52 protein-coding genes (1 of these 52 only partly in view) are annotated in these 57,671 nt (G+C 36.7%); 2 read left to right on the forward strand and 50 right to left on the reverse strand.

The window, feature by feature from the left end:
• Positions 1-620: 620 nt before the first annotated feature.
• The 9 genes from HMPREF0381_RS09075 to HMPREF0381_RS09115 form a co-directional block, all read right to left on the reverse strand.
• Positions 621-1,649 (reverse strand): RNA ligase family protein, encoded by a 1,029-nt coding sequence (locus HMPREF0381_RS09075; RefSeq protein ID WP_008751668.1) that lies wholly within the window; start codon positions 1,647-1,649, stop codon positions 621-623.
• Between the two features lie 67 nt (positions 1,650-1,716).
• Positions 1,717-2,586 (reverse strand): BadF/BadG/BcrA/BcrD ATPase family protein, encoded by an 870-nt coding sequence (locus HMPREF0381_RS09080; protein ID WP_040461341.1) that lies wholly within the window; start codon positions 2,584-2,586, stop codon positions 1,717-1,719.
• Positions 2,586-3,689, reverse strand: a complete 1,104-nt coding sequence (locus HMPREF0381_RS09085; RefSeq protein WP_008751670.1) for a DUF871 domain-containing protein — start codon at positions 3,687-3,689, stop codon at positions 2,586-2,588. Before HMPREF0381_RS09085 ends, HMPREF0381_RS09080 begins: the two co-directional genes overlap by 1 nt.
• Before the next feature lie 27 nt (positions 3,690-3,716).
• A complete protein-coding gene (locus tag HMPREF0381_RS09090; protein ID WP_008751671.1) occupies positions 3,717-5,066 on the reverse strand; it encodes a PTS sugar transporter subunit IIC in 1,350 nt (449 codons plus the stop codon).
• Position 5,067: 1 nt separating this feature from the next.
• Complete coding sequence (locus tag HMPREF0381_RS09095; RefSeq protein WP_008751672.1) at positions 5,068-5,379, reverse strand: PTS sugar transporter subunit IIB; 312 nt, start codon at positions 5,377-5,379, stop codon at positions 5,068-5,070.
• Positions 5,380-5,511: 132 nt separating this feature from the next.
• On the reverse strand, positions 5,512-6,438 hold the full coding sequence (murQ, locus tag HMPREF0381_RS09100) for an N-acetylmuramic acid 6-phosphate etherase (protein WP_008751673.1): 927 nt from the start codon (positions 6,436-6,438) through the stop codon (positions 5,512-5,514).
• Positions 6,425-7,870, reverse strand: a complete 1,446-nt coding sequence (locus tag HMPREF0381_RS09105) for a glycoside hydrolase family 1 protein (protein ID WP_008751674.1) — start codon at positions 7,868-7,870, stop codon at positions 6,425-6,427. The genes murQ and HMPREF0381_RS09105 overlap by 14 nt, the downstream gene beginning before the upstream one ends.
• Positions 7,871-7,891: 21 nt before the next feature.
• Positions 7,892-8,734 carry a MurR/RpiR family transcriptional regulator gene (locus HMPREF0381_RS09110; RefSeq protein WP_008751675.1) on the reverse strand — a complete coding sequence of 281 codons (843 nt, stop codon included), beginning with the start codon at positions 8,732-8,734 and terminating at the stop codon, positions 7,892-7,894.
• A 33-nt stretch (positions 8,735-8,767) separates the two neighbouring features.
• Positions 8,768-9,118 (reverse strand): PTS lactose/cellobiose transporter subunit IIA, encoded by a 351-nt coding sequence (locus tag HMPREF0381_RS09115; RefSeq protein ID WP_008751676.1) that lies wholly within the window; start codon positions 9,116-9,118, stop codon positions 8,768-8,770.
• Between the two features lie 245 nt (positions 9,119-9,363).
• Here HMPREF0381_RS09115 and HMPREF0381_RS09120 point away from each other — a divergent pair, with 245 nt between their 5' ends.
• Entirely contained in the window at positions 9,364-10,581 is a 1,218-nt protein-coding gene (locus HMPREF0381_RS09120; RefSeq protein WP_008751677.1) for an LL-diaminopimelate aminotransferase, read from the forward strand.
• Between the two features lie 55 nt (positions 10,582-10,636).
• Here the strand turns inward: HMPREF0381_RS09120 and HMPREF0381_RS09125 are convergent, their stop codons facing one another.
• The 38 genes from HMPREF0381_RS09125 to tkt all read right to left on the reverse strand — a co-directional run bounded on the left by HMPREF0381_RS09125 (position 10,637) and on the right by tkt (position 55,663).
• Entirely contained in the window at positions 10,637-11,209 is a 573-nt protein-coding gene (locus HMPREF0381_RS09125) for a GNAT family N-acetyltransferase (RefSeq protein ID WP_008751678.1), read from the reverse strand.
• On the reverse strand, positions 11,202-11,894 hold the full coding sequence (locus HMPREF0381_RS09130) for a potassium channel family protein (RefSeq protein WP_008751679.1): 693 nt from the start codon (positions 11,892-11,894) through the stop codon (positions 11,202-11,204). Before HMPREF0381_RS09130 ends, HMPREF0381_RS09125 begins: the two co-directional genes overlap by 8 nt.
• Before the next feature lie 25 nt (positions 11,895-11,919).
• Positions 11,920-13,260: a TrkH family potassium uptake protein gene (locus HMPREF0381_RS09135; protein WP_008751680.1), complete on the reverse strand. Its 1,341-nt coding sequence runs from the start codon at positions 13,258-13,260 to the stop codon at positions 11,920-11,922.
• Between the two features lie 63 nt (positions 13,261-13,323).
• The gene (locus HMPREF0381_RS09140; RefSeq protein WP_008751681.1) at positions 13,324-14,739 is read right to left on the reverse strand and encodes an oxaloacetate decarboxylase subunit alpha; all 1,416 of its coding nucleotides are present in this window, start codon (positions 14,737-14,739) and stop codon (positions 13,324-13,326) included.
• A 9-nt stretch (positions 14,740-14,748) separates the two neighbouring features.
• Positions 14,749-15,900: a sodium ion-translocating decarboxylase subunit beta gene (locus HMPREF0381_RS09145; RefSeq protein ID WP_008751682.1), complete on the reverse strand. Its 1,152-nt coding sequence runs from the start codon at positions 15,898-15,900 to the stop codon at positions 14,749-14,751.
• Between the two features lie 16 nt (positions 15,901-15,916).
• Entirely contained in the window at positions 15,917-16,273 is a 357-nt protein-coding gene (locus HMPREF0381_RS09150) for a biotin/lipoyl-containing protein (RefSeq protein WP_008751683.1), read from the reverse strand.
• 11 nt (positions 16,274-16,284) lie between these two features.
• Positions 16,285-17,010 carry an OadG family protein gene (locus HMPREF0381_RS09155; RefSeq protein WP_008751684.1) on the reverse strand — a complete coding sequence of 242 codons (726 nt, stop codon included), beginning with the start codon at positions 17,008-17,010 and terminating at the stop codon, positions 16,285-16,287.
• 9 nt (positions 17,011-17,019) lie between these two features.
• Positions 17,020-18,471, reverse strand: coding sequence for an acyl-CoA carboxylase subunit beta (locus HMPREF0381_RS09160; RefSeq protein ID WP_008751685.1), 1,452 nt, complete (start codon positions 18,469-18,471; stop codon positions 17,020-17,022).
• A gap of 253 nt (positions 18,472-18,724) precedes the next feature.
• Complete coding sequence (locus HMPREF0381_RS09165) at positions 18,725-19,546, reverse strand: purine-nucleoside phosphorylase (protein WP_008751686.1); 822 nt, start codon at positions 19,544-19,546, stop codon at positions 18,725-18,727.
• A gap of 10 nt (positions 19,547-19,556) precedes the next feature.
• A complete protein-coding gene (locus tag HMPREF0381_RS09170; RefSeq protein ID WP_008751687.1) occupies positions 19,557-20,744 on the reverse strand; it encodes a phosphopentomutase in 1,188 nt (395 codons plus the stop codon).
• Positions 20,741-21,727, reverse strand: coding sequence for an adenosine deaminase (add, locus tag HMPREF0381_RS09175; RefSeq protein WP_008751688.1), 987 nt, complete (start codon positions 21,725-21,727; stop codon positions 20,741-20,743). The genes HMPREF0381_RS09170 and add overlap by 4 nt, the downstream gene beginning before the upstream one ends.
• A gap of 3 nt (positions 21,728-21,730) precedes the next feature.
• Positions 21,731-22,390, reverse strand: coding sequence for a deoxyribose-phosphate aldolase (gene deoC / locus HMPREF0381_RS09180; RefSeq protein ID WP_008751689.1), 660 nt, complete (start codon positions 22,388-22,390; stop codon positions 21,731-21,733).
• Between the two features lie 7 nt (positions 22,391-22,397).
• A complete protein-coding gene (locus tag HMPREF0381_RS09185; RefSeq protein WP_008751690.1) occupies positions 22,398-23,333 on the reverse strand; it encodes an ABC transporter permease in 936 nt (311 codons plus the stop codon).
• Positions 23,333-24,400, reverse strand: a complete 1,068-nt coding sequence (locus tag HMPREF0381_RS09190) for an ABC transporter permease (RefSeq protein ID WP_008751691.1) — start codon at positions 24,398-24,400, stop codon at positions 23,333-23,335. Before HMPREF0381_RS09190 ends, HMPREF0381_RS09185 begins: the two co-directional genes overlap by 1 nt.
• Positions 24,393-25,910, reverse strand: coding sequence for an ABC transporter ATP-binding protein (locus tag HMPREF0381_RS09195; RefSeq protein WP_008751692.1), 1,518 nt, complete (start codon positions 25,908-25,910; stop codon positions 24,393-24,395). Before HMPREF0381_RS09195 ends, HMPREF0381_RS09190 begins: the two co-directional genes overlap by 8 nt.
• 37 nt (positions 25,911-25,947) lie before the next feature.
• The gene (locus HMPREF0381_RS09200; RefSeq protein ID WP_008751693.1) at positions 25,948-26,790 is read right to left on the reverse strand and encodes a YjjW family glycine radical enzyme activase; all 843 of its coding nucleotides are present in this window, start codon (positions 26,788-26,790) and stop codon (positions 25,948-25,950) included.
• On the reverse strand, positions 26,790-28,334 hold the full coding sequence (locus HMPREF0381_RS09205) for a YjjI family glycine radical enzyme (protein ID WP_008751694.1): 1,545 nt from the start codon (positions 28,332-28,334) through the stop codon (positions 26,790-26,792). Before HMPREF0381_RS09205 ends, HMPREF0381_RS09200 begins: the two co-directional genes overlap by 1 nt.
• A gap of 95 nt (positions 28,335-28,429) precedes the next feature.
• Positions 28,430-29,542, reverse strand: coding sequence for a BMP family lipoprotein (locus HMPREF0381_RS09210; protein WP_008751695.1), 1,113 nt, complete (start codon positions 29,540-29,542; stop codon positions 28,430-28,432).
• Between the two features lie 160 nt (positions 29,543-29,702).
• Positions 29,703-30,476, reverse strand: a complete 774-nt coding sequence (udp, locus tag HMPREF0381_RS09215) for a uridine phosphorylase (protein ID WP_008751696.1) — start codon at positions 30,474-30,476, stop codon at positions 29,703-29,705.
• A 220-nt stretch (positions 30,477-30,696) separates the two neighbouring features.
• Positions 30,697-33,024, reverse strand: a complete 2,328-nt coding sequence (locus tag HMPREF0381_RS15185) for a hypothetical protein (protein WP_207635184.1) — start codon at positions 33,022-33,024, stop codon at positions 30,697-30,699.
• Positions 33,025-33,430: 406 nt separating this feature from the next.
• Positions 33,431-34,033, reverse strand: coding sequence for a T6SS immunity protein Tdi1 domain-containing protein (locus HMPREF0381_RS09225; protein WP_008751698.1), 603 nt, complete (start codon positions 34,031-34,033; stop codon positions 33,431-33,433).
• Positions 34,034-34,065: 32 nt separating this feature from the next.
• The gene (locus HMPREF0381_RS09230; RefSeq protein ID WP_040461345.1) at positions 34,066-34,602 is read right to left on the reverse strand and encodes a DUF3841 domain-containing protein; all 537 of its coding nucleotides are present in this window, start codon (positions 34,600-34,602) and stop codon (positions 34,066-34,068) included.
• A 60-nt stretch (positions 34,603-34,662) separates the two neighbouring features.
• Positions 34,663-37,710, reverse strand: a complete 3,048-nt coding sequence (locus tag HMPREF0381_RS09235) for a type III restriction-modification system endonuclease (protein ID WP_008751700.1) — start codon at positions 37,708-37,710, stop codon at positions 34,663-34,665.
• A gap of 12 nt (positions 37,711-37,722) precedes the next feature.
• The gene (locus tag HMPREF0381_RS09240; protein ID WP_008751701.1) at positions 37,723-39,447 is read right to left on the reverse strand and encodes a site-specific DNA-methyltransferase; all 1,725 of its coding nucleotides are present in this window, start codon (positions 39,445-39,447) and stop codon (positions 37,723-37,725) included.
• A 20-nt stretch (positions 39,448-39,467) separates the two neighbouring features.
• Positions 39,468-39,590: a hypothetical protein gene (locus HMPREF0381_RS15600; RefSeq protein WP_008751702.1), complete on the reverse strand. Its 123-nt coding sequence runs from the start codon at positions 39,588-39,590 to the stop codon at positions 39,468-39,470.
• Positions 39,591-39,603: 13 nt separating this feature from the next.
• Entirely contained in the window at positions 39,604-40,368 is a 765-nt protein-coding gene (locus tag HMPREF0381_RS15775) for a DNA methyltransferase (RefSeq protein WP_008751703.1), read from the reverse strand.
• A gap of 144 nt (positions 40,369-40,512) precedes the next feature.
• Complete coding sequence (locus HMPREF0381_RS15780) at positions 40,513-40,785, reverse strand: hypothetical protein (RefSeq protein WP_008751704.1); 273 nt, start codon at positions 40,783-40,785, stop codon at positions 40,513-40,515.
• Positions 40,786-40,820: 35 nt separating this feature from the next.
• A complete protein-coding gene (locus HMPREF0381_RS15785) occupies positions 40,821-41,480 on the reverse strand; it encodes a site-specific DNA-methyltransferase (protein WP_008751705.1) in 660 nt (219 codons plus the stop codon).
• Positions 41,480-42,133 (reverse strand): DUF4391 domain-containing protein, encoded by a 654-nt coding sequence (locus HMPREF0381_RS09250; protein ID WP_008751706.1) that lies wholly within the window; start codon positions 42,131-42,133, stop codon positions 41,480-41,482. Before HMPREF0381_RS09250 ends, HMPREF0381_RS15785 begins: the two co-directional genes overlap by 1 nt.
• A 16-nt stretch (positions 42,134-42,149) precedes the next feature.
• Positions 42,150-45,386 (reverse strand): helicase-related protein, encoded by a 3,237-nt coding sequence (locus HMPREF0381_RS09255; protein ID WP_008751707.1) that lies wholly within the window; start codon positions 45,384-45,386, stop codon positions 42,150-42,152.
• A gap of 164 nt (positions 45,387-45,550) precedes the next feature.
• On the reverse strand, positions 45,551-47,152 hold the full coding sequence (locus HMPREF0381_RS09260; protein ID WP_008751708.1) for a C40 family peptidase: 1,602 nt from the start codon (positions 47,150-47,152) through the stop codon (positions 45,551-45,553).
• 20 nt (positions 47,153-47,172) lie between these two features.
• Positions 47,173-48,045: a 16S rRNA (adenine(1518)-N(6)/adenine(1519)-N(6))-dimethyltransferase RsmA gene (gene rsmA, locus HMPREF0381_RS09265; RefSeq protein WP_040461348.1), complete on the reverse strand. Its 873-nt coding sequence runs from the start codon at positions 48,043-48,045 to the stop codon at positions 47,173-47,175.
• Between the two features lie 44 nt (positions 48,046-48,089).
• Entirely contained in the window at positions 48,090-48,875 is a 786-nt protein-coding gene (locus tag HMPREF0381_RS09270; protein WP_008751710.1) for a TatD family hydrolase, read from the reverse strand.
• A gap of 31 nt (positions 48,876-48,906) precedes the next feature.
• Positions 48,907-49,593 carry a TraX family protein gene (locus HMPREF0381_RS09275; RefSeq protein WP_008751711.1) on the reverse strand — a complete coding sequence of 229 codons (687 nt, stop codon included), beginning with the start codon at positions 49,591-49,593 and terminating at the stop codon, positions 48,907-48,909.
• Between the two features lie 37 nt (positions 49,594-49,630).
• The gene (gene metG / locus HMPREF0381_RS09280; protein WP_008751712.1) at positions 49,631-51,589 is read right to left on the reverse strand and encodes a methionine--tRNA ligase; all 1,959 of its coding nucleotides are present in this window, start codon (positions 51,587-51,589) and stop codon (positions 49,631-49,633) included.
• A 69-nt stretch (positions 51,590-51,658) separates the two neighbouring features.
• Positions 51,659-52,117, reverse strand: coding sequence for a MarR family winged helix-turn-helix transcriptional regulator (locus tag HMPREF0381_RS09285; RefSeq protein ID WP_008751713.1), 459 nt, complete (start codon positions 52,115-52,117; stop codon positions 51,659-51,661).
• An 89-nt stretch (positions 52,118-52,206) separates the two neighbouring features.
• Positions 52,207-53,613: an amidophosphoribosyltransferase gene (locus tag HMPREF0381_RS09290; RefSeq protein ID WP_008751714.1), complete on the reverse strand. Its 1,407-nt coding sequence runs from the start codon at positions 53,611-53,613 to the stop codon at positions 52,207-52,209.
• Between the two features lie 58 nt (positions 53,614-53,671).
• A complete protein-coding gene (gene tkt / locus HMPREF0381_RS09295) occupies positions 53,672-55,663 on the reverse strand; it encodes a transketolase (RefSeq protein ID WP_008751715.1) in 1,992 nt (663 codons plus the stop codon).
• Between the two features lie 243 nt (positions 55,664-55,906).
• On the opposite strand from tkt, the gene rpmB reads away from it, so the two are divergent.
• Complete coding sequence (gene rpmB / locus HMPREF0381_RS09300; protein WP_008751716.1) at positions 55,907-56,092, forward strand: 50S ribosomal protein L28; 186 nt, start codon at positions 55,907-55,909, stop codon at positions 56,090-56,092.
• 63 nt (positions 56,093-56,155) lie between these two features.
• On the opposite strand, the gene fsa is transcribed toward rpmB, so the two are convergent.
• The 3 genes from fsa to HMPREF0381_RS09315 form a co-directional block, all read right to left on the reverse strand.
• Positions 56,156-56,806 carry a fructose-6-phosphate aldolase gene (fsa, locus tag HMPREF0381_RS09305; RefSeq protein ID WP_008751717.1) on the reverse strand — a complete coding sequence of 217 codons (651 nt, stop codon included), beginning with the start codon at positions 56,804-56,806 and terminating at the stop codon, positions 56,156-56,158.
• Positions 56,807-56,922: 116 nt separating this feature from the next.
• Positions 56,923-57,465, reverse strand: a complete 543-nt coding sequence (locus tag HMPREF0381_RS09310) for an HdeD family acid-resistance protein (RefSeq protein ID WP_008751718.1) — start codon at positions 57,463-57,465, stop codon at positions 56,923-56,925.
• Positions 57,465-57,671 carry the end of a tetratricopeptide repeat protein gene (locus tag HMPREF0381_RS09315; RefSeq protein ID WP_040461817.1) on the reverse strand. Its footprint extends 1,140 nt past the window's final position, so the window shows 207 of its 1,347 coding nt (coding positions 1,141-1,347); its start codon lies beyond the right edge, outside the window; its stop codon occupies positions 57,465-57,467. Before HMPREF0381_RS09315 ends, HMPREF0381_RS09310 begins: the two co-directional genes overlap by 1 nt.

The following is a 57,671-nucleotide window of genomic DNA, read 5'->3' on the forward strand; positions in this document are numbered from 1 at the left end:
CATCTGTTTTCACAGATCTACTGTTTTTTAAGGTTTTAAATTCTGTTCGAATCTAAACGTTGTTTGCTGAAATCTCATTACATAATCATATGTAGCACCATCGTCTCGCTACGCTCGACGAGGTGCACTATTTTTCTAAACTCGAACTTCGCTTCGCTCGTTCTCGCTAAGAAAAATATGTGAATTTTCAAGGTTGTGTGCACTGTTTAATCTTAAATTATCATGGTTCATTGTTTTGCTGTCTCAAACAGCTCAATTATTATATCAAACTCATTTTATCCTGTCAAGAACTTTTTAAAGTTTTTTCAGATTATTTTAAGTTTGTGCTGCTCTTTTCAAACAGCTTTAATATAATACCACCTATTCAATATCTTGTCAACAACAATTTAATTTATTTTTAAATTGTTAAGATATTTGAATTGAGTCATCTGCAAAAGCAGTGTGTTAATTATACGGTTTTCCTATTTCAAAGTCAAGATAAATTTAAAATTAATTGTAAAACTTATAAGCAAAATTATAGGCCTTCTATTATAAAGTCCTGATATACCCTAAACAAACTTTGACTGCAGCTTAGATATTGCTTTTATATCCATCACTGCAGCCATATAAAAAGTAATTTGCTACTCCTTCAAAAGATAATCGTTATTAAGGACTTTCATAGACAGCGGGCCTGCTATGGTATTTGAATACACCGCTTCTATAGGTCTTATTACAATACCTTCCTTATTTTTGCCTGAAGCGTACTTTCCCTTTGCTCTTTCCAAAAGTTCATCAACGCTTTTATATTGAAACTCTTCTTCCACTTCCTCTATCGGAACCATATTTAAGCCAAGCAGTTTACATATCTCCTCGGTCTTATATAGGGAAAGTCTTTTATTTGTGTTCATATCCGTTACTGTAAATACATACCACTCTGGTTCTGTCAGCTTCAACCTGTTTTTTTGAATGCCGGGTCCACAAAATTCACCTTGAATAGCTATATTGTCAAGATTATTTTCTTTTAATCTCTCTTCTATTTTATGCTTATGGGCATATTTCCACATGGCAGATTTATCATCATCTGCATATTCATAGTTTCTGCCGCATACACCGAAATGTTCACCTCTTTTGTACATAGTTACACTGCAGCCGTCCATTTTAGTACTTATATAGTATCCTTTTACAGATTTAAACTCTTCTATCAACTCGGGATATGACTGTACTCTAAGTTCATCGGTTTTTGAGATCTCACTTGGAAACTCCGCAATAACTGTACCGTCATTACTTACCCTTTCCTCTATCTCCCATTTTCTTATTCCAAGAAGCTCGGTTACATCATCATCTATTTCATATTCACCTTCAGGAAGTATTTCTAAAGGTTGTACCAATCCCTGTGATATCTGTCCTCTGAATTTCATGGTTTTCAGCCTGAATCCCGCCCCCATTATTTCATTCTCTTTAAAGCTGCTTGCTCGAAGGAATTCAAAACGTTCACATACAGGAAGGAATGAATCCACTTCCATATATATACATTTATCACCTATACTGAATTGACCTTTGTTAGCTACACATTGCCATCCCAATACATGTACACATTCTATCTTTTCAGCACCCTCTATAGGCGTGATATTATGTACATACTGTATGGATGCCAGTTTTCTTTTTCCCATTTTTCACCTCAACAAAATATAACTTTTTTCTTTATACTCATTATAGCAAAAACATTTCCGCTTTTCACTATACCTGTAGTATACTCCCCTTTTCAGGCGGATAAATCGGTGCAACAAGCTCAATATCAGGATTCATTTCCTTTATACATTTTATGATATACTCTGACTTGAAGACTCCGCCTATATAGCCGGCCTTTATTTTTTTTAAGCCTTCAAAGTTTTTTCCTATTGCCTTTATATGCAAAGAAATCTCATTCGCCGCAGCAAAAAAAATATCCCTCACACTTTCACTGATATCTAAATACTTTGATGCGGCCGCTGCCAGACCTGCAATTTTATCTCTGCTAAAGTCTGATGTGGCTATCATATTAAAACTTATATTGTCAAAGTAATCCTCTACAATATCAGATATTACGCTCTTATCCAGTCTGCCGTCCGCTTCCTTTAACGCTCTTGATATAAGCGCTTTTCCTATACTGTAGGCACTTCCCTCATCACCGTATCTGTATCCGAATCCTCCGCACCTGAAGGTCTTATCACCTATCTTCGCCAGAGCAATGCTTCCTGTCCCTGCAATCATAAGAATGCCGTCTTCTCCTGCAAGCGCACCGAGCAAGGCCGCATATGCATCCGAACAGAGCTTAAATTCATCAAAAACTGTACCAAACTCATCCTCCAGTTTTTTTCTGTAATCTGCATTTATACCGTATCCGCCAAGTCCCGCTCCGACTTTCAAAATATAATCACTGTCATTTATCTTTTCAAGTAATTTTTCTTTGGTATCTGTAAGAACAGATACCGCTTCTTTAAAACTTGTCTGTGCCGGATGAATTGTAGGCATAGTAATTGATGCAACACTGTTTTTATCAGAGTCAAAGAGGTCAAACTTTGTCTTTGTTCCTCCACCGTCTATTCCTATATAATAAATCTTTGACATTATAATTCCTTTATCTTTAATTCCTTCATTGCAAACTTCTGCCAAGGTCTGATATAATCTAAAAGAAACAACTCATTTTTATCAATATGTCCCACTACAGAGCTCATTCCCGAATTGTCCATATCATTTAGAGCAATCTGAAGCTCCCCTGCATAATGACCGTATAGCGAACTCTCTATTATTATATCCCCTCTCTTTATAGGTGACGGATTGATTACTTCAAACCTTTCTCCCTTATACTTTACCCTTGATGCAGTTGACCTTATAAAATTCTCAGATTTATCACCTCTGTTAAAATGCATCTCATTTAAAACTATATTTTTTTCAAGTTTAGGAAGCCCCGGCAAAAGCTCCACATCAAAACATACCCTGTCAAGAGGAATACATTTAATCTTCTCAAGTTCCTCATCACTTGGATAGCAGTTTGATATGATTATATCGTCAATATCTCCAAGAGCAATCATATGCTTGAGCTGCTTGTCAATATCCATATTTCTGTGCATTTCAAGACTTGGCAGTCCGAAATCGGTAGGCCAAGGTCCGAATGAACCTGCATTTCTTGTTGTTATAAAAGCTGCCGTATTAAGTCCATATTTTTTAAATCTGTTTGTACAACTTCTAAAGAAATCCAAACCAAGTCCGCTATAGTTATGCGGATAGAAATTGTGGCAACCATACAGATTGTATCTGTTCGGCTCATAATTCATTATGGTATCTATAGTAGACACATCATTTGACATATTTATTTCTATCTTTAATCCATATTCATTAAAGGTCATCAATGACTCTTCAAGTCCGGTAAAGCCTATATCAAGCCTCAGACCGTCTGCACCTATTTCATTAAAGAAACCAAGATCCTTATAAGAAATATCAAGCTTGCTAAATACAGCAGGCGATACATCTACTATTATTTCAAAACCTAAACTTTTTGCATAGAGATTAATCTCTCTAAAATCATGTATTATCTCTTCTTTTGATTTATTCACTGATAAAAGGCATGAGAATATACGCAAAAAGCCGGAATCTCCGGCTTTCTTAATATATGCAACAATATTCTCCAAACTGTCTTTTTCAGGATAAATTGATATTCCAAGTCTACGCATAACTCTCCTTATAACTATCCAATTTTATTATGCAGCCGCTTCTGGGCTCTCCTCCTGCTTCTTCAAATCAGCATCATACTTGTTAAAAAACGGAAGATACACAAGTACTGACAGTATTATTAAAAGTACATTCAATATCAAAGCTCTGATATCACCATTTGTTGCAAGAAATGCACCGATAGGCCCCGGCAAAGTCCATGGTACGGATGCCACCACTCTGTTTACAAGCCCAAGTTCTGTTGCAATCCATGCAATAACGGCACAGATAATAGGATTAAGTACAAACGGTATCAAAAGCACCGGATTTAATATAATAGGACAACCGAAAATCATCGGCTCATTTATATTAAACAATGCAGGCACAAATGCCACCTTACCAAGTGTCTTGCCATACTGTGACCTTGATTTAAGTAACAGCAATATTGCAAGCCCGATAGTTGTTCCTGAACCTCCGATATAGATAAACCACTGATAGAAAGGCTCAGGAGCAATATTGGGAATAGCTGAACCTACTGCAAATGCATTTGAATTTTGCTCAAGAAGCATCAGCCAAATAGGTCTTGTTACACTGCCTACAACACTGCTTCCATGAATGCCGAAGCACCAGAAGAATGAGTCAAGGAATGTAAGAAGCAATACCGAAGGAAGTGTATCGGCAACTGTAACTATAGGTCTGATAACAGCACCTATAATATCATGAACTCTTATGCCAAGCCACATTGTAACAGTTGAGAACAGAAGCAGAATAATAACTGTAGGTGTAAGTGCCTCAAAGCTTCTTGCAACTGAAGGCGGAACCTGCTCAGGCATTCTTATCTTAAAGCCTGACTTCTGTGTAAATCTGTAGATTTCAACGGCAATAAATGCGGAGATAATACCGACAAACATACCGTCAGAACCGATATATGACATGCCAAGATGCCATCCGCTCGGTACAGCTTTTATATAATCTGCCAAAGCCTGATTATTTGCAGCAAGATTTTGAATTTCTTCACTTGCCTCAGGTAAAGAAGTAGGTACAACTGTCAACAAAAATGCAAGTTCTGAAAGAATGGCGCCTGAAAGCCCGTCAAGGTCATAACTTTTTGCCAATGAAAATCCTATTCCAAATACCGCATATAATGTCATAATATACATTGCCATACGATATGGAAGCAAAATTCTGCCTGCGTTTGCCTTAATAAACTGTGCAATGCCCCAGCTTGCCGGCATCTGATTCGGCAAAAATGCAATTACAAGAAAAAGTGAACTTACTACTACAATCGGCAAAGTAGCAATAATACCGTCTCTTATCGCTCTGAGATGTCTTTGCTCGCTGAGCTTTGCCATCGGTGTACTTAGATTTTTATCTAAGAACGCAGCAATTTTATCAAACATTTTAGTTTCCTCCTGTCAGCCCCTTCATCTGTGTATAAAGCTTAGGTCCACCAAGTGGTGAATAAGCCATAGGTTCAATAAGCGCACATGGAATATTCTGTGCATCTGCCGCCGCCTTAATGTTGTCAAATCTGTGACGAATCTGCGGTGCAACCATTACACAATTCCAACCTTTCTTTACCTCATCATCAACTGCCTGAGTACCGATTGCAAGAACTTCGATATCCTCACCATGCTTTGCAGCCTCTTTTTTCAAAGCATTTACAGCGATTGTTGATGACATACCGCCTGAACAAACAAATAATACCTTCATAATATTACCTTCTTTCTAAATCTGATATTGTTTCTTTTTTATCAGATTTTTAATTTTAATACAAATTTTTACCATATACTATAAGAATTTACCAATGAAAATCAGCTACAGATTCTCTAAAACAGGTGAATCTCACCGGATCCTCTCAACAGATTCTCTTAACAAACTCTTTATTGTGGCACTGACATTCAGTTCATTCTCTTTAAGTGTCTGTCTTGCTTTTATGGCATCTGCTCCTGAAATCCCCATCACTATTGCCGCCTTAACATCATAACCTGAATCCTCTAAAAGCTTCTTTGCAATTTCCTTATCTGTTCCTGTGGCTTCACTTACTATATTAAGTGCTCTGACTCTCAGCTTCTCATTAGTTGCAGCAACATCTACCATAAGATTTTGGTACACCTTACCGATTTTTACCATTGTTGTGGTGGAGATCATATTTAACACCATCTTCTGTGCGGTTCCGGCCTTCATTCTGGTAGAACCTGTCACTACCTCAGCTCCAACCACCACCTCAATAGGAACATCACAAAGCTTTGATATCTTTGCACCTCTTACACAGCTTACAGCTACAGTCTTTGCTCCAAGACTTTTGGCATATTCCAATCCGCCGATTACATAAGGCGTTCTTCCGCTTGCTGCAAGCCCTACTAAAGTATCTTTTTTGCTGAATTCAAGTTCCTTTAAATCATTAACCGCAAGTTCTTTTGAGTCCTCGGCACCCTCTATCGCCTTCCTCATCGCCTTGTCGCCGCCTGCCATAATACCTGTTACCATGTCAAACGGCACACCATAGGTCGGAGGACATTCACTGGCATCAAGTATACCAAGTCTTCCTGAAGTACCTGCACCTATATAAATAAGCCTTCCGCCTCTTTTTATACTTTCTACTGCAAAATCAACCGCCTCTCCTATCTTTTGTATAGCAGGTTCTACACAGTCCGCTATTTTTTTATCCTCTTGATTTATCTTTTCAATAATTTCTACAGTGGAAAGTTCGTCAAGATTCATCGTGTTAATATTTCTTTTCTCTGTATCCAAACTGTCAAGACTTAACAACGTTTTTCTCCTTCTCTATAAATTCCTTGTAGAATTTAAAGCTCTTTTTCTTATATCTTTTATACGTACCGTTTCCAAGATTGTCTGCGTCCACATATACTACGCCATATCTTTTAGTCATCTCTAAGGAGCCTGCGGATACTATATCCACAATACCCCAAAGCAAATATGCCAGACACTCCACACCGTCATCTATAGCAAGCTTTATCTGTTCAAAGTGATCATTAAGGTACTGAATTCTATAATCATCATTTATGATATTACCTTCTTCCAACACATCATTGTATCCGAAGCTGTTCTCTGTAATCATCACAGGTTTTTTATATCTGTCATAAATCTTGTTCATAGAAATCCTCATGCCTACAGGGTCAATCTGCCATCCCCACTCATTTGCCTTTAAGTATGGGTTTTTTGTACTCACAACTAAGTTTCCGGCAGTCTTCTCCATTTCCTCAAAAGCACATACATTTGACTGATAGTATGAAAATCCGACAAAATCAGCTGTATTATTTCTTAAAATCTCTCTATCACCCGGTAAAAACTCCACCTTTATATCGTTATCTCTAAAGTACTTTTTCATATAATACGGATACTCACCGGCTGCTAAAACATCTGTGAAGAACCATTGATTTATCTGTTCATACTGTAATGTCTTCAGCTGATCAAGCGGATTACAAGAATATCCGTAATAGCAAAAACAGGCGGCCATACAGCCGAAACTTGCTTTTAACATCTTTTTACCAAGCTCTATAACCTTTGCAGAAGCAATAAACTGATTATGAAGTCCTGCAAATATATCATTCAAATCATACCCGCTACCCTTTCTATTCTCATCTCTAAGAAGTCCAAGACCGTTAAAAGGGCTGAAAAAACCTGTATTTATCTCATTAAAAGGTACTACAAAATCAAGATATTCTCCAAACCTCTCAAAAATAACCTTTGCATATTTTAGATACAAATCAATAAGCTTTCTGTTTTTCCAACCGCCATACTTTTCTACCAAAGCAAGCGGGAGTGCATAATGTGTGAGACTGAGATATATTTTGATACCCTTTGACTTAAGTTTCTTTAAAATATCTCCATACATATTCAGTGCTTCCTCATTCGGAGTCTCTTCTTCTCCTGTAGGAAATATTCTTGACCATGCAATAGAAATTCTATATATATCTATTCCAAGTTCACTCAAGTATTCTATATCTTCATCTATATGTAATAACCCCTCGCTGCCCTTTCTTCCCGGGAAAAAATCTCCGTCAAGCGGATGTTTTGCCCTCTCTATATCGGCCTTTGTAAGAAGTCTTGTAGAAGTAGTGGCATTATCTGTTCTTTTTATATATCTTCTGCAATCCTGTGTATCCATACCTTTATTAAAAAGTTCAAATCCGCCTTCATATTGACTTGAGGCACTTGCACCTCCCCAAAGCATTCTCATGTTTTCACTTCCTTTATAAAATCAGTCTCTGAGTCTCTTAATCAAATCTCTTGTAGCTTCGATATCATGAAGCACCTCCGGATAATGCCTATGTGTTATAGCCAGATAAATAGTATCAAGCAAGGTAAGAGTTGTATTACGACTTGAAATGGCTCCAAGTCTAAGTTCTCTTTCATCATGTGGTACTCTCAAAGTTATATCACAAATCTTTGAAAGTTCATTTTTTCCGTAGCAACATATACCGACAGTCTTTGCACCGGCCTTTTTTGCAATCTCTGCAACAAGTACAGTTTCCTTTGTATTTCCGCTATAACTTACACATACACAGGAATCTTCCTTTGTTATAAAATTCAAATTTACAAGTTGTAAATGGATATCATTATTGAAAACCACATCCTTTCCAATCCTTGAAAGCTTATAATTGATATCATAACAAACTATACCGCTTGCACCTACTCCGAACAGATATACCTTCTTTGCCAAGTCAATAGCATCTATGCTTTTTTCTATCAGATCCATATCCATAAGTGCATAAAGCTTTTCAATACTTTTTACAAGATTTCTCTTATTCTTTTCAACTATCTCATAAAGCCCGTCTTTTGGATGTATTATCTCATCTGTAATATCCGGCTTTTGCGAGTCCATATCCGCTGCAATCGCAAGCTTCAGTTGCTGTAGCCCGTCAAATTTCAAAGCCTTTACAAATCTTATAACTGTAGCCGGTGAAGTATCTGTTGTCGCTGCAATAGACTGTATACTTTCATTTATGGCATCCTTATAATTTTCTATAAAATAATCCGCCACCTTTTTTTCCGACTTGGTAAACTTCCTATACTCCTCTTTTATTTGTAATACTATGTCCATGTACCGTCTCCAAGCTATAGCTGTTGATGAGCATTATATCTTTTTCTTTATATCTTCAATCTCCGCCTTTAAATCATATATTGTTTTATAAAGCGAAATCATCTCTTCAGCTAATTCCTCCGCTACATTTGCCATAGTCAAATGATCCTGTGAATGAATCAAAATAATATTTACAGGAACCGGATCTCCGCCTGCTTCCTGTGCAATCATATCGGTTTGAAGCTCATGTGCCTTCAGAAGTTTTTTATTTGCCTCATTTATCTTCTCATTTGCCGAGTCAAATCTTCCCTTTCTTGCATCACAAATTGCATCCATTGAATATCCCTTGCTGTCACCTGCCGTAGCAATTATTTCAAATGAAACCTGATAATCTTCTTCTCTCATAAAAGCTCCTACTAATCCTAAATAAAATATTGTTTCAAAAAATATTTTATTTAAAGAAATATTGTTTCTGAGTGTATTTAATCACAATACCTTTTAAATGTCAATATATTATATAATCTTTTATTAAAATAACTTATTTCAGATTTTTTAAATACAATTTTTTAAAATTCTTATTGACATTATAAAAATTTAGATTTAAAGTACAGACTTAAAAAGTCATAAACTTCAATATAAAGGGGTACTAAATGTTAAAAATCAATACAAATTTTCAGAAACTTCCCGGCAGTTATTTATTTTCCGCCATTGCAAAGAAAATAGAAAATTATAAGAATGCAAACCCTGACAAGGATGTTATTCGTCTCGGTATCGGTGATGTTACAAGACCTCTTACAAAAAGTGTCATTGACGCACTTCATACTTCGGTTGACGAGATGGCACATGAAGAAACTTTTAGAGGATACGCTCCTGACCTTGGTTATAGTTTCCTTCGTGAAGCTGTCGCAAAGAACGACTTTGAAAAACGCGGCTGTGATATTTCGGCTGACGAAATCTTTGTATCTGACGGTGCAAAATGTGATTCGGGAAATATTCAGGAGCTTTTTTCTCTTGACAACACTGTAGGTGTATGTGACCCTGTATACCCTGTATATGTCGACTCCAATGTTATGGCCGGTCGTGCTGGCGACTATATCGCCGATTTAAGTAAATTTTCAAATATCACATATATGCTGTGCAGTGCCGAAAACAATTTTGCTCCGAACTTGCCTGAAGTTATGCCTGATATTATTTATCTTTGTTTCCCGAACAACCCTACCGGTGCCACTATGAAAAAAAGTGAACTACAAAAGTGGGTTGATGCAGCCAATGCAAGTAAATCTGTGATTATATATGACGCCGCATACGAGGCATATATAAGAGAAGACGATGTACCACATTCAATCTATGAATGCAAAGGTGCAAAGACCTGTGCTATTGAACTTCGCTCCTTTTCAAAGACTGCAGGTTTTACAGGTCTGCGTCTGGGCTATGCGGTAGTTCCGAAAGATTTGATCATGGACGGCTGCTCACTTCATGATATGTGGGCAAGACGCCACGGTACAAAATATAACGGCGCACCTTATATTGTACAAAGAGCCGGTGAAGCTGTTTACTTTGCACAAGGCCAAGAGGAAGTTAAAGGATTGGTCAACTACTATATGCAAAACTGTGACACAATATTGAACGGGTTAAAGGATACAAACCTTAAACTCTTTGGCGGTATCAATGCCCCTTATATTTGGTTAAAGACACCTGACAATATGACAGGATGGGATTTCTTTGATTTTCTTCTTGAAAAGGCAAATGTTGTCGGAACTCCGGGAGAGGGATTCGGTCCGGGCGGAAACGGCTACTTCAGACTTACAGCATTCGGAAAACATGAGAATACCGTTGAAGCTGTAAAAAGAATACGAAATGTACTTTAATATTTTTTCGCCTCCAATTATATGGAGGCGAATTTTTCTTTAGATATGATTTTTACTAAAAGCTTTTTATATCCGAATACTTTAAAAACTCTTTAATTTCTTTATGTTCTCCTATTATCTTCTCCATCCACACCATATGATACCATCTGCCGAACTTATGTCCGCAGTTTTCAAATTTTCCTACCATCCTGTATCCCATATGTTCATGAAACTGCACACTGTTATTATTTAAATATTCATCCTCTTTATCCACATAACCTATACAGGAGTATAAATTTGTTATATTCTGTGCCTTTGCTATATCCTCCAAGACCGAGTATAATTTTTTGCCTATACCCATTTTCTTCTTATCCTGATTTAGGTATATGGTAGTCTCTGCGCTAAGTTCATAAGCTTTTCTTCCCACAAAAGGATGAAGATATGCATATCCTAATATTTCATTATTCTTTTGTGCCACAAGATACGGATAGTTTTTCATGACTTTTTCCATTCTGATTTTAAACTCTTTTACACTCGGCACCTCTGTTTCAAATGATATTGCCGTCTCGCTGACATAATATGCATATATATTAAGTAATTCGTTCGCATCCTCCGGTTCTGCCGATCTTATAGAAATATCATCAATCATTATCTTTTGCCTCTTCTTCTGTTGTAAAATTGCTTGAATCAAAATGTAAGAACTTTTCCAAATACTTATCTGCTCCATAAACCATTATATCCTGATCCTTTTCAAACTTTATCTGTGGAGTAATAGTCATATACCAGCTATCACCTTTTTTTATTGCCATAATATTAACTTTGTATTTTTTCCTTATATCAAGCTCCAATACAGTTTTTCCCTCCCAGCTTTTAGGTACCTTACATTCAAATATTGAATTTTCTCCGGGTAATTCTATATAATTTGAAATATTATTTGAGCTGTATCTTATAGCACTCCATTCAGCAAGTTGTCTTTCAGGATAAACAACCTCATCGGCACCGTTTTTTAAAAGAAATTTTGCTTGCGTATCTCTGGATGCTCTGGATACCACATATTTTGCTCCACACTCACTAAGAAGTGATGTTGTTTCAAGTGAAGTTTGAAAATCATCACCTATTGCCACAAAACAAGAATCAAAATTGCTTACACCGATTGATTTTATAAACTCGACCTTTGTACTGTCGCCAATCATTGAGTTTAAAGTATAAGGCAATACCTGCTCAATACAGTCCTCATTTCTGTCTATAGCCATTACATCATATCCAAGTTCATACAACTTTTTACATAAATGACGTCCAAAACGTCCTACTCCTATTACCAAAAAACTTTTCATTTTCAATCTTTACCTTCTATCAAATTTATCCTACAGCTACCTGCTCCTTCGGATATCTTGCATTTCCGTTATTCTTAGGATTAACGGCTGCAAAGATAAGTGTTATACCGCCCACTCTTCCTATATACATCATACAGATCAACAATATTTTTGAAATAATTCCAAGATGTGGTGTAATACCCAAAGTCAGTCCTACCGTTGCAACAGCAGATGCACACTCAAACATTGTTTCTTTCAACGAAAATCCTTCTATTCCGCTTATAATCATTGATCCGACTATAAATAAAAATATATCCAAAGCAAATACCGCAACGGCATTCTTTATTATATCCGGTTCAATCCTTTTCTTAAATACCGCTACCTCTTTATCCTGCTTTAAAACGGAACACATTGTAGCAACTAAAATAAAAATTGTAGTCATCTTTATACCGCCTGCTGTAGATCCCGATCCTCCACCTATCAACATCAAAATAATCGTCATTGCTATACCGTTGTCACTGAATTTCGTATAATCAATTGTATTAAATCCTGCCGTTCTGGGGGTGACAGCTTGAAATACACTTGAAAGTACTCTTGTTTTAATATTCAAAGTGCTAAACTCCGTAAAGAAAAATAAAACAGACGGAAATACAACCAAAACAGTACTCATTAAAAAAACTATCTTGGTTTGAGTGGAATATCTCTTAAAATCAAATTTGTAATTAACTACATCCCTCCATATAAGAAAACCCAGACCTCCTATTAGTATCAATAACATTATTGTTATATTTATCATTATATCCGATTGGTATTTTGTTAATGAAGAAAATTTACTCACATCACCCATCAGATCAAATCCTGCATTACAAAATGCGGATATTGAATGAAATATCGAATAATAGATACCCTTTGTTACTCCAAAGTCTTTCATAAAGCTTGGAAACATAAGAAATGCACCGATCATCTCAATAATAACAGTTCCCTTAAATATAAAACTTGTAAGTTTAACAATACCTCCTATTTGTGGGGCCGACAGAGCATTTTGTAATGTTGCTCTGTCCCTGAGTCCTATTTTTTTACCTGCCACCTGTGTAAATACAGCTATCATTGTAACTACACCAAGCCCTCCGCATTGTATCATAGCTATAATTATTATCTTCCCGAATAAAGACCAATGTGTAGCCGTATCATATACTATAAGTCCTGTAACACAGCTTGCACTTGTAGCTGTAAATAAAGCATCTATAAACGGTGTAAATTCTCCGCTTCTTGATGAAACAGGAAGACTTAGAATACTTGCACCTAAAAATATCATAATGATAAAACCGAATAATATAATTCTTGCACTGCTGAACTGATTTAAAACTTTTTTCTTTATTTCTTTCATTTTCTTTTACATAAAAATCCCCTACATTAAGTAAGTAAGGGATTTTGTGAATATACCTTTTATTTATACCGGATATGCTCCCGCTTCTTTATTCGCCTTAGTCATATCCACCTTTGTCTTTTGTGCCTCTCTGTACTCAAAGAACTCTTCAGCAACCTTTGGGAACAGTGCGTACGTCAGCACATCCTCATCCTGTTGTTTCCACTTTGCCACCTTTTTTTCAAACTCAGGAAGTTGCGGCTTTATCAGGTCAGCCGGTCTACAAGTAATAGGCTTTTCGTCACCTATTATCTTCTTTTGTACTTCCTTGTTGAAAGGCTTGATAGTCTGACCGAACTCTCCAAGCATTATTTTCTTAGACTCTTTCGGAACTATCTTATATCTCTCACCTGAAAGCACATTCATAACAGCCTGTGTACCCACTATCTGTGATGAAGGAGTAACAAGCGGCGGCTCGCCGAAATCTTTTCTTACTCTTGGGATTTCTTCCAAAACCTCTCTGTACTTATCTTCTTTTCCGGCTTCTTTAAGCTGATTGATAAGATTTGAAAGCATACCTCCCGGAACCTGATATTTCAATGTGTTTATATTTACGCCAAGTACCTTAGGATTTAGAAGTCCGCTCTTTAAAAACTCTTCTCTTATCGGTCTGAAGTAGTCAGCTATCTCGGATAAAAGATTGATATCAAGTCCTGTATCGTAAGGTGTTCCCTTAAATGTCTCCACCATAACTTCTGTGGCAGGCTGTGAGGTACCGAGTGCAAACGGTGAAATTGCAGTATCAATGATATCACAGCCCGACTCTACAGCTTTTAAAAGAGACATTGATGCAAGACCTGCCGTATAGTGAGTATGAAGTTCTATAGGTAACTTGGTAGATTCCTTAAGGCTTCCTATAAGCTCCTGTGCGGCATATGGTGTCAAAAGACCTGCCATATCCTTAACACAAAGTGAGTCCGCACCCATATCCTCTATTCTCTTTGCAATGTCTTTCCAGTAATCAAGTGTATATGCATCACCCAAAGTGTAACAAAGTGCTATCTGAACCTCTGCATTCTTTTCCTTATTTGCCGCATTTACAGCAGTCTTTAAGTTTCTGATATCATTAAGTGCATCAAATATACGAATGATATCAATACCGTTTGCTACCGACTTTTGAACAAAATATTCTACAACATCATCCGCATAATGATTGTAACCTAAGATATTCTGGCCTCTAAATAACATCTGAAGCTTGGTATTTTTAAATCCTGCTTTAAACTTACGAAGTCTCTCCCATGGATCTTCATGTAAAAATCTTAAGGAAGCATCAAATGTAGCACCACCCCAACATTCTACAGCTCTATAGCCTACCTTATCCATTTTATCTATTATAGGAAGCATCTGTTCCGTAGTCATTCTGGTTGCCACCAAAGATTGATGTGCATCACGAAGCACAGTCTCGACTATCTGAACAGGCTTTTTCTCAATTTCTGCCATAATCTCTCCTTATACTATTCCAAATATTGCCATAAAGGTTCCTGCCGCCACAGCAGTACCTATAACGCCTGCTACATTAGGTCCCATAGCATGCATCAAAAGGAAGTTTGTGGGGTCATACTCCGCACCGACCTTTTGTGAAACTCTGGCTGCCATCGGAACCGCCGATACTCCTGCCGAACCGATAAGAGGATTTACCTTACCGCCTGTAACCTTACACATTATCTTACCGAATATTACGCCTGCCCAGGTACCGAAAGCAAAAGCTATAAGACCAAGTGCTACAATCTTTAAAGTTGTAACTTTCAGGAACGCTTCCGCACTTGTAGTAGCTCCTACACTTGTTCCAAGCAAAATAACCACAATATACATCATTGCATTTGCCGCCGTCTCTGTAAGCTGTTTTACAACACCGCTCTCCTTAAAGAGATTGCCAAGCATCAGCATACCTACAAGCGGAGCTGTAGTAGGAAGTATAAGACATACCACTACTGTAACTATTATCGGGAAAAGAATCTTCTCAAGCTGTGATACAGGACGAAGCTGTTCCATCTTGATTCTCTTTTCTTCATCTGTAGTAAAGAATTTCATAATAGGCGGCTGTATAATAGGTACCAACGCCATATATGAGTATGCCGCTACAGCAATAGGTCCCAGATACTCGGTCTGTCCAAGCTTACCTGCAAGGAATATGGAAGTAGGTCCGTCGGCACCGCCTATAATAGATATGGCGGCAGCGGCCTTATCATTAAATCCCATAAGTATTGCTATAAAGTAAGCCGCATAGATTCCAAACTGTGCAGCCGCACCAAGTAAGAATGACTTCGGATTTGCAATCAGAGGTCCAAAATCTGTCTGTGCACCTACACCCATAAATATAAGTGACGGCAATATACTCCACTCATCCAAAATATAGAAATAATGAAGTAAACCGCCCACTCCGTTTGTAGAGTTCTCAGGCTTTAACATTATATCAGGATAGATATTTACAAGTAACATACCAAAGGCGATAGGCACCAACAAAAGCGGCTCAAATCCTCTCTTGATTGCCAAATACAGAAAAATAAAGGCAACAAAAATCATTACCAGATTACCGACGGTAAGATTCATAAATGCAGTCTGAGCAATCAGATTGGATAATGTATTTAATATATAATCCATTTTTCTCCTCCGGTTACTAGTTAAGTGTTACAAGAGTTTGATTAGTCTCAACGCTGTCTCCAACATTTACATTTATGCCTGCAACAGTACCGTCTTCCGGTGCCACTATATCATTTTCCATCTTCATAGCCTCAAGTATGGCTACCACTTCACCCTTTTTTACCGCCTGATTTACACTTACCTTAATTCCAAGTATCTTACCGCTCATAGGTGCCGCCACCTTTACTCTGCCCTCACTGCCACTTGCAACAGGTGCAGCAGGCTTAACTACAGGTGCCGCAGATGCCTGTACTGCGGGAGTGCTTACACCGCCCTTTTCTTCTACAGATACCTCATATGATTTACCGTTTACTGTAATAGTATAATTTTTCATTTTAACCTCCACTATCTTTTAACTCTCTTTATTGAGCGAACAATTAAGTTTGACGCATCATTACCGCTAAACTCAGCTACAGCCGCCGTAATAACCGCTGCCAGTTCCAAGTCATCACAAAGATTTTCACCGCTCTTTTCTGAATCGGCTACAGCAATTACAGGTTTTTCCTTTGCCTTAGTCTTTAATTTATTTTCAAATATATTGATATACTTAAACAAACTTATAAGGAATGATATGAAAATAAGTATAATAAACACTGTTCCCATTCCAAGTACAGTATTCAGTGCAGCCTTTTCCATATTTTCAGCTACACTATATTTGGGTGTAATAGAAAATACTGTTACATTGTTGGTCTTTATATCAAATCCGAGTGTCATCTCAGACTTTCTCTTATCACCTGTATATTTTATCTTAACAACATAATTTCCGTCAGAAAGTTTAACATCAGTTTTATCAATACCCTGTAGGCTTCCAACTGTCTTTCTACTTGACTGAAAGCTTTTAAGCCCTTCTAAGAATGCTTGCTGATTTTGATTTCCTTTTTCAGTATCATTAATTACTTGAGCCAGCTGAGCATCATCCATCTGATAGAGCTGATTTAAAAGTGCTTCACCCTGTTTTTTCAACTGTTCAGTCATCTCACCTGTAATGTCACTTTTCTTTCCGCAGGCACCAAGCGCAAACAATACAATCATAAACAGACATAAATATAAAAATCTTTTCATCCTTTTCATGATTCACCTCTAAAATGACCCATGCTTCTTATATGGATTTTCTTCCCTCTTTGTAAAAAGCATCTCAAATGCAGCCAAAACTCTCTTTCTCGTATCCGCTACAGTGATAATATCATCCACATATCCTCTTCTTGCAGCATATACTACAGAATTTTGCAGATTTTCGTACTCTTTAGTCTTTTCTTCAATAGTTGCCACCGCGTCACTGCTTGTATCAATCTCCTTTGAATACATAATCTTTACAGCTTCACTTGCATTCATCATGCCCATCTTTGCACTTTCCCATGCAAATACCATATCTGCACCGATTGATTTTGAGTTCATTGAAATTGCCGCACTTCCTATTGCATCACCCACTATAAGAGTCACCTTCGGAACTGTAGCATTGGCAAATGCATATGTAAGCCTTGCTCCTGCCTTCGGTATTCTCTTTTCAGTACACTTTGTAGCTTTATATCCCTTCACATCTACCAATGTCAAAAGCGGAATATTGAATGCATCACAAAAGTCTATAAATTCAGCCGCCTTATCACTACCCTGATGTGACAACACATTATCAAATTCCTGTAGAGTCTCTCCGTTCTCATCAAACAAAGTTCTTCTGTTGGCTATAACACCGACAGTATTGCCGTTTAATCTGATAAATCCTGTAAACATTTCTTTCGCAAAATTTTTCTTTACTTCAAGCAGATAGAAACTGTCTGAAATTATCTTTGCGGCAACCGCCGGATCCTTTATACCGGCTTCAAGTTCAGGTGTAACTCTGTTTAAATCATCGTTGCACTCCATATATGACATATCATCTTCATTATTTGCAGGAAGTATGGATATAAGCTCTCTGATACCTGAGAGTATTTCGCTTTCAGTTCCGGTAAAATCTATAAGTGCCGTTGCCTCGGACTGAAACTTTGCACTTGAATAATCATTTTTATCCTGTGAGTTTTTATCAATTGCATTAGGAGAATTTACAAATATTTTTGCTTTGTCCCGCTCCATAAATACAAAATCACTCAGCCCGTTGCTTACAGCCATTCCTCCGCCGCTAAGACCGAAGACGGCCTGTATCTGCGGTATCACTCCGCTTGCCTTTACTTGTGCCGAATATATCTTTCCGAATGCATCCAAAGCATCAAATGACTCTTCAAGTCTAAGTCCCGCACAGTCAATAAGTCCTATAACAGGTGCTCCCGTCTTCATTGCCATCTCATACAGTGAAACTATCTTCTTGGCATGCATCTCTCCGATAGAGCCTCCAAGCACTGCGGCATCCTGACTGTATACATATACCAACTTACTGTCAATCGTACCGTAACCTGTATACACTCCGTCCTTTGGAGTATCTTTATTTGACAGATTAAAATCTGTGTTCCTTGCACTTATATATGAGCCAATTTCCACAAAACTTCCGGTATCCAGCAATTCTTCAATTCGTTTCATAGGCAAAACGCCTGTTTGAGCCATATACTAACCTCCATTTATCTCCATAAATTATATTGTTAAATACAAAACAATCTTTAACTATTTTATAATGAATTCACAAAAAAGACAAGGGCAAAAGAATTGAAATAATATTCACTTCTATCAAAATTTCTGCCCTTATGATTCAAATACTACACGCCCATAATGTTATCTTAATTATATCAAATCCTATAACATTTTTTATTTTTTTATCCTTTTATAATTTCACTAAAAAGGAGGTTCTCACCTCCCTTTCTTACATACTCTTTATTATATTTTTTACAAGTCCCTCAAAAATATGTGAAACTTTATTTGCCGCTTCCGATACCTCTTTATGATTTAACGGCTTATCAAGGATTCCGGCCGCCATATTAGTAAAGCATGAGATACCGCAAATCTCCGCTCCCATATGATTGGCAGCTATTGCTTCAATAGCTGTTGACATACCTACAGCATCGGCACCCAAAGTTCTTGCAAACTTTACCTCTGCCGGTGTCTCATAGGCAGGTCCGCTAAACTGCATATACACGCCTTCCCTTAAAGTGATACCGATTTCTTTTGCAGAGTTTCTTGCCACATCAAGCAGCCTCTGTGAATATACATGACTCATATCAGGGAATCTTGTGCCAAACTCCTCTATATTCTCACCGATAAGAGGTGAAGGAACTATAGTCGAGATATGGTCTGTAATAAGCATCAAATCTCCCGGCTTATAATCTTTGTTTACAGCACCTGCCGCATTGGTAAGTATAAGTTTCTTTGCACCGAGCATTATCATAAGTCTGGTAGGGAGTACAACATCAGTTACAGGGTAGCCCTCATAGTAATGCACTCTTCCCTTCATGATGACTGTCTTTACACCTTCCACAGTACCGAAGAGGAACCTTCCGTCATGACCTGCTACCGTGGACACAGGGAAACTTTCAATATCACAATAAGGTATCTCACATTCCACTTCCATATGCTTTGCAAACTCACCAAGTCCTGAACCAAGTACCAAAGCAACATCAGGTGTAAAATCTGTGACAGTTCTGATATAATCATAGCTTTTTCTTACTTTTTCAAAAATCGAATTCATAAAGCCTCCCTTACAGCTTATCCAAGATACTGTATCCTACAGTGTTTTTCGGCATCTCCAAATCAAAGTTGTCTACCACGCTTGCACCTATTACTGCAAATGTGTCCGTAGGCTCAAACAGTTTTCCTCCGTCAAACTTTTTTGAATATGATATAAAAAATACCGCCTCCCTTGTGTGATCTGTTCCGGTATGAGTAGGATCATTTCCATGGTCTGCCGTCAGTATCAACAGGTCATCCTCATTCATTTTCTCAAGGAACTCTCCCAGTTTTATATCAAACTTTTCAATTTCTTTTGCATAGCCTATGGGATCTCTTCTATGCCCCCAAAGTGCATCAAAATCCACAAGATTTGTAAAACAAAGACCTGTGAAATCTTCTAAGAGCATATCAATTGTCTGTTCCATACCATGTACACTTGAATCGGAGTGATATGCCTTTGTAATACCCTCTCCTACAAATATATCATTTATCTTTCCGATAGATATAACATCAAATCCGTTATCCTTTAATACATTGAGAGCGGTTCTGCCGAAAGGCTTCAGTGCATAGTCATGTCTGTTGGAAGTTCTTTTAAACTCACCCTTTTTCTTACCGATATAAGGTCTTGCAATAACTCTTCCGACCTTCCATTCATCTTTCATTGTCAGTTCTCTTGCAATCTCACAACATCTGTAAAGGTTTTGAAGGTCAAAAGTCTCTTCATTTCCACAGATTTGAAGTACCGAATCGGCAGATGTATATACTATCATTGCTCCTGTATTTATCTCTTCTTCTCCAAGCTCTTCAAGTATCTCTGTGCCTGAAGCCGACTTGTTACCTATTACTCTCTTACCGCATCTTTTTTCAAGTTCATCTATAAGCTCTTTTGGAAAGCCTGTATCTGTAAATGTCTGAAACGGCTTTTCGATTCTAAGACCCATCATCTCCCAATGACCTGTCATAGTATCCTTACCGTTACTCATCTCTTCCATTTTACAAAATCTTCCAAGAGGATTTTCCACTCCGCTCTCTCCGGTTACCGGATGAAGATTGTACATTCCAAGTTTCTTTAAGTTTGGAATATTCAGCTTGCCGTATTCTCTTACTATATGTCCGAAGGTATCGGTATTTGCATCGCCGAACTTAGCCGCATCAGGCATTGCGCCGATACCTAAAGAATCCAAAACAACAACAAAAATTCTCTTATATTTCTTCATAATAATACCTGTTTGCCAAGCTCTTTTAAAAGCATATCCTTAATATCATCACTTGCAAATGAAACTTCTATTGCATTCTTTATTCCCTGTAATATCTCATCATCATTTATCATATTCTTTTTTTGCAAAAATAATATCTCATCGGTAATACTTGTACTACTTACCAATCTGTTATCCGTATTGACAGTTGCAAGCAGGCCTCTTTTTATATAGTCTGAATAAGGATAAATATCCTTTTTACCCACCGCTTTAGTCTGATAATTGCTTATCGGACACATCTCAATACCGATACGCTTCTCCTTTGCAAGTTTTAAAAGTTTTTCATCATCTCTCATAGCAATACCATGTCCGATTCGTTTGGCACCGTACTCTATAGCACCTTCTATATTGGACTTAGGTCCCGCCTCACCTGCATGAATTGTAAAGTTCATACCCAAATCTTTGGCATATTTAAACAACTCACTAAACTCTTTTATAGGATGATTTGCCTCATCACCTGCCAAATCGAGACCTACCACGCCGTCTTTATAATATTCTCTTGCAATCTTAAACATTGACTTGCTTGCCTCTATATCATGATGAGTCATAGCACAGCATATGGCATTTCCATAGATGCCATACAGCCTGTAGCCTTCCTTCAGACCTGATATAACAGATTCAATCACATCCTCAGTGCTTAAACTGTCCGTAACGGATAAAAGCGGGGCAAACCGTATCTCAATATACCTCACATTTTCCTCCGCTGCCGACCTCATCACCTCTATAGTTGCCTGTTCTATATTTTCCTTTGAATTCATAGCACTTAGCGGAATATCAAATTTCTCAAGATATTCCACCAAGCTTGAACACTCCATGCTTACAGAAAGTTCATCCACACTGAATTTTCTCCCAAGAGTACTTTCAAGGAATGACTGTGAAAGTGAACCGTCCAGATGACAGTGTAAATCAAGCTTCGGCAATTTTAAAATTTTTTCTTTATTCATGTTTTATCCCATATCATAAAAGGCTGCTTCCACTATCTGTATTGTAGCACTTGTTCCAAGTCTGTTGGCACCTGCCTCTACCAACTCCTTTGCAAACTCATTGTCATGAATGCCTCCACTTGCCTTTACCCCCATATCAGGGCCTACAGTCGCTCTCATAAGTTTGACATCCTCTACCTTTGCACCTCCGGTACTGAATCCTGTAGACGTTTTTACAAAATCGGCTCCTGCTTCCTTTGCAAGTTCACATGCCTTTACCTTCTCAACATCATTAAGCAGGCAGGTTTCTATAATAACTTTTAAAGTCTTATCTTCACAAGCTTCTTTTACAGCCTTAATATCTTCCAAAACTACAGAATAGTCTCTGTCCTTTAAAGCTCCTATATTTATTACCATATCTATCTCATCTGCACCGTCCATCACGGCAATCTTTGCTTCAAGCGCCTTTGCCCTTGTAGACATTGCTCCCAAAGGAAAGCCTACTACACTACAGATTTTTACATCACTTCCATGTAAAAGATTTGCAACATACGGTACATAATACGAGTTCACACATACTGAACAAAAGCTATATGCCATAGCCTCGTCACACACTCTTTTTACATCTTTTCTTGTGGCATCCGCCTTTAATATTGTATGGTCAAATAATTTGGTTGATAACATACTCCTCCTATCTAGCCTTTACAAAAGGCTTACCGTTTGCCGCCGGCACCCTTGTACTTCCTACTACAAATACCAGTGCAAGGATTGTCACTACATATGGAATCATAGAAACTAAGTTCGGTGATACCGCATTGCCTGCTCCAAGTAATGCCTTGATACCGTTACAAAGTCCAAAAAGCAGACAAGCTCTAAATGCACCATGTGGAGTAAACTTTCCGAAAATAACTGCTGCAATTGCAATAAAGCCCTGTCCGACTATTACTGCCGGTCTAAACTGGCTTACTGTAGCAAGCGTAACAAAGGCTCCGCCAAGTCCTGCAAGAAAACCTGAAAGTACCACACAGATATACCTTGTGCGATATACATTAACACCCAAGGTGGCACAAGCCTGCGGATGTTCTCCTACAGCTCTAAGATGCATTCCGAACTTTGTCTTGTAGAATACAAACCATACCGCTGCAACCAGTATAAAGCTGATATATGCCACCGAATATGTTGAAAAAACATTGTAGCCAAAGGAGCCTGACGGAAACATTCCTTCAAACATCTTTGGAAGCTTTGAGGCTGTATCAAGTGCAGGTGAATCTGATGAATTATCAAATATCGCCTTGCAAAGAAATACCGCAAGTCCCGGTCCTATAAAGTTTATCGCAGTACCTGATATAGTCTGATCCGCTCCGAACTGTATACAGGCTACAGCATGAATAACTCCAAGCACTGCACCGCTAAGTCCGCCCGCAAAAAATCCGAGCCAACCGTTTCCGCTAAAATATGCTACACATGCACCTACAAATGCACCTATTGTCATCATACCTTCAATACCGATATTTACAACACCGCTTCTTTCAGAAAAGCATGACCCGAGAGCCGCTAAAAGAAGTGGAGGCGTTGCTATCAATATAGCATTTATCAAAAGCCCTAAATCCTTTATTAAAACTTCCATTATACCGCTCCCTTCTTTCCATGGTTTAAGAAAATATTTCTAAACAAACTTGATATTGCAATAAACAATATGATTACACCCATAATAATATCTACAACCTCTGAAGGCGCATTAACAAGTGAAAGTTTGCTTCCTCCATATTTCATTGCACCATAGAATATCCCTGCAAATATACAAGCTATAGGATTGGAAGAAGCTATAAGTGCTACGGTTATTCCTTGAAAGCCGTATCCCTCCTGACCTGAAAACTGTGATATCCTTCCGCTCATACCCATCAACTGCACCGCACCTCCGATACCTGCTAAAGCACCTGAAAATGCCATTGCAGTAAGAAAAGATTTGCCGGTATCAATACCTGCATATTTTGCCGCACTGTTGCTGAAACCTACCGCACGAAGCTTAAATCCGAGTGTAGTCTTATTTATAATGAACCATACAGCTATTGCAAATACTGTTGCTATTACAAATCCCCAGTTTGCAGCGGAAGCTCCCGTTGCAGCTATTATAGACTTAGGTGCAAGAATCCTTGCAGTACTTGCAATATCCTTTGTAGCCTCACCACCGCTTTCCTTATGTATCACTGTCAAATTCACTATAAAGTTTGAAAAATAGAATGCAATCCAGTTAAACATAATATATGACAAAACTTCATTTACACCTTTTTTTATCTTAAGAAGACCTACTATTGATCCCCATATACCGCCTGCAATTGCCGCGCCTATAAAGCAAAGCGGCACATGAATGATTGCAGGTGCCTTTATAAGAATACCCAGTACACAGGCTGTAAGTGAACCTACAACAAACTGCCCTTCCGCACCTATATTAAAGACTCCCGTTTTAAATGAAAATGCAACACTAAGCCCTGTAAATATAAGCGGGGCCGCATATATCAGGCACCAAATCATAAACTTCGGTTTACCGAAGATACCGTTAAAAAGCTGTACATATGCCTCAAGCGGGTTTATTTTTGCCACAGCAAGCAAAACCGCACCTACTATAAAACCTATTACTATTGATAAAAGAGTATAAAAAGCATTGCTTGAAAGTATACTGTTTTTCCTACTCATCCTTTTTTCCTCCCGCCATCAAAAGCCCAAGCTCCTTCTCATCCGCATCTTCCCCTAAGACCTCACCTGTAATCCGGCCTCCGAATATAACTTCTATTCTGTCTGAAAGATTCATAATCTCATCAAGCTCAAATGACACCAATAAAACCGCCTTATTCTTATTCCTTTGTTCCACCAAATATCTATGTACAAACTCAATAGCACCGACATCCAGACCCCTTGTAGGATTGACCGCAATCAAAAGATCGGAGTCATTTGTCACTTCTCTGGCTATGATTACCTTTTGCTGGTTTCCACCTGACAGAGTCTTTGCCGCCTTTTTTGCACTGTCCTTCGGTCTTATATCGAACTTTTCTATAAGTTTATCAGCATGAGCCTCTATATTTTTTTCATTCAATATACCGTTTTTTGAGAAAGGCTCACTCTCAAAATTTTGCAGTATAAGATTTTCCGCCACACTGAAATCAAGTACAAGTCCATGCTTTTGTCTGTCCTCAGGTATACTTGTAATGCCCATATCAAAACTCTGTTTCGGCGTAACATTAAAAGCATCCCTTCCAAGTATGGTCACAGTTCCCGACTCCGCCTTCTTTAATCCGGTGAGTATCTCTACCAGTTCAGACTGACCGTTGCCGTCCACTCCGGCAATACCCACTATCTCACCTCTTCTTACATCAAGACAAAGCGATTTGAGTATATCCGCCTTTCTGTAGTCCTTAGCACACAGATCCTTTACACAAAGCACCACCTCACCCGGCTCTCTTTTTTCTTTTTCTACAGTAAAGGAGACATCTCTGCCTACCATCATAGCTGCCAGTTCATTTTCACTTGTAGTCTTTACATCAACTGTATCTATATACTTCCCATGTCTGATAATGGTACATGAATCCGCACAGGCCTTTATTTCCTTCAGCTTATGTGTGATAAGTATTACAGACTTTCCGTCATTTGTAAGACTCTTTATGATATCTATAAGTTCAAGTATCTCCTGCGGTGTAAGTGAAGCGGTAGGCTCATCAAGTATAAGAGTCTTTGCACCTCTATAAAGTACCTTCAAAATTTCCACTCTTTGCTGCATCCCTACCGATATATCCTCAACCTTGGCATCAGGATCCACTGACAGACCATACCTTTTTGAAAGTTCCACTATTTTCTCTCGGGACTTTTTCAAATCCAATACAAGACCCTTAGTGTCCTCCATGCCAAGTGCAATATTTTCCGTAACAGTAAAAGGCGGTATAAGCATAAAATGCTGATGTACCATACCTATTCCCAAATCTATCGCTCTTTGCGGAGTACCGATAACAGTTTCCTTGCCGTCTATAAATATTTTCCCTGATGTGGGATGGTATAAACCATATAAAATATTCATAAGCGTAGATTTGCCGGCACCGTTCTCTCCCAAAATAGCATGAACCTCACCCTTTTTCACTGTGAGATTGATACCATCATTTGCAACAAAATCGCCAAACTTTTTGACTATATTTTGCATTTCGACAGCTATGTCCATTCTCCCTCCTTATCCTTTAAGCCCTTTTAGATACTTACTATATCAGCACAATATCACTAAAGCCGTTTTTTATTGCTATCTCCCTGGCTTCATTCATCTCTTCATTTGTCGGACTTTTATAGTCTCTGTACTCTTTTCTGACGCCGTTTTTTCTGTAGGAAATAATCTTATATCTTATATTTGAGATTTTAAGGAACGGAGCCAGCTCTTTTGATACATTATCAACAGTTTTTCTAAAGTCAAACAGCTCCGGTACAACTACAGTCCTCACTTCAAAAAGCTTTCCCATACCTGCCAGATACTTTGCATTCTTAAGTACAATATCATTTCCTACATCTGTAACTTTTATATGCTCATTGTAATCATATGCCTTTATATCAAGCATTACCCCGTCACAAACTTCCAATAAATCACTAAAATTTTTAAAATCTATACTACCGTTGCTGTCTATCATTGTACCTAATCCGATTTGTTTACAAAGGACAAATACCTCCCTCATAAAATCCGGATAAAGTGTACATTCACCTCCCGAGAAAGTAACTCCTCTGATAAAAGGAACATTTTCACATATCTTTTCAAAGGTCTCCTTGGAGGTCATTCTGACTATCCTGGGTGTAGCCCCATGCTTACAAACCTTAATACAGTTATCACAAGCTATACACTTTTCGGCTGCAAAGATTACCTTGCCGTCTTTATCACTTAGTGCGGCAGCAGGACAGACAGGCACACAGTCCATACAATTTATACAAAGATTTCTTGTCTCAGGATTGTGACAGTACTTACAGTTGAAATTGCAGCCCTGTAGGAATATAGCCGTTCTGTTGCCCGGTCCGTCCACACTGCTGAAAGGTATTATCTTGTTGATATCGGCACTGTACACTAACGTACTTTCCTCTCAAGTATCTTTCCGTTATGCTTTGCACCCATTCCAAGTGCTGTAGTATCTTGAAGTACACTTTCTCCCTTTTCAAGTTTATCTATCTCGGATCTCTTTACCAGATAACCTGTAATTCTGATTACATCGGAATCTGACGAATAAAATGAAAGGTATCTGATATTCTCTTTCATTGCACCCTTTATAATATCCAGTACATACTCATGATTTTTATGTACTGTAAGGTCTATCGGGAATATATCACCTGTTCCTGACGGAAAATACTTATGAAACTTTGCACAGTGCTTCAGGTGGTCTATAAGATTTTCAGGCTCCTCACCTATCGGAATTCTTGTTCCCGGGGATACCTTAACATCACTTGCTATACCTACCTGTGCATGAAGTAGGAAATGACCATGTGTACCCTCACAGTACTTGTTAAAATGATGTTTGTTAAAATCATCTATTATATCCATTATCTCTACAGCAAGTTTATCAGCTATATCACTGTGGCCGTATCTGCCCTCTATTCCTTCTTTTTCAAGGAGAATATTTACAGCTTCCGCAAGACCTACAAGGCCGAACATTGCAGAGAATCTCTCTCTTTTTATAAAGCCCTCTTTTGCAAGGAAATTATTTTCAAAGAAACCGCTCTCCTCAACCTCAAACTTTATTCTTTCATCCATATATCTTGCCATTATATCCATCATATATGGCAAAGTATTTGTCTTAAAGTCCTCAATATCCTTGGCTCTCTTTGCAATATTTCCCAATATCATTCTTGAAAGTGTATATGAACCGCCGCCAAGCAAAAGTCCGTTATAGCAACTTGCAATAACATACTTTTCACCAAGCTCACTGCTAAACATCTTATGATTTGCAAAAGACGGTTTTGCACTGTGTAGCGCCGTATTTATCGCCGTTAATGCAAACTCGTCACTTGTTACATCAGGATCATACTTTAAGGTGATATTCGGCACAGCCTGTTCAAGTTCAGCCTCCACCTCAAGTATTATCCTTCCTGCCAATGTATCCTTAGGTCCGATATTTGCATGTGAAAATGAATCTAAAATGGTCCTGTCCATATTTACAAAGAACAGTTTTATCATTTTCTTTGCCAAATCTCTGTCCATATCCTGTACAAAAGGATCCAAAAGTTCATCCAATTGACCTACATATACCGGAAAATTGGTTACGCTTGGAACATGGCGATAGAAAATAAGTAATGAATTTAATGCCTCATACAAATCCTTAGGCGGATCCAATTGAAGAAACTTACTTCCTTCTCTCATAAACTTCGCATAGTCAGGTATTATATATCTTGGTCTAAGCGGGGCATGCCCTTCAAACAAATCACATATACACTGACTGTCTATATCCGCATTAAGTAACTCATCCAACCCTTTCGGCAAATCAAGTACTTCAAGCAGCGAATCTGCATGGTTTGCCATTGTAGCCACTTTCTGCTCATGAGTAAGGCTTGGACTCTTTACAGTCTCAAGCATACTCTCTCTAATCTCATTTACTCTGTCTAAGCTTATATCTCTCATATTTCTCCATTCTATAAGGGTCTACCCTTAAATATACCTACGAAATTCATAGATATATTTAAGGGGGCAGCAAATCCTTGCTGCCCTTAATAAAATCAGTCAAGCTCGTAGATATCACCATACTTGGCTTCAAAATCAGCCTTTACCTTCGGTACAACTGTCTTTCCTGAAATTATATCAGCCTTTACACCCTCTACTTCCTTAAGAAGCTCAGGGTCAAGATTGTCGGTTGTAGGTGCGATATCAACACCGCCATCCTTTAGAGTATAAGTTTTAACACCCGGCTTATATTCACCGTCAAGAGCCGCCTTAGCCTCATCATATACAGCAATATCAACCCTCTTCATAGCTGAAGTCAGAATAGTCTTAGGTGCAACCTTTGACTGGTCGGAGTCAACACCGATAGCCCATATACCTGCTTCCTTACATCCGTCAATAACGCCAAGACCTGTACCGCCTGCCGCATGGAAAATAACATCAGCCTTATTTGCAACCATATTGTTGGCTGCTGTCTTACCTGCACCCGTATCTGCAAAGCTGTTTACATTGTTCTGTAATATAGTTGCATCCTTATTGGCATCCTTCACACCTGCAAGATAACCGTATCCGAATTCATTCATAGTATCTGTTGACATACCTATAACAAGACCTACAGTATTTGACTTGGTTGTCTTGCCTGCCACATAACCTACAAGATAAGAAGCCTGTGCCTGTTCAAACATAAGACAAGCCACATTATCAAGCTTAATTGATGAATCATCAACTATAGCAAACTTCTTATCAGGATTTGCCTCAGCCTCAGTCTTGAGTGCATCAGCCAGCTGATATCCTATACAGATGATAAGGTCATAGTCATCATCAACAAGGGTCTCAATATTTGGAATATAGTCAGCATCAGTCTTTGACTCAACATATTTTGCCTGAATACCAAGTTCCTTTTGTGCTTTTTGAAGTCCTTCCCATGCTGACTGGTTGAAAGAGCCGTCATTGACTCCGCCTACATCAGTAACCATACCTACCTTAAAGTTTTTTGCATCCTTTTTTTCACCGGCATCCGCTTTACTCTCATCCGCCTTGCTTTCACTGCCTTTACTTTCCTCAGCCTTTGAAGAAGTATCTGTCTTGGTTTCTGATGAGCCTGAAGAACAAGCTATAAGTGAGCATCCCATAAGTGTTGCCATAGTGATGGCCAATAATCTTTTTTTCATTTTTCCTCCTTAAAAACGGATAAACATTAAATAAAACATATCTTCGTAAGTATAAACCATAAACTATTTGTAATCAAGTTGTTATATTTAAACGTCTTTTTTAATATTATAAGGTGACAGTTTACCTATATAATGTCGAGTTCACAGGATATTCATATAATTATTTCTCTTTTTTTATCATAATTCTTATAGCCTCTATAGCTGTCTCTATCACTGTGCTTGTATCATGTACCTGTTCGTTTATAAGCCCCGCCTTTGCTCTCTCCTGATTGGCAATAGCTAAAAATATTGATCCCGCTCTTACACCCAGATAAGAAGCCGCTGTAAAAAGTGCTGCCGACTCCATCTCGGAAGCAAGTGTACCAAGTCTTAGCCATGCTTCCCACTTATTCATCAGTTCATAACTTACCGGCTTACTTTCAGGTTCATGCTGACCGTAGAATGCATCCTTACACTGCACTACTCCTATATGTGATTTAAACTTAAGTTTATCGGCGGCTTCCTTTAATGCACATAATACATCAAAATCCGCTACTGCCGGAAATTCTATTGGAGCATACTCTTTACTTGTACCCTCCATCCTTATTGCACCGTTTGCTATAACCAAATCTCCTCCGCATACATCAAGCTTCATACCTCCGCAGGTACCCACTCTTATAAAGGTATCAGCACCGCACCTGTATAGCTCCTCAAGTGCTATAGATGCCGACGGTCCTCCTATTCCTGTAGATGTCACAGACACTTTTTCGCCGTCAAGATATCCTGTATATGTCACAAATTCTCTACTGTCCGCCACAAGCTTTGCATCATCAAAATATGCCGCAATTTTCTCACATCTTTTCGGATCTCCCGGAAGTATTACATATTTCCCCACTTCGCCTTTACCTACTCCGATATGATACTGTACTCCTGCACCCTCAGTATAATCAATCATACTTGTTTTCCCTTCAAATTATAGATTTTTATAGATTTTAGGTTAATTATATCTGTATATTCTCAGCTTTACAATCATATTCTTATAGTGTTATCATTCCCTATAAGCCCCACTTGGAAACAAAATATCAACTTATATTTTCTTAATATTTCACCTTATTGTATAGTCAAAACTTCAGGTTCATCATTAGAACTGTCTTATCACTTACCTATCGCTTCAATTATCTCCTTTGAGGTTTCATAACAACTTCTCCGTTTTCATCCATTACTAATATAGGATTGCTTCCGTCACGATTTATCCTTGTAATACACAGTTTCTTCGAATTATCAATATATCTGTAAATAAATATATAATTATCTGTTACAAAGATTTCTATCATACGTTCATCTACAGATATCCCCTTCATTGTGTAAACTTCTTTTGATATACCGGTTTCAGCATCTACCTTATATATTTTCAATTCCCTATATTCCTGATTATTCTCTACATAATCTTCAATATACGATATATATACCTTTTTGTCTCTAATAATAAAGTCATTCCTATTACGACTATTACTTAATGGTCTATCTATAGCATCATAGCTGATAGCAGCACTATCCAATATATTTTTTATATCATCCACTTTAACTCTGCCTATAGGATATAATTTTACCTCATACTTTATTTTGCTCATATATTCTTTATTTTCATATGTATTTATATACTCATTCATGTTTCCGGATAACTTGTCTTTATAATTTTTATCTCTATAAGTAAGTTTCTGCTCTCCAAGAAAATAGATATATCCATCTGAAACCTCTGAGAAATCCCAAATTGATAACTCGATACTTTGCAGTTCATAGTTATCCAGATTTCTATCAATTATTTCTCCTTTTCTTACCTTTTTATCTATCTCTTTTGCAAATGAATCATAAGGTATAACTTCTTCTCTCAAATAAGAATCCCAAGTTTCCGGAGGTAAATAGTATTTTGAAAAATGCAGAGTATATTCTTTATATTTTATTTTATTAATATCAAATAAATAATATTTTGGTGCATAAACTTCTGCTTTTAAAAAATCTATGTTAAAAACATAGTTATTAAATATAGTATTATCCCTATCAAACCCATTATATCCTAAATCATTTTTAAAAATTCTTTTCCCGTTAAAGTCATATTTTTCAAACTCAGTACCTCCACTTAATGTATATATATTATTACCTTCAAGGTACATTATTCCAGGGGCATAAATAATGCTTATTATCTCTCCATCTGTGTTCAGTTTGTAAATACTGTTACTGCTTTCCTCTCGTAGAAAAATATTTTTATCCTTTACTAAAATACCGGAAATATTCCTTTGCATTTTACAAATTTCTTTTATTTTTGCATTTTTATTTTCCATATACATCAGCCTGTTTTTATAAACAAAATATGTACCGTCTTCCCCTTGAACAACTTTATTAAGTTTTTTTCCACCTCCACCGGCATCATTATCTGCTATCTTTTCCTTGCAATATATCCCCGGTATATATATGTTATCACTCAATTCCCGACAATCATAAATATTCCTGGTAATACCTTTTTCTATATCTGTAGCCAGAACCTTTATTTCTTTCGTTGTAACATTATTCACATTTGATATACTATATATATAATTATCATTTACTTCAAATACTTCTATCTTGTCATTAGTGTCTATTGGGTACATCGGCACATCTAATATTTCATACTCAAGTTGTGAAGTGTCCTCTGAATTTTCTATATTTTCAATATCAACTCTAAGCATTACATAAACATAAGCTTTAAATTCTACTCTGTTTTTCTCTTTTTTATCAACATTACCTGTACTGTCAAATGAAATTTTATTTTTATAATTTTTATCTCTATAACAAAATTCCAAAACATGATAAAAATATATATACCCATCTACCGCTCTATAGTAATCCGGATTTTGTTTGGATAAACCTATACTGACCAGTTCATAATCTTCCATATTTCTGTTTTCAGTATTTCTTAATTTATTTTTATTTTCCCTTATTTTGTTATCCAAACCTTCTGCCCATTCATCATATTGTTCCAAATTTCTAAAATTTTTATTATAATCCCATATTGACTGCTCCTTATAATAATGCACTGTATATAAAACTTTAGGCATGTACTTAACTTTATTCCAATCAAATATATAATGGTATGGCACATCCACTCCCATCCCATAATTTGAAAGTTCCTCCCTTACCATACGAATATTATAATCATTGAATATAATACCACCAACACCTCCTGCCATTAACTGACCATAATACATCTTTGAAGAATAGATTTTTTTACCGTCTAAGTTATATTTACTTATTGTATTATTATCATATACATAATTATATATATATCTACCATCTATATAAATTCTATCTCCACTTCTCTTAATTATTGGCTTTGTTTCATTGTTTTGGTTGACTTTATATATATCATATACACTATTATCCAAAAAAAATACATTCGAATTATCAGGTATAATCCATGCTATTTGTTTTAAACCTACTTCTTTCACCTCTGTACCAACACTATTCATATACATAAGTCTGCCCCTATACAAAAAATATATACCTTCTTTTGTTTGGCAAATCTTTCCTATGCTCCTTACAGTTACTTTATCGTTATCATGAAAAAACATCTTTCTGATAATATTCGGATACTTATCAGCAGGAATATACATAAAATCACATAATGACAGGACAAAATATATTATAGTAATTATAATTATACTTATAATTCATTTCTTTTTCATATTCAAAGCCTTCATTCCACTCAGATCTCCTTTGTATATCTTATATTAAAAATATTATACCATTCCAAACAGGAACAGCTTTCCTTATAAGACTTTACTATAATCTTTTCTTTTTTCTGTAAAATTATATTGGTAACTATACAATGTATTATATTCTTCCAAATCGACCTGACTATATATAATTTTTCTCTTATTGCCAGTCAAACAATATCCACTGATGAATAGCCGCATCCCCTTTATCAATATATTTAATATCTTCCGCACCGCCTGTCACCAGTGCAGGTGCAAAGAAATATATCTCATTTGCCTTCAGGATTCCAAGCTTATTTTTTGCCTCATCAAATAATGTACGCCTTAGTATACCTTCTTCAATCTCACTGTCAACAAGATACTCTACAAACTCTTCAACAGTATAAGCTGCCACACTGATATTCCTGTAATGCATATCCAAAAAAGATATATCATATTCGCCTTCACCAAGATTTCTAAAATAAAATATATCACCAAAGGCTGTCATCATAAAAGGAATTCTTGAATAGTCTTCTTTTCCAAGCCATTTATAAAAACTGTCCATATAATCTTCAGGATTTATAAGCTTTATAATGCCGTCTCCAAAATTGCCGAAACCATAATCTTCCATAAGCTCAAGAATCCTCTCATCCACACCGGCACCCCTGCAAGCATCCAATATATGCTTTGAAGGCTCTACCAAGTCGCTACCCGGCTTATACTTTTCTATAAACTTTTCCCAAACTGTTTTTTTGTTCTTTTTAAAGGAATCAAATATCCCCATAGTGTACCTCCGTAAAACTGCCTAAATATGGTTTATCCGGCTAAAACAAAATGCTCTGCCTTCAAAACCCATTCTTTTTTTAACTCCCAAAATGTTGCCTGAGTAGATTTCGGTGCATTCCACCAATCTGTTTCTATATCTACACAAAAAATATTCTCCCAGCTTTTTAACTTCTCATCTTCACTTGGATTATCAATGTCATCTTTTCCATATAGCGGTAAATATCCGTCATTTAGTATAACATGCCACATATCAAAGTCTGACAATAAAATCATATCGTCAGGTACATCTATAGATAGTAAAACTATAGGCGTTCCTTTCTCGCCCCCATATCTATGAGTCCTCATATCCAAGCGTTTTCGTGCGCCTTCCCATTGGTACCATGCCCATACAGGGTATATTACATCATTTGGCGGCATCCCTATGCGTTTCTTCATCTGATCAACAAGCCAATCATATGAAGAACGAAACTGCCCGTCAAATAATAAGTATTTTTCATTTGCTATAAGTCTACCCGTCTCAAGTAAAACGTCATAAGCGACTTTATGTTGAATAGTCCATAAAAGCATTTTAAACTCCATAAAATCAATTCCAAAAATATGTACATAAAACATCTGTTATTTCATTTATTACTTTCTAACCAAATTTAATAACGAATCATAACTATCTATTACATCATAAACAACTTCACCGTTACTAATTGCTTTAAAATGCTCTCCGGCACAATGTATCTTTGATTCCTCTATCAAACGAAGTTGCATTGAACTCATCGTTCCCTTTGTTTCTGCAACAAAGTATATGTGCTTTACACCACCTTCACAGAAAGCAATAGCCCAATCAGGATTATATCGCCCAACAGGAGTTGAAATATAAAAACCATCCGGTAGCTTTACATATACTTTAACATTTTTACTTATATCCATTTCTGTTACAAATTTTTTCTCATTTGTAGAATCAAACATAATATGGTCATACAAATGTCTGTTGACCTTCATAGCATTAATACCAAGACGCCCCTTTATTGTAGGATCAGTAAATACGTCTGTTCCATATTTTTCATCTATCATGTCATATGTAATATGTTGTATTATTGCGGTTGCCTTTTCATCATTAATAAGAACTGCCGCTTTAATGATAAATTCCTCAGGATTATTTTTAAACTGCTCAAAAGTTGTAGATCTAATACCCTGCAAAATCTGTATTATGGCTTTTCTTGTAAGCCCCGTTTCATCTACCAGCTTACCTATCAAATCATATTTTATATTTGAACTTGATATAGATGTATTTTCATGTATTGCTGATCCTTCTTTAATAAAAGCTGTACTACTCATCAAATCATCTTTAGACTTTATTTTTTTCATTACTCCTGTTTCAACTTTTAAATAAATCTTCGAAACATTCAATTTCTTGTCCAAAGATATAATAGCTTTTTTTACAAGCTCATCTGTATCAAAATCAACTACATAAACTGATTTTGAATTAATCTTGCTCCAAAGAGCCTTAAACTCAGGCATGGCAAGTTTATCTTCATCAACTTTAAGTTCAATATTATTACTCCTAGCATTTTCCGGCATCATGGTCCTACTGTCATATATTGAATCAATAATCTCAACTACAGAAGCCTCAAAGCCTTTTACTTCATCTGCCAACTTTAGCTCATTGTTACTCTTATCTTCATAATATATATCAGTTAACTCACCTTTTTTATTGATGTAACCATTGATAATAAGATCTGTATATATAGCCAATCCTAAAGTATCATCAACAGTCTGTTTTTTACCGTTTGAGCCTTGTATTACTTTATCAATAAAGAGTTGTGGTGTAACCTTTTTAGGTCTGTCTGCAACTGCTTCTGCAATTTCAGTCTGAAGACCTTTGGCAAAGCTGTCATAGCTTTCACTTGCAATTACAGTAAGTACGTTTACATTATGTACCTCATTTCCAAGAATATTTGTATCCATACGTTCTCCATCCTCATTTACACAAAGACGAAGTCCACGACCCACTTCTTGTCGTTTTCGCACATCACTACCACTTTGCTTCAATGTGCAAATTTGGAATACATTAGGATTATCCCATCCCTCACGTAGTGCAGAATGTGAAAAAATAAATCTAACAGGAGACTTTTTGGGATTTCTATCCAAAAGGAGTTCCTTATTTTTCATTATAAGGTCATATGCATCAACATCATCAGTAGTAGTTTCCTTACGTGACAGCTTTGAGTCAACCATTTTACCTTTTTTATCAGTAGAAAAATATCCTGCATGAGTTTTATCTTCAGATATAGAGTTGATATAGTCTATATATTCACTTTCCCTGATTTTAATCTGAAGATTTCTAATAATATCTATATACTCTTCTTCAAATATATCAGCGTATATACCGTTCTTCGGCTCACCTGCCACATCATATTCTCTATATTTTGCAACTTCATCAATAAAAAATAATGATAGCACTTTTATTCCCTTATAAAACAGTTCTCGTTCTCTCTCAATATGTGACAGTATAGTCTCTCTGATTTGTATACGACGAATATGCTCTTCGCTTACTTGTCCTATAATATCACCGACATAAATCTTTATACCGTTAATAAATTCTATAGAGTCATCACGTCCGTCAATTCTTGAAACTACAAACCCATGTTTATACTCTTCCATCTGTCCTGAATTATCATACAGATTATATCCTTCATTTACAATTCTTGTGACCTTTCTAACGCCTTTGTTTCCTTTAAAGTCGAACTGAATTGTTGCAGTTGGTGCTGCTTTTGAAAGATTTATACTTTCTAAATATACATAACTTTCTGTAGCTGTACTTCCCGATTCCGTGATACCTTTAACTGCAATCTTTTTCACAAGTCTTTTATTATATGCCTCCATAGCATCCAAACGATAAACCATATTGTAGATGCTGTCACTCTTATGTGTCGCCGAATAACGAAGTGTCATAAGCGGATTAAACTGTTTTAGGTTCTCCTTTGTCTGTTTTCCCTCAACCGACTGCGGCTCATCTATAATAAGAATAGGATTTGTCTTTGCAATAATATCTATCGGACGGCGTGAACGAAACTCATCAAGTTTCATATGAATACGTCTTGCATCCTTTCCCTTAGCATTGAATGCCTGAGAATTTATAATCATAACATTTATCGAATTATCAGATGCAAATCTATCTATTTCGGTAAGCTGAGAAGAATTATATATAAAGAAGCGAACTTTCTTACCATATTCTTCTGCAAAATGATCCTGAGTTACTTGAAAAGACTTATATACGCCCTCTCTAATGGCAACACTTGGTACAACAACAATAAACTTGCTCCATCCATAGTGTTTATTTAACTCATACATCGTCTTTATATACGTATATGTTTTTCCAACACCGGTTTCCATTTCAATAGTTAGATTAAATTTACCTTCCAATTTATCAGAAGGTTTTAATTGATTGTCACGCTGTACCTTTTGTAAGTTTTCTAAAATCAATCCATCACTTAATTCAGGAACAATTTTTTGATTTCCCCAGCCTCTAAAGTCCTCCTTATCTGTAACAGACATCTGGTAATTCCCCTCACCTCTATCCATCATATATGACGGAGTCAAATAAGGTTGGCCGACAAAAACATCAACTACGGCTTTAGCGGCATCTGCTTGAAACTTTTGATGCTTAAATTGTAGCTTCATATAATAACCTCCTTAAATCACCTTTACTCTTGTATCAGGTGCCAGCAATTTGAATATCTCTCCTACATTTATCTTTGCAGGACTGTTTGCAAAACTGCTGTCTCTAAATACAGCACGTAACGGCTGTTTCTTTGCTATTTCCTTTATCACACTATCAGGTATATTCTCCTCAAAACAAGCAATAAAATCACCATTGTTGTAATTATGAACTGTATAGCCTTCTATCCTCTCTGAGCTATATGGAAGTGATAAAGGCAATCCCCATTCAAGTAAGCAACTAAATAAAAGATCTAAATCATTTCTACCTGTCTTTATATTAGACTCAAGTCTTGCCAACAGGTCTTGAGAATACTCATCAGGACTGTAATAAACATCTGTCATATTTGATTCGTCAAGCTTTAACACTCTAAATCCGATATCCAAATTCTCTATACCTTCCTTGTCTCTATTTTCTTCAATAATCTTTTTACCGGCACGACGGATACGCTCTTTGCCTATTTCACAGATGTTTTTATAACCTGCTTTGTATGCTTCCGACTTTTCATCTGTGGCTTCCGGAAGTTGTACCATAATAAACTTTCTATGTCCACCATCTTCAGCATTCAATTGCATAACAGCATGTGCTGTTGTTGCAGAACCGGAGAAAAAATCTAATACAATATAATTATCACCCATGTAAGATAGAAGTTTTTTCATTAATGATATAGACTTCACGGTATCAAAACCAATTGGACTACCCATTATAGAATTTAATTCATCTTTACCATTTTGAGCAGTTCCAACTACATCTGCACGTAGTAGGGACCAAAATGGTTTATATTGTTTTCTACCAACTTCATCTTCTGGATAAACAGCCTTTTTTATAATGCCTTCAATAATTTCAACCTTGCCATCTTCTTCTAATTTTCTTGCAACTTCTTCTCCAATCTGCCATCGTTTACCATCTCGTGGATATTGTCCAAGTATCTTAAATTTCATTGATGGTCTACTGTATCCTCCTGAATCAGATTTCTCAATAATTTCAAATCGACATTTTCCATACCTACCAATGTGTGGATATAATAACCTGTCTTCTATCTCCTCTAGGTTAAATCCCATTACCTCATTCTTGTTTTTTCCATACATCAAAATCGATTCAGTTTTTTTCTGCAAACCAAATCTCGCAACTCCGGTATTAATAGGTTGCGTTGTAGCTTCCCAGACAATGTCACCAAAATAATTTTTCTCACCAAATATCTCATCACATATTTTTCTTACATTTGCATATTCCCGCTCATCAATTGATACCATTATTATTCCATCGTTTGTCAATAAATTACGTGCTATCAATATTCTTGAATATATCATCGAACACCAATCCGAGTGAAATCTGCCGTTAGAATCTGTATTTCTAAACATTCTATTGCCACTGTCACTATACTCTCCTGATTCTTTGGCATATTCCTCAGTATTTACCTTAAAGTCGTCATTATAAATAAAATCATTTCCAGTATTATAAGGCGGATCAATGTATATCATCTTGACTTTTCCAAGGTAACTTTCCTGAAGCAGTTTTAAAACTTCAAGATTATCTCCCTCTATATACAAATTCTTAGTGGTATTCCAATTTACACTTTCTTCTTCACATGGTCGAAGCGTCTTTCGTATAGGCTTATTAGCCTCTACTATTGAAGCCTTTTTACCAACCCAGGTAAACTCATAACTTTCATCTCCTTCAACAACTTCAGATGAAAGCATTTGTCTTAGAAGTTCAAAGTTTATACTTTTGGTGTACCCCCCCCCCGAACATATGTTTCGGTTATGCAGTTAGGGAATATCTCTGCTATCTTTTCAATATTTTTAGCTGTACTGTCGACTGATTCCATTCGTATCTTTTCCATAAATATCTCCTCCTTAAATCACCTTTACTCTTGTATCAGGTGCCAGCAATTTGAATATCTCTCCTACATTTATCTTTGCAGGGCTGTTTGCAAAACTGCTGTCTCTAAATACAGCACGTAGCGGCTGTTTCTTTGCTATTTCCTTTATCACACTATCCGGTATATTCTCCTCAAAACAAGCAATAAGATCACCATTGTTGTAGTTATGAACTGTATATCCTTCTATCTTCTCTGAGCTATGTGAAAGTGATAAAAGCAATCCCCATTCCAGTAAGCAACTAAATAAAAGGTCTAAATCATTTCTACCTGTCTTTACATTAGACTCAAGTCTTGCCAACAGGTCTTGAGAATACTCATCAGGGCTATAGTAAATATCTGTCATATTTGATTCATCAAGCTTTAAAACTCTAAATCCGATATCCATATTTTCTATACCTTCTTTTTCACTATTTTCTTCAAGAATCTTTTTACCGGCACGACGGATACGCTCTTTGCCTATTTCACAGATGTTCTTATAACCTGCTTTGTATGCTTCCGACTTTTCATCTGTGGCTTCCGGAAGTTGTACCATAATAAACTTTCTATGTCCACCATCTTCAGCATTCAATTGCATAACAGCATGTGCTGTTGTTGCAGAACCAGAAAAGAAATCCATTACTATTGCATCTTTTTCTGTAGTATACCTAACTACTTTTTCTATAAAGGATACAGGTTTTGGATAACTAAATACATTTTTTTCAAAAATTTTCTTTAATTCAGTTGTTGCAACCTGATTCATATATTCATTATCAATTCCAAATATACTATGAACAGGATCATATAAAGTTGATGCATCTTTTTTATATCTCTTAAATATAAATCCCCTTTCACCATCACAATAATTTTCCTTGAATTTTATCTTTCCATTAGCTATATATTTTTTTTAAGTATCTTTTGAAAATGCCCAGTATCTGCCCATTGGAGGTAAATCTTTTTTATGTGTAAATGGATTTTCTATTTCAAAATATGTAGAAGTACCACCACTTTTTGCACTGGGATCCCCTGTACACCAGTCACCATTAGGATCATTGTCTGTATTTGAGTAATTATCAAATGTTTTTTTCTCCCCCTTAAATAACATTTGGCTTCTATACTTTGAATATATCAAAAGTATTTCATGCTGTAAGTTAAAACCATTTATGTTGTCTCCAGTCATAGATTTTGTTTTTCTTATAATTTCTCCTACAAAATTTAATTCTCCAAATACTTCATCACAAATTTTTTTAAATTTTCCTGCTCATTATCATCAATACTTATAAATATAACACCGTCATCACTCAATAAATTCCTTGCAACCAAAAGACGAGAATATATCATTGAACACCAATCCGAATGAAATCTACCATTAGAATCTGTGTTTTTGAACATTCTATTCCCATTATCGTCATACTCTCCTGACTCTTCTGCATATTGTTCTCCGTTTATAGTGAAGTCATCATTATAAATAAAATCATTTCCTGTATTATATGGCGGATCAATATATATCATCTTAACTTTTCCAAGATAACTTTCTTGTAAAAGTTTCAATACTTCAAGATTATCTCCCTCTATGTATAGATTCTCTGTTGTATCCCAGTTTACACTTTCTTCTTTACAAGGACGTAATGTCTTACGAATAGGCTTATTGGCTTCTACTATAGAGGCCTTTTTGCCAACCCATGTAAACTCATAGCTTTCTTCGCCTTCAATTATATCTTTTGAGAGCATCTGTCTTAATATATCAAAGTTAATTGCTTTCTTAGGTTTTCCATCTGCATCAACAGTTTCCGTTATACAGTTAGGGAACATCTTGCCTATCTTCTCTATATTTTTATCAGTAATATTGACTGATTCCATTCTCATTTTATCCATTACATTGTCTCCAACTTTTTTATCAGCACCTTAAGCTCACTATTCATTTCCATCTGTCTGTTTAGTTGAGCTTCTTTTCGTATCTTAGCTTTTAAGTTATCTATCTGTTTTTGTAATGATTGCTTTTCTTCATCTCTGTTAACCGACTTCTTTAAGCTCTCACCGTTTTCTTTCGCTTTTAATCTGTCACCTGCTACCTGACGAACAAAGTTTTCATACACAGCCTCTATACTTAGGCCTTCCAACTTCAACGGAAGATTATCTTCATCCATCCAATTTGTTTGATAATAAGCATTGACTTTAAAAACATTTTTACCTGATAACAACGTCTCTTTATACCCTATTCTTGCCTGATATTTCCCACCATACTCAAGCAAAAATAAAATATGATATGGTATTTCTCTATCTATCTGACGTAGGAAAGCATCATCCAACTCTTTACTGTTCAGCCTTATTTCAAAAACCTCTATCTCTGTTACATCATTTCCACCGGCGAGATTTATAGTAGATACAGCAATTTTGTTTCTCCAATAAATTGTTTTCACTTGTTCTGTAAATATTCTTTTTAGAGCAGGTGAAATATCCATATTTTCATAAAACTTCTGTTTTGGAATCCTTTTATTAAACTCCGTTGTCTTTGGTAATCCTATCATAATCCCTCTATCACTATTACTTAACCACTAAAAAACAAATAAGCTCAAAATCATCCAGTCCGTTTACTACAGATTTAAGTGCTGAAGTCCCACCTGCTGAAAATAAACTGTCAATATCACTCTCTTCTTTAGAATCAATAATTGAATTTATCGCTTCACTAAGCAATTCTGACATCTCACACATATTTTTCCCGTCATCTGTTTCCTCATTAAAGCATTTACATAATTCTTTTATCGGTTCTTTCTTACCTTTACACAACAGCCTTATATTATCCAGTAACTTCTTGGGATTCAGATAATCACATATCACTTCTCCATCTGTCCCAATATAAACCATATAGAACGGATGAATTCTATTTTGATTATCTATATTTACGCTATTATTTATATTTCTGAGTACAAAAATAACACCTTCAGGCAACTCTTCTGTTGCAGGTACAACAGCATGCATTCCTTTAGGTTTCTTATCCATATCACCATTTGCCTTTATATACTCAAGAAGATCCAGTCTAAATTCATTTAGTCCCAAGTCCATTATGGAAATTCCTGTAGACATATCTTCAATATCAACGACTTCTTCCTGTAATCGTTTTAATTGTTGTCTACGATATTCCAAATCTCCCTTTTCCTCCGGATTTATAAGGTCATCATCTCCCGTTGAAGTCATAACCGATATTTTCATCCTTGTTTCAACTCTTCCCTTAAGATTGATGTATTCATCCAAATCCATATCAGGCCAGAAATTGACAAGCTGTATATATTTATTTTTACTTCCTATACGGTCTACTCTACCAAATCTTTGAATTATTCTGACCGGATTCCAGTGAATATCGTAGTTTATTAGATAGTCGCAATCCTGTAAATTCTGTCCCTCTGAGATACAATCTGTTGCAATAAGTATATCTATCTCCTCATTACTATTCGGCATAAGTACTTCCCTGTCCTTTGAAATTGGTGAAAAGCACGTTAATACATTATTCAATGTTGCTCTAAATTCTTTGATAGTAGTTTTACCGTCAATAGATCCTGTAATAACTGCCATATTTAAACCATATTTCTTTTTTATATATTTACTTACATTATCATACAAATATTCTGCTGTATCTGAGAATGCTGAAAATATGAGAACTTTCTTATTTCCGGTATTTATCGGATTTTCTATCTTATCAGATATCAGTCTTAAAAGTTCTTGTAGCTTACTGTCATGTTCAGGTGTAATATCCTCTACCATAAGTGTAAGCAGCTCTAAAGTATCCGCATCATTTTTCAGCTCTGTTCTCCAAGTCTTATAATCCATATCTGAAAGCTCTATCTTTACCTTCTTCCCAACTGTAAAATAATCTGTATTGGTATCATCCATATCCAATTCCGAATCTGATACTTCATACATATCTATTTCCGTGTTCCCATACTTTTCAAATCTGTTTATCGCATCTACCGTACTGTCTATAAGACTTTTTATACGCTTAAGTGTTAAGCAAAATGAATTCACTGAGCTCTCAAGCCTTTTTAGCAGATTTATGCTCATTAATCTACGTATACCTTCTTCACGTCCGCTCTGAGTTAATCTGTCTCCCTTATTATGTGTAAGCTCCAAGTACTTTTGTACCTTGCTTGGAAAGATATAGTTTGAAGGCGTATAAATGCATAATGATAATAGTGACAGCTGCTCATAAATCTGATTGTAGTTAATAGCCGAATTCAAATCTGTAAGCCTTGGCCTAAGAGAAATTGGCTTTTTTCTTTCCGGAAATTTACCAATCTTAGCTGTATCATAATACTTTTCAATGTGCTTTCTGGATCTTGCAATTGTTACACTGTCAAGCAATTCAAAAAAATCAAATTCTAATGACTTTAGTAACACATCTGTAGTTCTATATTCTTGTTCAAGTTTTCCCCAGTTATTAAATGCTCTTTGTGCCTGCCTAAATATCTCATCTACTGTTTTAGCAGTATCCAGCTTATTATTTATCAACTTTGAATCACCCTCATAAGCAATAGCCAACTGATTCTTTAAATCGGTAAATCTATTATTGACAGGTGTAGCCGACAGCATCAAAACTTTTGTCTTAACTCCTGCCCTTATGATTTTATCCATAAGCTTTACATATCTGTTCTCTACTGTATTGGAATGTGTTCCTATACCGTTTCTAAAGTTATGTGATTCATCAATGACTACCAAATCATAGTTGCCCCAGTTCAAACGATCCAGATCAAGACCGTTTGAAGACCCATGTGCTCTTGATAAATCGGTATGAAATAACACATCATAATTTAATCTATCTGATGCTATAGGATTGTTAACATAGTTGTCTTTATAGGTATTCCAGTTCTCGGCAAGCTTTTTAGGGCAAAGCACCAAAACACTCTTATTTCTATTTTCATAATATTTAACTACTGCAAGTGCTGTAAATGTCTTACCCAATCCAACACTGTCTGCAAGTATACATCCATTGTATCTTTCAAGCTTATTTATAATTGCCAATACGGCATCACACTGGAAATCATATAACATATTCCAGATTTTACTTTGTTTAAAACCTGTAGCCTCATTTGGAAGCTCATCTTCTGAAATATCCTCCAAAAACTCACTAAAAACATTATATAATGTCATAAAATATATGAACTCAGGTGAATTTTCATTGTAAGCTGTACATATATTTTCTATAACCGTTTCTGTAACATTCTGTAGCTTTTTCTTGTCATTCCATAGAGACTCGAATATCCGGATATAATTTGATGAAAGATGTTCATTACAACGACTTACTATATTATAACAATAATTTCCTCTTTCACATCCAATATCAACTGTAGTAAAACCCTCGATAGGAAAATACGCTATATTATCTGCATCACTTGTAACAGTAATAAATCCCGGCATATTTTCACCGGTGGTATTGGACTTAAATGTAACTTTTCTTTTGATCCAATCTGCACATTCTTTGGCAATAGCCTTTTGGTTCATCTCATTTCGTAATTTAAGCTCAAACTCTGTACCATATAGACTGTTTTCTCTACTTATCCTCGGAATATAAAATTCTCTCTTTTGCTTCTCAACTTTTTCCTTGATAAATGTTGGAGACGTAAATATAAAACGACATTCATCTATCTCTTCCAACTGCTTTTTCAATTCTTTATATGCATACATAGAAAAGCAAGCTGCAGCTATTGATACCTTGCTTCCTTTCCTTATAGTAGATAACATATCATCTCGAACAATATTTTTGATATTATCAAACATCTTAATATCCATCTATATTACTCCTTATATGTTTCGCTCTCCTATTAATTATAATACCTACTCTTTCCCTTCGCTTGTACTCAGTTAATAGTATTATCTATAGGTGAAACCTTCTTTACAATATACCACATTATACACAAGAAAAAAACTGTCGCAATCTGCAACAGTTTTTATACTTAGAATATTCTCCAAGCTACTATAAAGTTATTTCTCCACCAACTTGACATTCCGCTTCTTTTTACTCTTCCTCTTGAAGATGAAGCATCTATAATCTCTCCTCCACCGGCAGCGATACCTACATGGCCTGATACCACTACTATATCTCCCGCCTGTATATCTGAGAATGAACTTATTCTGGTATATCTTCCCGGATTTCTCCAGCCTGAAGATGTGATATAGGACTGACCTACACCCATCTGCTTTAGAACCCAATAAACAAAACCTGAGCAGTCAAATGAGTTTGAACCCTTCGCACCCCAAACATAAGGACTTCCTATCTTTGAAGATGCAATACTGATCATATTTCCGACACTGCCTGAATATGAACCGCCGCCTGACTTACCGTTTTTACCGTTCTTTTCAGGCTTACCTGTCTTTTTATCATCCCTTGACGGTCCCTTTATTCCGTCCGTGTTTAATTTTGCAAAGGTCTGCGCTCCTGCTCTGCCGTCAGCCTCAAGACCGTTGTTACTTTGGAATCTCTTCAGAGCGGACTCCGTTATCTCGCCGAAGTATCCTGTAGCATTTGCCTCATTCAGATATCCCGCCTTAGCAAGGAGAGCCTGAAGTCTGCTTACCTGCTCATTCTGATCACCAAGCACCAGACCGTTTGCCTTTGCCTCCTTTGAAAGGATAACCGCCCTTGTAGAAGGTCCCAAATAGCCGTCCACCACAAGGTCATTCTTTGACTGGAAAGTTCTGACTGCAAGTTCAGTATCATTGCCATATGTGCCGTCCGGACTTGAAGTCAAATATCCAAGTTGAAACAGTCTGTTTTGAATAGCCTGAACCACCTCACTGTGTTCACCCAATGAAAGTGTGTTTGCCTTTATCTCATCTGAGTAAAGCAGATTCATAGTCTCACTTCCAACCTTACCGTCCTCACTCAACTGGTTTATCTGCTGAAGTTTCAGTGCCGCTTCTTGAGTCCTCTCATCATAAGTACCTGTTATCATATCTGCCGATGCCAGATAACCCAACTCATAGAGACGATTTTGGATTCTTTTTACATCCTCACCCACATCACCGAGCTTTGCCGCATAGTGCTTTGCATTGGCATCCATCAAAAGCGGCAATGTGGAGGGTCCTATGATACCGTCCTGTGCAAGACCGTTTTGTCTTTGGAAAATCATAACAGCCGCCTTTGTAACCTCACCGAAGTAGTTTGTAGGCTCATCATTGTCCATAAATCCAAGCTCCATAAGTCTTGACTGTACTCTGGCAATATATGAATGTTGTACGCCTTCTTCCAAAAGCTCAGGCCTCGGCTCCTCCGTCTCCACAGTGATATCAAGTGAAGGGAACTCATTTCCGGCCTTTTCCATCGGCATTACTTTCGCGGCAGCCACCTGTGTTTCTGTGGTGGAATCCGAGGCACTTGTACTTGATGCAATATTTCTTGCACTCTTTCCTGACAGTGAAACGGCAATTATAGCCGCTATAGCTACTACACCTATTACACCGCCTGCCATTATTTTCTTATGCTTATCCATATCTTGGATAGTTTCTACTCTATCTTTTACGCCTCGTAAAAATTCATTATCTTTTTTCTTGCTCATCTTTTCTTCCTTGTCAAAATTTATTCTTGTAAATATTCTGCCAATTGTGCAAACTCATCTAAGCTAAGAGCTTCACCTCTTATCTTTTCAGACTTTCCAAGCAATGACAAAGCGTGAATTATCTTATTCTTTGAAAATTGAAGCCCCTCAAAATTTATAAGCGAGTTCACCAAAGTTTTTCTTCTTTGATTGAAACCTGCACGTATAATTTGGAACATCAATTTTTCATTTACTGTTTTGATAGGTTTATCTTTGTAAATATCCAATCTTATAACACTTGATCCTACTTTAGGTCTTGGAATAAAACAATTTTGTGGAACAAATGCTACCACATATGGGTCAGAATAATATTGTACTGCCAGTGACAATGCACCATAGTTCTTACTGCCGGGTGCGGCCTGCATTCTATCTGCCACTTCCTTTTGAATCATGACTGTAATACTGTCAATATGAGTATGTGACTCCAATACATTCATGATAATAGGCGTTGTAATATAGTATGGTAAATTTGCTATAATCCTTATATTATCAAATTCACCATACTTTTGTATACATTCATCAATCAGCTTTTCTAAATCTACCTTTAAAAAATCAGCATTTATTAGCTCGGTATTTTTATAATCTTTTAATGTATCGCCAAGTATCGGCAATAAGTTTTTATCAATTTCAACAGCTACAACCGCTTTAGCTGTAATTGCAAGGTACTGTGTAAGTGCCCCTATTCCGGGACCAATCTCTATAGCTAAATCATTTTTGCCAAGTCCTGATTCCGAACATATCTTATCTAAGACATGTGTATCTATCAAAAAATTCTGACCGAACTTTTTTTGAAAGTTAAAATCATATTTTTTGATTATATCTATAGTATTTGCCGGATTAGCAATTTTTGTCATCTTAATCTCCATACCACTCATGGTGTTGTCTAAATGAAAACTTATTATTTCATCTTAGAATATAATCTTCTTGCATTTTCAAAGGTCTTTTTTATAATAAAATCCCTTGAAACTCCTTTTATCTCACTTATTCTATCTATAATATAAGTCAGATTCAAGGAAGAATTTCTCTTACCTCTATTCGGTACCGGTGCCAGATACGGACAATCCGTTTCCAATACAAAATCATCAAAAGAGATATCTTTCACAGTCTCTTCAAGTTTTTTTGCATTTTTGAATGTAACCACACCGCCTATACCAAGTAAATATCCAAGTCTTATAAACTCTCTCGCCATTTCCTTACTATAAGAATAGCAATGTATAATTCCTCCTACTCCCTCAAACTTCTTTAGAATATCAAATGTATCCTTAGCCGCATCTCTTGAATGAATGACTACAGGTAAATTATATTTTCTTGCTAAATCAAGTTGAGCGATAAAAGCTTTTTTTTGTATCTCTTTTTTCGGCTCATCATAATAATAGTCAAGTCCTATTTCACCTACAGCCACACATTTTTCATCTGAAAGCATCTCTTCCAATTTCAAAATGCTTTCAGAGTCTATTTCTTCACTTGAAGACGGATGAACTCCCACTGCCGCATAAACAAATTTATATTTATGTGCAAGCAAAAGACTTACCCTTGAGCTTTCCATTGAAGCTCCTATATTTACAACCCTTTTGATGCCTGTATCTTCAACATTATTTAAAAGCTCATCTCTGTCTTCATTAAATGCCTCATCATCATAATGGGCATGTGTATCTATTATATAAAATTCTTCTTTTTTGTCCATGTAATATTTTCTTAAAATTTGCGTAATGTTTTTATTGAAGCATATTTATCAAAAAAAATAAAACCAATAAATGTACGGGATAAAACAGATAAAATAAATATTTTAGGTCTTTTCCCTTTTTTCCACTATACATATTTATAGGTATAAGACTGAAAAATGCTGTAGGTTCAAATGCAAAAATAATTGCAGTTGCAACATTCCTATATAATATCCTATCTCTAAAAAGGTATATACAGGCGACAGCCAAGGGACCTATAAACTCATAATCAAATCTGAGCAGCCATGCTGTAAAACAGCTTACCCCTACAAAAATAATACTGAAATCAGGATATTTCCTGATACAGCAAAGCATTATTATACATATAAGAAGTTCCCACATAACATTTTGATGATATATCTCAAATACCGTATTATAAAATGCCAAATCATATGGCACTTCTGATATAATTGCAAACAATGCTAATCTGATTATATATTTTTTTATGTTCTTTGTGTGAACAAACCCCTCAACAAGTAAAAATACATATATCGGAAAGGCAATACGCCCTATCATTCTTGAAATAAAATACAGCCTTGTAGACATACCGGCACCGACCAATAAAAAAATCAAGCCGGTTGCTCCTATATGGTCTATAAGCATTGTAAGCATTGCGATATATTTTAATATCGCACCGGAAAAAATCCTTATATTTATTTGTTTCAATTTTATTTGTTTCAAGGCCCCTCCTTAAAATATTAAGGTTTTACTGTCTGTATTATGATATTTCAGAACCCGGTTTTATATTTCTCTCAGGTGACACCAAACTTGCATTACCTTCGTCATCCTCCGCCAAAAGTATCATACCTTGACTTTCAAGTCCTGCAATCTTTTTCGGTGCAAGATTTGTTATCACCAAAACCTGCTTGCCTATCATATCCTTAGCGGAGTACCACTGTTTAATGCCGCTAAGAATCTGTCTTGTAGTATTTCCGACTTTTACCTGTGAGCAAAGAAGCTTTTTTGATTTTGGAACTTCTTCACACTTTACTATCTGTCCCACCTGTATCTGCAACTTTGCAAAATCGTCATACTCTATAACAGCCTTTGCCTCCACATCTACGCCTTCTGTATCTTCTTTATTTCCGTTCAGATTAAGAGTTTCCACCTTCTTTAATACTTCTTCAAGCTCAAGCCTTTTAAATAAAATCTCCGGATCCTTTGCTAACGTGGTACCGCTCATAAGGAGTCCGAACTTATTCATATCCTCAAGACTTCTCTTATTTGTTCCGAAGTACTCCAAAATTTTTTCTGAAGTCTCAGGCATAAAGCTGTATAAAAGTGTGGCGCCTATTGAAATAGACTCCGCCAGATTGTAAAGTACTGTCTGAAGTCTTGACTTTTTGTCCTCTTCTTTTGCAAGTATCCAAGGTGTAGTCTCATCAATATATTTATTACATCTTTTGAACAATGTCCATATCTCACTGATGGCATCTGCCACACGAAGCTCCGACATCTTCCTTACCACCTTCTCAACAGTCATAAGTGCAACATCCTTTAAGTCGGTATCAACTTCCATTGCACCTGCCACACTCTCATCTTTGGTATCTGTAAGTACTCCGTCAAAGTACTTATTGGTCATAGATATCGTTCTGCTCACCAGATTTCCAAGTACATTTGCAAGATCCGAATTGAACCTTTCCACCATCAGCTCCCAGCTGATTACACCGTCATTATCAAAAGGCATCTCATGTAATACAAAATATCTTACAGCATCCACACCGAAGAAATCCACCAAAGTATCCGCATATATTACATTTCCCTTTGACTTACTCATCTTACCGTCACCTTGTAAGAGCCATGGATGACCGAACACCTGCTTTGGCAGCGGCAAATCAAGTGCCATAAGAAATATCGGCCAGTAGATTGTATGGAATCTTATTATATCCTTACCTATAAGGTGAAGATCCGCAGGCCAAAATCTTTTGAATCTTTCACTGCTGTTTCCGTCAACATCATATCCTATACCTGTAATATAGTTTGAAAGTGCGTCAAGCCACACATATGTGACATGCTTAGGATCAAACTCTACCGGTATTCCCCATGTAAAACTTGTTCTGCTTACACAAAGGTCCTGAAGTCCCGGCAATAAGAAATTATTCATCATTTCATTTTTTCTTGAAACAGGCTGAATAAACTCAGGATGTTCATTGATATACTTGATAAGTCTGTCCGCATATTTGCTCATCTTAAAGAAGTAAGCCTCTTCCTTTGCAGGATATACATCACCGCCACAATCAGGGCATTTGCCGTCTACAAGCTGTGAGTCCGTAAAGAATGACTCACATGCTGTACAATACATTCCCTCATAACATCCCTTATAGATATCGCCTTGATCATAGAATTTTTTAAAAATCTTTTGAACCTGCTTTTTGTGATCTTCATCTGTAGTTCTGATAAACTTGTCATATGATGTGTTCATCAAATCCCAGATCTTTCTTATCTGTCCTGCCGCATTATCTACATACTCCTTTGGAGTAATTCCGGCATCTTTTGCCTTATTCTCTATCTTCTGACCATGTTCATCCGTTCCGGTTTGAAAAAAAACCTCAAGTCCTTCTTCTCTTCTAAATCTGGCAATTGCATCAGCGAGTACTATCTCGTAAGTATTGCCTATATGGGGCTTACCTGAAGCATAGGCAATGGCAGTTGTTATATAATATGGTTTCTTGCTCATCTGTTATTCCACCTTTTTATGTATTATATGGTGCTTACGGTCAAAACCCGAAACACCTTTATATTGATTTCACTTATTATTAGTTTTTTCCAGTCTAATCCAAGTATTTATTTTTTGCAAAGCACTCATCAGTGTATCACTCTCTATATCATCTAAGTTTTCAAGCATTGATTTGACCATTTCATCATGGAACTCTTCATATTTTATGAATGCTTCCTTCCCCCTTTGTGAAAGCTTCACTAAGACTACTCTTTTATCTTTTTTTGACCTCTCTTTTATCACATATCCTTTCCTTACAAGACTGTTTATAGAAATAGTCAATGTTCCTATAGTTACTGCCAGTTCTTTTGCAATCATAGACATGTTTTTCTTACAATTCATTCCTATTGCACTTATCACATGTATATCATTATTGGTCAAATCCTTAAATTCAGAGGTACTAAGAGCACTCTCCTGATAATCAAGTATATCATTAAATAACTTTACAAGGATTACTTTAAATTCCTTTGAACTTTTCAAAATACTCATCCTTTTTGCATCGGATACAATAATCCCATGCTTAATTTATCAAGCAAGTATTATACTAAATTTAATGAATAATATCAAGCTTGGCAAATTTACTCCTGCCCGTTCCAACAGTAGGTACATAGCTTACATGGCGAAATACCGACAGATTCTATGAGGTCATCCAGCCTGTGAAATCGCAAACTTGAGAAGTTTTGTATTCTCCTTATCTCTTCTACCATCTCTTTGTAATTTTTGCTGTCAGGTTTTGCATAATCAAACAGTATCTCCTTACTTACATTTTCCCCTTCTCTGTCTTTTATTATCCTTCTGGTGATTAAGTCATAGTCCGATTTTGACCTTGAAAAATTTAGATATTTGCAGCCGAAAAGAAGTGGAGGACATGCAGGTCTGACATGAACTTTTTTTGCACCGGAGTTGTACAAAAACTCTGTAGTCTCTCTTAATTGTGTACCTCTTACAATGGAGTCATCTATAAGCAATATATCATTTCCGCTTATCAGTTCTTGCACAGGTATCAACTTCATTTTTGCTATCAAATTTCTCTGACTCTGTTTAGTCGGCATAAATGACCTCGGCCATGTAGGTGTATATTTTATAAAAGGTCTTGCAAAAGGTATACCCGATTCATTTGCATATCCGATAGCATGTGCAGTACCTGAGTCCGGAACACCTGCCACAATATCTGCATCAACATCATCTCTTCCGGCTAAGAGCTTCCCACAATTATATCTCATAGTTTCTACATTAACCCCTTCATAAGAGGCGGTCGGGTATCCGTAGTAAACCCATAAAAATGTGCAGATTTTCATCTCATCTCTTGCAGGTGACACTTCTTTTACTTCATCTGCGGTTATAAACACTATCTCAGACGGTCCAAGTTCCTTATAAAAACTGTAGCCCAGATTCAAATATGCATAATTTTCAAATGTAATACAGAAAGTATCCTTTTTATGCCCTATTACAAGCGGTGTCCTTCCCAACCTGTCTCTGGCGGCATATATGCCTTCTCTTGTCAAAAGCACTACACTTATAGAACCTTTAACGGTATCCTGCACATACTCAAGTCCTTCTTTAAATGATTGCTTTGATGATATCAATGTGGCTACCAACTCATTGTCATTAATACGTCCACCGCTTTGCTCCTGAAAATGTACTCTTCCTTCCGCATACAATTTCTTAACTATTTCATCATGATTGTCCACCTTGCCCACTGTAGTGATGGAATAGCTTCCAAGATTTGACTGTATAAGTAAAGGCTGCGGATCTTCATCAGAAATACATCCGATTCCCATATATCCATGCAAATCATCCACATCTCTTTCAAACTTTGTTCTAAATGGTGAATTTTCAATATTGTGGATAACTCTATTGAAATACTCCCCGTCAAAAACCGCCATTCCGCCACGCCTTGTACCAAGATGTGAATGATAGTCCACCCCAAAAAACAGATCCGTTACACAGTCATCTTTACCTACTACACCGAAAATACCGCCCATCCTTATCTCCTTATAACTACAAAAAGCAGATATAGAAGTTCTATACCTGCCCGAAATTTTATTTATTTAATACTTCCTTAGCTGTTGCTACTACATTTTCTTTTGTAAAACCGAATTTTTTAAAAAGCAGATCCTGTGGTGCACTTGCTCCAAAAGAATTCATAGAGATAACTCTACCGTCAAGTCCTGTATACTTATCCCATCCGAAACCTGAAAGTGCCTCTATTGCCACTCTGTTTCTTACAGTGTTCGGAAGAATCTTATCCTTATACTCTTTGCTTTGCTTTTCAAATACATCCATACATGGCATACTTACAACTCTTGTAGCGACACCTTCATTTTCAAGTTCATCCGCCGCATCAACAGCAAGCGAAACTTCAGAGCCTGATGCTATCAAAATCATATCAGGAGTAGCCTTGGATGCTTCCTTTATGATATATCCGCCCTTAAGCGCCTCTTTAGTGCTTCCTGAAAGCTGTGGCAGATTCTGTCTTGTAAGCACGATAGCTGTAGGTGTTTTCTTTGATACAAGAGCTACATACCATGCCGCAACAGTTTCCTTTGCATCTGCCGGCCTGAATGTATTGAAATTCGGCAAAGACCTAAGCATAGCAAGTTGCTCTACAGGCTCATGTGTAGGTCCGTCCTCACCTACTCCTATAGAATCATGTGTAAAAACAAATATAGTCGGAATATTCATAAGTGCTGAAAGTCTTGCCATAGGTTTTGTATAATCACTGAATACAAAGAATGTGGCACAGTATGCTCTCAGTCCGCCATGAAGCAGGATACCGTTTGTGATAGCTGTCATTGCGAGTTCTCTTACACCGAAATGTATATTTCTGCCTGAGTAATCTCCCTTTTTTATATACCCCTCATCATTCATTACAGTCTTATTGGACGGAGACAGGTCGGCCGAACCGCCTATAAGATTCGGATACAAATCCTTTAGTCTGTTGATTATACTGCCTGATATATTTCTGGTTGCCGCTTTGTTTTCATCCCAACTCCAAAACTCATCGGTTTCTATCAATGACTCATCTATATCACTGTAATATTTCTCCCAAAGTTTTGCTTTATCAGGGTACTTATTTACGTACTCTTTAAACAGTTTATTCCACTCATCCTCAATCTTTTTATTTTTCTCATTTATAGACTTGAAGTTTTCATATACATCATCATCTACTTTAAAGCTCTCATCAGGATTAAATCCGAATCCTACTTTCAAATCTCTCAGTGCTTCACTTCCAAGAGGCTCACCATGTGATGATGCGCTTCCGGCCTTCTTTCCCGCACCGTAGCCTATTACAGTATTAACCTTTATAAATGAAGGCCTTTCCTTGTCCGCCTTAGCCTCTTTTATAGCTTTTCCTATGGCCTCAATATCATTGCCGTCTTCCACCTCTATTGTCTGAAATCCGAAAGCTTTCATTCTTTCCACTACATTCTCTGTAAAGGCAATATCTGTACTTCCCTCTATCGAAATACCGTTTGAATCATAGAACACGATTAGCTTTGACAGTCCGAGAGTTCCTGCAAGTGAAAATGCTTCAGATGAAATACCCTCCATCATACATCCGTCACCACCAAGAACATAAGTGTAGTGATCGACTATATCAAAGCCGTCCTCATTAAATACACTTGCCATATGTGCTTCAGCCATAGCCATTCCTACCGCCATTCCCATTCCTGCACCGAGAGGTCCTGTAGTCGCCTCCACTCCTACGGTATGACCATACTCAGGATGTCCGGGTGTCTTTGAACCAAGTTGTCTGAATTGTTTCAAATCCTCTAAGCTAAGGTCACCATACTGAAACAGATGAAATAATGAATACAAAAGCATAGAACCATGACCCGCAGATAAAATAAATCTGTCTCTGTTTGCCCAATCGGGATTTTTCGGATTGTGCTTCATATGATGTGCAAAAAGCTCATAGGCAATCGGGGCTGAACCCAGAGGCAAACCGGGATGGCCTGATTTTGCTTTTTCAATACCGTCCGCACTCAACACTCTTACAGTATTTATGGACTTAATGTCAATATTACTCATTTATATACTCCTTTTACAACAATATGTATCTTGGCATAAGATTACATTATTCAGAACTTAGCCTGAACTCCAATCCGTTATATTGTACCACAATATAATAAATTATAAAATGTCTTGCAAATAGTATTTTTTTTTGGTAGAATACAGCTGTTATGGATTTTGCACGGGTTTTTCCCTATTGTGATGAAGTCCAATCCAAAATAATTATAATCATTTATAATTAATGTCAAAGGAGGTGTAACCGTGGCAAAATGTTCAATATGCGAAAAAGCTGCTCATTTCGGTAATGCAGTAAGCCATTCTCATAGAAGATCCAATAAAATATGGAAGGCTAATGTTAAGTCCGTTAGGGTCAAAACAGAAGGTGGATCTAAGAAGATGTATGTATGTACTTCATGTCTTCGCTCAGGTTTTGTAGAGCGTGCTTAATTTATATTAGAGAATGCGTATTAAAACACAAAAAAGAGCCGCTAAAGGCTCTTTTTTGTTTCCTTATTTGACTGATTTTTCATAGTCCGCTACAAATTTCTTGATTCCGATATCTGTAAGAGGATGATCAAGCATTGACTTAAACACTGAATACGGTACTGTGGCAATATCGGCCCCTGCCTTTGCACATTCAAGTACATGCATATTGTTGCGTATAGAAGCGGCTATAATCTCAGTATCAATACCATGTAACTCAAAAATCTCCACAATATCTTCTATCAAAGATACACCTCTGGTCCCTACATCATCAAGTCTTCCAAGGAACGGTGACACATAACTTGCACCTGCCCTTGCAGCTAAAAGTGCCTGCAAAGGTGTAAAAATAAGAGTACAGTTTGTAGCAATACCCTCTTTGCCAAGTACAGCTATTGCCTTTAACCCTTCTTTTGTCATAGGAATCTTTACAACCATATTCTTATGAATCTTTGCAATCTCTCTTCCCTCCGCTATCATATCCTCCGCCTTTGTAGTAGTTGCCCTCACTTCACCGCTTATAGCACCGTCTACAATATCGGTAATCTCTTTGATAACATCCTCAAATGTCTTCCCTGACTTGGCAACCAAAGAAGGATTGGTAGTCACACCTGACAGAACTCCCCAAGAGGCAACCTCTCTGATTTCGTCCACATTTGCAGTATCAATAAAAAATCTCATACACCCACCTCACATATACTTTTTATTCTATTTTACCACTTTTATATGTTATTTCAACAATAAAACTATTGATAATATATTTCTTTAAGTATTTTATGAAGTTTATATCTTTAATATCATTTCATTTTTCTTTGCATTCTGTTTAATCTGAAAAATCTGAAAATATCCACAACCGCCTGTACTATAAGTGATACGGCAATTAAATATGCTATATAATTTGCTATTATTACCGGATTTGCTATCACTGTTATTCCGAATATTATCTCAACAACACCTGCAACTATAAGCCTCTGACCGATATTTTTCTCAAACTCTATTACTCTTCTTGACATCATAAGTCTGCTTATACCGACAAGCACAAGCCATATACCTACAACTACTATAATAGCAACAGGTATTCCAAGTGAATCACCTATCAGAAAATATATTCCCATAACTATGGAAATAATACCCTCTATCAGTCTCCAAACGCTTCTGCCCTCATGTTTTTCATAAAAGTATGCACTAAGTTGTGAAATTCCCTCTACAAGCAGCAATATACAGAATATAATATTCATTGTATATGCTATAAATAAAGGATTGTATATCATATAAATTCCAACTGTCAGGAACAGTACTCCAGACAGCAGTGAAATATACTTTGCTTTAGATATATTCATCAGTACCCTCTCTCTCTTTGTGCCTCCTTAGCGATTTTATCTTCAGGTGCGGCCGTAATAATCTCTGTAAACAGATTGTTGGCTGTCTCCACATCTCCTGAAGTTTTATATGCCAATGCCTTATTATACTTTGCCTGCAAATAATCAGGTGCTATTCTAAGTGCCGCATCATAGTAGCCTATAGCACCTGCATAGTCGCCCGCTTT

Source organism: Lachnoanaerobaculum saburreum DSM 3986 (assembly GCF_000185385.1).
Classification (GTDB): Bacteria; Bacillota; Clostridia; order Lachnospirales; family Lachnospiraceae; genus Lachnoanaerobaculum; species Lachnoanaerobaculum saburreum.

Bases quoted from the DNA above. Each gene is read 5' to 3' on its own strand.
- HMPREF0381_RS09075 (WP_008751668.1), bottom strand. From the start codon at position 1,649: ATGGGAAAAAGAAAACTGGCATCCATACAGTATGTACATAATATCACG.
- HMPREF0381_RS09080 (WP_040461341.1), bottom strand. From the start codon at position 2,586: ATGTCAAAGATTTATTATATAGGAATAGACGGTGGAGGAACAAAGACA.
- HMPREF0381_RS09085 (WP_008751670.1), bottom strand. From the start codon at position 3,689: ATGCGTAGACTTGGAATATCAATTTATCCTGAAAAAGACAGTTTGGAG.
- HMPREF0381_RS09090 (WP_008751671.1), bottom strand. From the start codon at position 5,066: ATGTTTGATAAAATTGCTGCGTTCTTAGATAAAAATCTAAGTACACCG.
- HMPREF0381_RS09095 (WP_008751672.1), bottom strand. From the start codon at position 5,379: ATGAAGGTATTATTTGTTTGTTCAGGCGGTATGTCATCAACAATCGCT.
- HMPREF0381_RS09105 (WP_008751674.1), bottom strand. From the start codon at position 7,870: ATGAGAATGCTTTGGGGAGGTGCAAGTGCCTCAAGTCAATATGAAGGC.
- HMPREF0381_RS09110 (WP_008751675.1), bottom strand. From the start codon at position 8,734: ATGGACATAGTATTACAAATAAAAGAGGAGTATAGGAAGTTTACCAAG.
- HMPREF0381_RS09115 (WP_008751676.1), bottom strand. From the start codon at position 9,118: ATGAGAGAAGAAGATTATCAGGTTTCATTTGAAATAATTGCTACGGCA.
- HMPREF0381_RS09120 (WP_008751677.1), top strand. From the start codon at position 9,364: ATGTTAAAAATCAATACAAATTTTCAGAAACTTCCCGGCAGTTATTTA.
- HMPREF0381_RS09125 (WP_008751678.1), bottom strand. From the start codon at position 11,209: ATGATTGATGATATTTCTATAAGATCGGCAGAACCGGAGGATGCGAAC.
- HMPREF0381_RS09130 (WP_008751679.1), bottom strand. From the start codon at position 11,894: ATGAAAAGTTTTTTGGTAATAGGAGTAGGACGTTTTGGACGTCATTTA.
- HMPREF0381_RS09135 (WP_008751680.1), bottom strand. From the start codon at position 13,260: ATGAAAGAAATAAAGAAAAAAGTTTTAAATCAGTTCAGCAGTGCAAGA.
- HMPREF0381_RS09140 (WP_008751681.1), bottom strand. From the start codon at position 14,739: ATGGCAGAAATTGAGAAAAAGCCTGTTCAGATAGTCGAGACTGTGCTT.
- HMPREF0381_RS09145 (WP_008751682.1), bottom strand. From the start codon at position 15,900: ATGGATTATATATTAAATACATTATCCAATCTGATTGCTCAGACTGCA.
- HMPREF0381_RS09150 (WP_008751683.1), bottom strand. From the start codon at position 16,273: ATGAAAAATTATACTATTACAGTAAACGGTAAATCATATGAGGTATCT.
- HMPREF0381_RS09155 (WP_008751684.1), bottom strand. From the start codon at position 17,010: ATGAAAAGGATGAAAAGATTTTTATATTTATGTCTGTTTATGATTGTA.
- HMPREF0381_RS09160 (WP_008751685.1), bottom strand. From the start codon at position 18,471: ATGGCTCAAACAGGCGTTTTGCCTATGAAACGAATTGAAGAATTGCTG.
- HMPREF0381_RS09165 (WP_008751686.1), bottom strand. From the start codon at position 19,546: ATGAATTCGATTTTTGAAAAAGTAAGAAAAAGCTATGATTATATCAGA.
- HMPREF0381_RS09170 (WP_008751687.1), bottom strand. From the start codon at position 20,744: ATGAAGAAATATAAGAGAATTTTTGTTGTTGTTTTGGATTCTTTAGGT.
- add (WP_008751688.1), bottom strand. From the start codon at position 21,727: ATGAATAAAGAAAAAATTTTAAAATTGCCGAAGCTTGATTTACACTGT.
- deoC (WP_008751689.1), bottom strand. From the start codon at position 22,390: ATGTTATCAACCAAATTATTTGACCATACAATATTAAAGGCGGATGCC.
- HMPREF0381_RS09185 (WP_008751690.1), bottom strand. From the start codon at position 23,333: ATGGAAGTTTTAATAAAGGATTTAGGGCTTTTGATAAATGCTATATTG.
- HMPREF0381_RS09190 (WP_008751691.1), bottom strand. From the start codon at position 24,400: ATGAGTAGGAAAAACAGTATACTTTCAAGCAATGCTTTTTATACTCTT.
- HMPREF0381_RS09195 (WP_008751692.1), bottom strand. From the start codon at position 25,910: ATGGACATAGCTGTCGAAATGCAAAATATAGTCAAAAAGTTTGGCGAT.
- HMPREF0381_RS09205 (WP_008751694.1), bottom strand. From the start codon at position 28,334: ATGAGAGATATAAGCTTAGACAGAGTAAATGAGATTAGAGAGAGTATG.
- HMPREF0381_RS09210 (WP_008751695.1), bottom strand. From the start codon at position 29,542: ATGAAAAAAAGATTATTGGCCATCACTATGGCAACACTTATGGGATGC.
- udp (WP_008751696.1), bottom strand. From the start codon at position 30,476: ATGATTGATTATACTGAGGGTGCAGGAGTACAGTATCATATCGGAGTA.
- HMPREF0381_RS15185 (WP_207635184.1), bottom strand. From the start codon at position 33,024: ATGAATAGTGTTGGTACAGAGGTGAAAGAAGTAGGTTTAAAACAAATA.
- HMPREF0381_RS09225 (WP_008751698.1), bottom strand. From the start codon at position 34,033: ATGGGGATATTTGATTCCTTTAAAAAGAACAAAAAAACAGTTTGGGAA.
- HMPREF0381_RS09230 (WP_040461345.1), bottom strand. From the start codon at position 34,602: ATGCTTTTATGGACTATTCAACATAAAGTCGCTTATGACGTTTTACTT.
- HMPREF0381_RS09235 (WP_008751700.1), bottom strand. From the start codon at position 37,710: ATGAAGCTACAATTTAAGCATCAAAAGTTTCAAGCAGATGCCGCTAAA.
- HMPREF0381_RS09240 (WP_008751701.1), bottom strand. From the start codon at position 39,447: ATGCTTTCATCTGAAGTTGTTGAAGGAGATGAAAGTTATGAGTTTACC.
- HMPREF0381_RS15600 (WP_008751702.1), bottom strand. From the start codon at position 39,590: ATGGAAAAGATACGAATGGAATCAGTCGACAGTACAGCTAAAAATATT.
- HMPREF0381_RS15775 (WP_008751703.1), bottom strand. From the start codon at position 40,368: ATGAATCAGGTTGCAACAACTGAATTAAAGAAAATTTTTGAAAAAAAT.
- HMPREF0381_RS15780 (WP_008751704.1), bottom strand. From the start codon at position 40,785: ATGACTGGAGACAACATAAATGGTTTTAACTTACAGCATGAAATACTT.
- HMPREF0381_RS15785 (WP_008751705.1), bottom strand. From the start codon at position 41,480: ATGGATAAAATGAGAATGGAATCAGTCAATATTACTGATAAAAATATA.
- HMPREF0381_RS09250 (WP_008751706.1), bottom strand. From the start codon at position 42,133: ATGATAGGATTACCAAAGACAACGGAGTTTAATAAAAGGATTCCAAAA.
- HMPREF0381_RS09255 (WP_008751707.1), bottom strand. From the start codon at position 45,386: ATGGATATTAAGATGTTTGATAATATCAAAAATATTGTTCGAGATGAT.
- HMPREF0381_RS09260 (WP_008751708.1), bottom strand. From the start codon at position 47,152: ATGAGCAAGAAAAAAGATAATGAATTTTTACGAGGCGTAAAAGATAGA.
- rsmA (WP_040461348.1), bottom strand. From the start codon at position 48,045: ATGACAAAAATTGCTAATCCGGCAAATACTATAGATATAATCAAAAAA.
- HMPREF0381_RS09270 (WP_008751710.1), bottom strand. From the start codon at position 48,875: ATGGACAAAAAAGAAGAATTTTATATAATAGATACACATGCCCATTAT.
- metG (WP_008751712.1), bottom strand. From the start codon at position 51,589: ATGAGCAAGAAACCATATTATATAACAACTGCCATTGCCTATGCTTCA.
- HMPREF0381_RS09285 (WP_008751713.1), bottom strand. From the start codon at position 52,117: ATGAGTATTTTGAAAAGTTCAAAGGAATTTAAAGTAATCCTTGTAAAG.
- HMPREF0381_RS09290 (WP_008751714.1), bottom strand. From the start codon at position 53,613: ATGGGCGGTATTTTCGGTGTAGTAGGTAAAGATGACTGTGTAACGGAT.
- tkt (WP_008751715.1), bottom strand. From the start codon at position 55,663: ATGAGTAATATTGACATTAAGTCCATAAATACTGTAAGAGTGTTGAGT.
- fsa (WP_008751717.1), bottom strand. From the start codon at position 56,806: ATGAGATTTTTTATTGATACTGCAAATGTGGACGAAATCAGAGAGGTT.
- HMPREF0381_RS09310 (WP_008751718.1), bottom strand. From the start codon at position 57,465: ATGAATATATCTAAAGCAAAGTATATTTCACTGCTGTCTGGAGTACTG.